A 43,924-nucleotide genomic window follows, 5' to 3' on the forward strand; every position below is an offset into this window, starting at 1 on the left:
CACCCGGTGCTCCGCGTACCAGCCGGGCCAGTCGGTGCCCGGCGTGTTGCGCATGGGCGCGAGGCCGATGAACGCGTCCACGGGGCCGCCGGGCGGCGGAGCTCCGAAATCCGAAGCACCCGCGGCGTGCAGGGCGGCCAGGGCCTGGCCGAAACGATGCGCCGCCTGAGGGTCCGGCCGCCCCGTGGGCACCCGCTCCGTCACCATCCAGCGTTCGTCGTGACCGAGTACCGCCGGCACCCGGACCGCGTCCGCCGCGGCCAGCCAGCGCAGGCCCGCCACCTCCGCGCGTACCGCCCCCGGAGCGTCACCCCGCTTGACCATCACGGGCGTGCCGCCGTCCAGGGTCACCTCGGCCGGCGATCCGGAGACCGCCCGTGCGCCGGTGACCGGGCGTCCGGTGAGCCGGGACGCCACCTGCCCCGGATCCTCGCGATCCTCGTGTCGGTCGACCACGGCCCCAGCGTACGTCCCGCAACAGAGGCCGGTGGTAGGCGACTTCGACCATTGATACGACTGTTTTCAGCCAAACCCAGGCGGTAACTACCCGTGCTGATTCCGTACCGCTAGCGTGAGGGCGCCGCGTCGCCACACCAGGGGCACAGGGCCCCGCCGGGACTAGCGCGCGGCGGAGGATATCCCCCTTGACCACAGCATCCGTGCTGATGGCCGACGTCTTCGAAGTCCAGCCGTACACCTCCCACTGCAAGGTCATCCTGGGCGAGGGTGCGCACGCCGTGATCGGTGTGTCCCCGGGCAACAGCTATTTCTCCGCCCGCCGCCTGCACGACCTCGCCCGCTGGGGACTGGACCACTTCGACAGGGTCGACTTCGTCTATACCGACCTGTACGTCGCCGAGATGTACGAGGCGTCCGGCTATCCACCGGACGAGGCCCGGCGCAAGGCGGTGAAGAACCTGCGCGGGGTGCGCGCCAAGGTCCGTGACGCGGTGTCGGCGGCCGACCCGGAGGGCCTGCGGATGGACTGGCACCCGATGTCCGAGTTCCGCACCAACCCCGCCTACCAGGACATCCACCGGCAGCTCCAGGCGCGCCTGGCCTCCGACGGGGCCTTCCGGGGCGTCTGCGACGCCCTGGTGAATCGTTTCCTCAGTGCGCGTGGCGAGACACTGACCGAGCGGCAGCGGGCCGTGTGCCTGGAGTACGTGTGCGCCGAGGCGCCGCTGTTCCTGGACACCCCCGCCATCCTCAAGGTGCCCTCCTCGCTCAACTGCTACCACCAACTGCTGCCGATGGCCGAGCTGTTGTACTCCCGCGGCGCCGGCCTGCGCGCCTCCCGCAACCAGGGCCACGCCATCGTCACCCCCGCCGCCGCCCTCGAAGGAACCGCCGCATGACCACCGCTCCCGGCGCCAGCGCCGACCACCCGCCCCTGCTCGACTTCCCGTTCTCCTGGGACGGCACCAGGGTTCCCGCCGAGGTCGAGGACCTGCGCGCCGCCACCCCCGTACGGCGCGTGCGGACCATCGCCGGCGACGAGGCCTGGCTGGTGTCGTCGTACGACCTGTGCGCCCAGGTCCTCAAGGACGACCGGTTCTCCCTCAAGGACACCTCCGCGCCCGGAGTCCCCCGGCAGTACGCGCTCACGATCCCGCCCGAGGTCGTGAACAACATGGGCAACATCACCGGGGCCGGGCTGCGCCGGGCGGTGCTGAAGGCGCTCAACCCGAAGTCGCCGGGCCTGATGGAGTGGCTGCGCGGGGAGGCGCACCGGCTGGTGGACCGGCTGCTGGCCGACGGACCGACGGCCGACCTGCGCGCTGCCTTCTGCGAGCCGTACTCGGCGGGCATGCACTGCCGCATCCTCGGCATCCCGCAGAGTGAGGCCCCGGGCTTCCTGCGCAGCCTCGACATCGCCTTCATGAACTCGCCGTGCCCGATCACCGGTGCGAAGATCAACTGGGACCGGGACCTCGCCCGGATGACGGCCCTGCTCGACGACCCGGCGACGCACGGCCTGATGGGCGAGCTCGCTGCCCTGCGCGAGGACCCGGACTACGCCCACCTCACCGACGAGATGCTGGCCACCGTCGGGGTCACCATGTTCGGCGCCGGCGTGATCTCCACCTCCGGCTTCCTCGCGATGGCCCTGGTCTACCTGCTCACCCACCCCATCGCCCGTGACCTCCTGCGCGACCGCCCGGACCTGATCGGCCCCGGCGTGGAGGAATTGCTCCGGGTCAACCTCTCCATCGGCGACGCCCTGCCGCGTCTCGCCCTGGAGGACGTCCGGCTGGGCGACGTCGGGGTGAAGCAGGGCGAACTCGTCCTCGTCCTGGTCGAGGGCGCGAACCTCGACCCGGACAAGTTCCCCGACCCGCACCGCTTCGACGTCCACCGCGACAACACAGCCGACCACCTCTCCTTCGGCGGCGGCGCCCACTACTGTCCCGCGACCGCACTCGGGCGCGCACACGCCCGCATCGCCCTGGAGGTCCTCCTCGACCGCCTGCCGGACCTCGCGCTGGCCGTACCCCCGGGCCAACTGGTCTGGCGCACGGGCTTCATGAAGCGAATCCCCGAGCGGCTACCGGTGACCTGGTAACCCGCACCACCCGGCTGTCCGTACGGCGCCCCCGACCCGGCAATCCCGGGCGGGGCTCCGGCGGCTCTGCCGGAGAGCAGAGGGTAGCGGTGCGGGGCGCGCCCCCCACCCCCGGCGACGCGCCCCGCGGTGCGGGCGCGCGTCGCCGGGGGTGGGGCATCGGGTGTGTTCCCGATGGGTCGGCCGGGGGTGGTGGTCGGCCGGGTGGGGTGTGGGCTGGGCTGTCGCCGGCGGGCTGGGCCGGGCGGTGGTCAGCGGTCGTCGGGGGATTCCGTGGTGCAGCTCCCGATGGGTCGGCCGGGGTGCGGTTGTGGGCAGGTTGGGTTCTGGGGCCGGGCTGTTGCTGACGGCCTGGCTGGAGCGTGGTCAGCGGTCGTCGGGATGGGACGTCGGGCGTGGTTCCCGATGGGTCGGCCGGGGGTGGTGGTCGGCCGGGTGGGGTGTGGGCTGGGCTGTCGCCGGCGGGCTGGGCCGGGCGGTGGTCAGCGGTCGTCGGGGGATTCCGTGGTGCAGCTCCCGACGGGTCGGCCGGGGTGCGGTCGCCGGTCGGACGGGTTGCGGGACGGGGCGGTGCCGGCCGGTTCGGTGGGAGGTGGTCGGCGGGCGAGCGGGTGCGGTCCTCGGGGCGATCGCCGACGGGCCGCCCGGGGGCCGGTCAGTGGACGGGTGGATACGTTCCCCGGGTCAGACCCACCGGATTGCCCGGCGGCAGCAGGCCCGAGGACTCGACCATGTGGGCCAGGGGATCCAGCAGGCCGGCCAGCCGCGTGGTGCGGTCGGTGCCGAGGGTGGTCCACGGTCGTTCGGCCGCCGCGTCCGTCAGCGCCTCCACCTCCGCGCGCACGGCCGCTCCCGCCGGCGTGAGCGCCCCGCCGGCATCGAGCAGACCCCGCTCGCGCAGGCCTACCCCGGCCGCATCCCAGTCCGCCAGCTCCCACCTGCGCGTCTCCCGCAGGAACGCCCCGTCGGATTCGCCGGCGGCCGCCTTGAGCACCATCGCCTCGACCGGCCCGAGTCCCTGACCCACCAGCACCGCGACATGCGCGTCGCCCCGGTGCTCGCGCAGGGTCGTCAGGCCCTGCCACAGCCGCGCGGTGGGGCGGTCCGGGCGCTCCAGCGCCTGGTTGGCAGCGGCGAGTACGCGGCCCGCGGTGTCCGCCGCCGCAGCCGCTTCCCAGGCGAGGTCGGCGGCCTCGGCGAACTCGGCCGAGCCGACGGTGTCCGGTCCGAACAGGCCGGTCATGGCCGCGTCGAGAGCGTCGTGGCGGGCCGCCAGCACATCGGCGGGAGCCGCGTACGTCCAGGCGTCCGGCAGGGCCCGGGCCACCCGGGCGGGGTGGAAGACGTAGAAGCAGCTCGTCACGACGGACGGCGGGACCGCGCCGAGCGGTGCGGCGCGCAGCGCGAAGTACCCCATCCAGAAGCCGCGCATCCCGAGCGCGTCCGCCGTGCGGCGTACCTCGGGCGCGAAGTACACGAGGTCGTGCACCGGTTCGTACCGCTCCCACAGGGCCCGCGCCATCGCGTCCGCCACCGCTTCCTCCCACCGCTGCGACCTGTCGCGTGCTGTCGGCACCAGACTGCGTTATGACGGCAGTCATAACAAGGGGTGGCGGCCGGATTTCCCGCCCGCCGCCGACGGGCAGCCGTGTGGCCTCGGTGAAGCACCGGACTCGGGTGGTCGGCTAGTTTGCGAGGACTCCCGCCGGAAGGACGCCATGGACATCGACGACTCCCTCGTCCGCTCGCTGCTGCGTGCACAGCACCCGGATCTCGCCGGCCTGGAGGTGCGTGGGGTGCCGGGCGGCTGGGACAACCAACTGTGGCGGGTGGGAGGCGAGTTGGCGGTACGGCTGCCGCGCACGCCCCGCGCCCCGGACCTTCTGCGCAAGGAGCAGCGGTGGCTGCCCGTGCTCGCCCCACGGCTGCCCCTGCTGGTACCGGTACCGGTGCGCACCGGTGCGCCCTCGGCCGCCTTCCCGCGCCCGTGGGCCGTCGTGACCTGGGTCCCGGGAGAACCCGGCGACAGGGCGGTCCTCACGCGCGGCGACGATGCCGCCGTCCGGCTCGCCGCCTTCCTCGCGGCGCTGCACCGGGCCGCGCCCGCCGGGGCACCGGTCAACGATGTGCGCGGAGGACTGCTCTCCGGCCGTGCGGCCGAGTTCGAGGAGCGGCTCGGGGCCGTCGCGGACCTGCTGACCGACGCGGAGCTGTCCGACGTGTGCTCCATCTGGCAGCAGGCACTCGCGGCGCCCGAGTGGACCGGAGCACCGGTCTGGCTGCACGGCGATCTCCACCCGGCCAATGTCGTCGTCGCGGACGGCAGCCTCGCCGGTGTGCTCGATTTCGGGGACGTCTGTGCGGGTGATCCGGCGACCGATCTCTCGGCCGTGTGGCTGCTGTTGCCGTCGGGGGCGGTTCCGTGGTTCTTCCGGTCGTACGGGACGGCTGACGAGGCGACGCTTCGCCGCGCCCGGGGCTGGGCCGTGCTGCGGGCCCTGTCACTGCTGGGGATCGGCAGGGCCTACGAGCGGGGTCTGCCCGGCGGGCAGCCGGGGTGGGCGAGGGCGGGGCGTGCGGCGCTCGAGCGTCTGGGGGCGGCGCGACGCGCCGGGTGATTCGCCCGGACGGGGCGCCGCGTGGCGTAATCGCTGGGGCAGACGGGTGGCGCGGTGACCCGGCTGGGTGGCTCGGATGGTGGGAGATTGCGCACTCCCTGACGGTGGTTCATGTCGAGGCCGGGTCTGTCCAGCTGATGAGGGATCCGCTGCCCGGCCACGGCGGAAGGACATCGCTATGCGTTCTGCCCGCATGCTTTTGGCCACGGCGGCCGCCACAGCCGCACTGACATTCGGCGCGCCCAGTGCCGCCTTCGCCGCTTCCGCGGGTGACGACGGAGGCCGCGACGACTCCGCCTACAGCCAGGATCACGACCAGGGGTCCGACGAGGACCACGGCGGAAACAACGACCAGGGCCGCGACAACGACCAGGGCCGCGACGACGACTCGGGTCGCGGTCACGACAATGATCACGGCGACAACCACGGCAAGGGCCGCGGACACGAGGGGCCGCGCGGCGGAGTCCACACGGGTGGCGGAGCGCTGTCCGCGGTGCGGGGTGAGGGCGGCGGCGACCGGGGCGACGACGAGGGTCACGGCCGGGACCAGGACCAGGGCCGCGATGAGGGCCATGGCCGGGGCGACGATCACGGCGGCTGGGGCGACCGCGACCAGGGCCGGGGCGGCCACGAAAAGGGCCGCGGACACGAGGGGCCGCACGGCGGTGTGCACACCGGTGGCGGTGCGCTCGCCACGCTGCGCCATGACGACTGGGGCTCGGGTGGCGACGACAACGGCCAGGACGAGGGCCGGGACGGCGGCCGGGACGAGGGCCGGGACGGCGGCCGGGACGAGGGCCGGGACGGCGGCCGGGACGAGGGCCGGGACGGCGGCCACGAGAGGCCGCGCGGTGGCATGCACACCGGCGGCGGCGCGCTCGCCACTCCGGGTGTCACTGCGGGCGGCCTGGCCGTGCTGGCCGTAGGCGCTGGCGGCATGTACATGCTGCGGCGCAAGAAGGCCGGCCAGCCGGCGTCCTGACCGAACGACCCCATCGAGAGGCTGCGGCCGCCGCCGACGCGCCCACCGTGTCGGCGGCCCGCACCCGCTGGCTTTCCCCTAGTGAGGTGGTGTCCGATGGCAGCAGATCCCTCCTCCCCGACCTCCGCGGAGCCGCAGGCGGACGGGCGGAGTTCCAGCCGTGGCGGGCGGCTGACGCTGTGGGGCGTGGCGATCGTCCTCGTCGCCGTCAGCGTGTTCGGCGGCCACCGCACCTCGGACGGCTCCCCGCCGGCGTCGCGTGCCGCGGGCGCGAGCGCCGCCACCCAGACCGACCCGCAGCAGACCGACCCGCGGCAGACCGACCCGCAGCAGGTGGATCCACGGCAGACCGATCCGCAGAAGGCCGACCCGCAGCAGGCCGATCCGCAGAAGACCGACCCGGAACAGGCCGACACGGAGCTGCCCAGGTCCGCACCGACCCGTCTGCTCATCCCGAAGATCTCCGTGGACGCCCCCTTCACCACCCTGTCCATCGGCTCCTCGGGACAGCTCCAGCCCCCGCCGGCGGGCGACACCAATCTCGTCGGCTGGTACGCCAAGGGCGTCTCGCCGGGTGAGAAGGGCACCGCGATCATCGCCGGACACGTCGACACGACCACCTCCCCGGCCGTCTTCGCCAACCTCGGCGAACTGCGCCGCGGCGACCGTTTCACCGTGGAGCGCGCCGACGGACGCGACGCCGCATTCGTCGTGGACGACGCCGAGACCTTCGCCAAGGACGACTTCCCCAGCAAGCGCGTCTACGCCGATGCCCAGCGCCCCGAGGTCCGGCTGATCACCTGCGCGGGGGACTACGACCACGATGCGAAGGACTACAAGGACAACCTCGTGGTCTTCGCCCACCTGGTGTGAGCCGGCCCGTACGGGTCAGGCGGCGCCGTCCCCGAAGGGGCCACCGGGCGCGAACGCCAGCGCCGCGAACCGTTCGCCGATCCGGCGGTGCGCGGCGGCGTCCGGGTGCAGGTCGTCGGGCAGCGGCAGCTCGCCGAAGTCGGCCTCGCCGTACAGCTCTCGGCCGTCGAGGTAGTGCAGCCGGGGGTCCTGCGCCGACCGCTCGCGCACGATCCGGGCCAGTTCCTCCCGGATGACTCCCAGGGTGAGTTTCCCGCTCGCCTTCTCCGCAGGGTCCCCGGCGGCCCGGAACCGCAGTCGGCCCTCGCTCAGCGCGGAGAAGTCCGGGAGGCTGGGGCCCGGCGTGTCCTCATGGATGGGGCACAGGATCGGCGAGACGACGAGCAACGGCGTGTCGGGGTGCCCGTCACGGATGGTGTCGAGGAAGCCATGGACGGCGGGACCGAACGCGCGCAGCCGCATCAGATCGGTGTTGACCACGTTGATGCCGAGCTTGACGCTGATCAGGTCGGCCGGCGTGTCGCGCAGTGCGCGAGCGGTGAAGGGGTCGAGCAGGGCGCTGCCGCCCAGCCCCAGATTGATCAGCTCCGTCCCGCCGCGGGACGCGGCGAGCGCCGGCCAGGTGGTGCTCGGGCTCGCGGCGTCCGAGCCGTGGCTGATGGAACTGCCGTGGTGCAGCCACACCTTGCGGCCCTGGTGCGGTACGGCTTCCACGGGCGCGTCGGTGCGCAGGGCGACGAGTTCGGTCGTCTCGTTGTGCGGCAGCCAGATCTCCACGACCTTGACGGTGCCGGGCAGTCCGGAGAAGCGCACGGTGCCGACCGGGCCCGGCCGGTGCTCGGCCGTACCGGTGGTCACGTCGATGGTGAGCGTGTTGCCGCCGGCGCCCCGGCCACTGCCGGCCGCACGCCCGTCGACGAGCAGGTCGTACACGCCGTCCGGGCGCGGCGGTGCGCCGGCGTAGACCCGTTTGGTGGGCAGGGTGTCCAGCTCGACGGTGGTCGCGCGGGTGCGGAAGACCAGCCGTACACCGGAGGGCTGGGACTCCGCCATGGCCAGCTGAGGATCGGCGCACTGCGTGCGGGCGCGGGCCGGCAGCCGGTGCGGCAGCAGTCCGTGGGCGGTGCGTTCCAGATCGAGGGCGCCGCGCACGAGGTCGGGGGTGAGCGGGGTGGTGTGCATGGTGTCGGCCTGCGTTTCGATGGGTCAGGGGGTGGGCCAGTTGCGCAGCAGGGAATCGAGAGCGTCGAGGATCCGGGTCCAGGACTCCTGCGAGCCGGGGGCACTGTGGCTGAATCCGCCGGCCGTCTCCAGGCTGACGTAGCCGTGGAAGACGCTGCCGAGGAGGCGGACGGCATGGGTCTGGTCGGGCTCGGCGAGGTCGTAGCCGCGCAGGATCGCCCGGGTCATCTGCGCGTGCCGGCCGCCCGCGCTCGCGGCCGCCGCCTCGGGGTCCAGCGGGTGGCGGGTCGCCGCATAGCGGCCGGGGTGTGCGCGGGCGTAGTCGCGGTACACGTCGGCGAACGCGACGAGGGCGTCCTTGCCGGCCCGGCCGGCGAGCGCGTCGGCGGCGCGGTCGGCCAGCTCCTCCAGGGCGAGGAGCGCGATCCGCGTCTTCAGATCCTGGGAGTTCTTCAGGTGCGAGTACAGACTCGCGACCTTCACGTCGAACCGCCGGGCCAGCGCCGACACGGTCACCTGGTCGAAGCCGACCTCGTCGGCGAGTTCCGCGCCCGCACGGACGAGTCGATCGGTGGTCAGCCCTGCGCGTGCCATGACGTTTCTCCCCTCTGCCATAAGCGATTATGAAACTTCCTAAAGTGTTTAGGCAAATGGAAAGGGGTCGCGCCCCGCTCGTGCTCGGCAGCGGCGTGCCCGTGAGGTCGGCTGACCTGCGACTTGTGCCTTGGCGCGGCTGAGTGCGACGCTTCGGTCCGCCGGTCGCGACCACGGCCGGCGGTGGCGGTGAGCACGGGTCTCACCGGGAGGGGCGGACGTGTCTTCCGGGGCCGGCCGTGGACGGAAACGGGGAGTGGAGCGATGGAGCTGGAGCTGCGGCACCTGCGGGTGCTGTGCGCGATCGCCGACGCGGGAAGTGTGGGGCGCGCCGCGGCACAGCTCGGCTACTCGCAGCCCGCCGTGAGCACCCAGCTGCGGCGCATCGAGCGCCACCTCGGCGAGCCGCTCTTCGAGCGCGGCACGAGCGGAGTGCGGCCCACCCGCTACGGCGCCGAGGTCGTCGCCCAGGCCCGTGACGTGCTGACCCGCGCCGACGCCATCGGCCACCGCCCGGCCGCCGGGCGAGCAAGCCGTACCCTGCGCGTGGCGGCGACCAACTCGCCCATGCTGTCCGGCACGGTCTCCCGCGTCCGCACCCGGCTGCCGGAGCTGTCCCTCGCCGTCACCAGCGTCTACGCCTCCTCGCGGATCGTGGAGCTGCTGGAGGAGGGCGCGGTGGACGCGGCCATCGCCGCCGACTATCCGGGCATGGAGCTGCGCCACTCGGGCGCGGTGAGGCACCGCGGGATCGTCACCGAGCCGACGTTCGTGGCCCTGCCCGCCCGGCACCGCCTGCGGCAGTGCGCCCAGGTGCAGCTCGCCGACCTGGCCGAGGACGCGTGGTTCGTGACGCCGGACGACGGCGCCGGGTGGCCCGGGGTGTTCTACGACGCCTGTGCGGCGGCCGGGTTCACGCCGGTCACCGTGCACGAGTTCCTCGGCGACCAGACCCAGTTGCAGAGCATGATCGCCGACGGCCTCGGGGTGTCCCTCGTACAGCCGACGCTGCGGCCGATCCCGCACGTCGTGGTCAAGCCGTTGGCCGGTTCCCCGCTGTGGTGCCGTTATGTGCTGGCATGGCGGCCCGACACCGTCACCGGCGAGGCCGTGGAGGCACTGTCCCAGTCCGCCACCGCCGCCTACCGCGACCTCGTCGCCCAGGCACCCCACCTGCGCGCCTGGGCCTCGCGCACCTGGAGCGTCACGGGGGCGTAGCGGCAAGTCAAAGGCACACCGCGATGTTATGCGCGGGCAGTGGCATGTGCTATGTCACACGGCATTGTTGGGGTGGGTGGCCCGCTGAGACAGTGCCTCACACGCCTCAACTCCCCACAGAGGCGCATCCCTTCGTGGAGGAATCCAGATGCGCTATCGCTTCGCGCTGCCCAGACGCATGCCCGGCCACAGCCGCCCCCGTACGGCCGCACGCATGGCCGGTGCCGCGGTCGTCTGTGTCACCGTGGCAGGCCTGCTGTCCACCCCGGCGCTGGCGGCACCACAGCAGCCCCACACCCGCGCTGCCACCGCGCCCCGGCAGCACGTGTCCCAGCCGTCGCCGATCGGTGCGACCACCCCCGTCACCGAGCGTCCCGCGAGCCAGGCCCGGCGGCTCAGCCCGGACCGGCTCCCGCCCCTGCAGCCCCTCTCGGCCCAGCCGGCCCGAAGGGCGGCCAAGGCGGACTCCTGCACGCCGGGCGACTTCGGCAGCCGTAGCGGCTCCGCTCTCGTGTCCTTCGTGAAGGCCTCGTCCACGGACTGCGTCAACACCCTCTTCTCGGTGACCGGTACGGACGCGCACGACGTCTTCCGCCAGGCCCAGATGCTCAGCGTCGCGGCCGCCTGGACCCGCACCGCCAAGCTGTACCGCGGCGACAACTCCGGCGGCCTGGAACAGCTGGTCCTCTTCCTGCGGGCCGGCTACTACGTGCAGTTCAACCACTCCGCGGACGTCGGCCCGTACACCGCCCGCCTGACCACGGCCGTCACGGCCGGCCTGGACGCCTTCTTCGCCCGGCCGCACGCGCGTGATGTGACCGCGGTCAACGGCGACATCCTCGGCGAGACCGTCATCCTCACCGACAGCGCCGACCAGCAGGGCCGCTATCTGTCCGTCTACCAGCGGCTGCTGAACGACTACGACAGCACCTACGACTCCGTGGACAGCATGATCAGGGCCGTCAACGACGTCTACACACCGCTGTGGCGCGGCAACTGGAACCCCGACTACGTCAAGTCCGTCGAGGCCGACCCCGGCATCATCGACACCCTGCACGACTTCGCACTCGCCAACACCGACCTGCTCGGCACCGACCGGGCGTTCCTGGACTCCAACGCCGGGATGAACCTGGCCCGTTACGTCGAGCACCCCGAACTTCAGGAAACCGTCCGTCCGTTGGCCAAGGACCTGCTCGACGAGACCGCGATGACCGGCCCCACGGCCGGGCTCTGGGTCGCCGTGGCCACCCAGGCGAACGCCTACGACAGCACCGACTGCGCCTACTACGACGTCTGTGACCTGCCCGCCAAGCTGACCAAGGCCGTCCTGCCGGTCAGCCGCCAGTGCGACACGAACGTCACCGTCCTCGCCCAGTCGCTGACCGCCGCCGACCTCGACGCGGCCTGCGCCAGCGTCCTGGGCCAGAGCGCCTACTTCCGCGGCGTGGTGAAGGCCGACGGAGCGATACCCGGCCAGTACGTGTCGACCATCCAGCTCGTGGTCTTCGCCAGCCGATCCGACTACCAGACCTACGCCGGCCCGATCTACGGCATCAGCACCGACAACGGCGGCATGACCCTCGACGGCGACCCGTCCGCCCCGGCCAACCACGTCACGTCGATCATGTACCAGAAGCCCACGGACGACGGATTCACGGCCCGGATCTGGAACCTCAACCACGAGTACACGCACTTCCTCGACGGCCGCGACGACATGAAGGGCGCCTTCGACCAGCAGATCTCGGTGCCGGACATCTGGTGGATCGAGGGCCTGGCCGAGTACGTGTCCTACAGCTACCGCGGCCTCGCCGACGACCAGGCGATCCAGGAGGCCGCCAAGCACACGTACAAGCTGAGCACCCTGTTCGAGAGCACCTACGACAACAGCGACGTGATCCGCACCTACCCGTGGGGCTACCTCGCCGTGCGCTACATGGCCGAGAACCACCCCGACGACCTCCAGCGCATGCTCGCCCGCTTCCGCGTCGGTGACTACGCCGGCGGATACGCCGTCTATCACGACGGCATCGGCACCCGCTACGACGCCGACTTCGACCAGTGGCTGAGTGCGTGTGCCGCGGGCGCCTGCGCCAAGCCCGTCAAGGCCTGACCGCACGCGCCCCAGCAGGACGGCCGCCGACCGGGAACCCCGGTCGGCGGCCGTACGCGTATCGGCGAAGGGACGAAGGGATCAGACCGCCGTCGCCGGGTACGTCGGGTACTCGACGCCCGACACGTGCTGGACGACCCGGACCACCTGGCAGGAGTAGCCGAACTCGTTGTCGTACCAGAGGTAGAGGATCGCGTTGTCGCCGTCGACCTTCAGGGCGCCTGCGTCCACGATCGAGGCGTGGCGCGAGCCGATGAAGTCGCTGGAGACCGCGTCGGGCGCCGTGATGAAGTCGATCTGGCGCTTGAGCGGCGAGGTCAGCGACACCTCCCGCAGGTAGTCGTGGACCTCCTCGCGGGTGGTCTCGCGGGCCAGCTGCAAGTTGAGGATTGCGATAGAAACGTCCGGCACCGGGACGCGGATCGAGCTGCCGCTGATCTTCGCCTTGAGGTCCGGCAGCGCCTTGGCCACGGCGGAGGCGGCACCGGTCTCGGTGATCACCATGTTGAGCGGCGCGGAGCGGCCACGGCGCTCGGACTTGTGGTAGTTGTCCAGCAGGTTCTGGTCGTTGGTGAACGAGTGGACGGTCTCCACGTGGCCGCGCAGCACACCGTACTCGTCGTCCATCGCCTTCAGCGGCGGGACGATCGCGTTGGTGGTGCAGGAGGCGCAGGACAGGATCTGCTCGTCCGGCTTGACGGTGTCGTGGTTGACGCCGTGCACGATGTTCGGGACGTCGCCCTTGCCCGGCGCGGTCAGCACGACCTTCTCGATGCCGGGGCGCAGGTGCTTGGACAGGCCCTCGCGGTCGCGCCACTTGCCGGTGTTGTCGATGAGGATGGCGTCCCGGATGCCGTACTCGGTGTAGTCCACGTGCGACGGATCGTCGGCGTAGATCACCTTGATCTCGTTGCCGTTGGCGACGATCGTGCTGCTGTCCTCGTCGACCGTGATCGTGCCCTGGAACTGGCCGTGGATGGAGTCGCGGCGCAGCAGCGAGGCGCGCTTGACGATGTCCTGGGCGCCGCCGCCGCGCACCACGATGGCGCGCAGACGCAGGCCGTTGCCGGAGCCGGCCTTCTCGATCAGCAGGCGGGCCACGAGCCGGCCGATGCGGCCGAAGCCGTACAGGACGACGTCACGCGGCTCACGGCGCTCGATCTTGTTGCCACCGGTGGCACCGGCGACGGCCTCGGCGGTGAACTCCGCCACGCTCAGCCCACGCTCGTCGGCCTTGTACCTCGTGGCGAGCATGCCGAGGTCGATCTGGGAGGGTCCGAGGTCGAGGGTGGTCAGGGCCTCGAGGAACGGCATGGTCTCGGTGACCGACAGCTCTGCGCCGGCGATCTGGCGGGCGAAGCGGTGCGTCTTGAGGATGCTGACCACCGACTTGTTCACCAAGGAGCGGCTGTGCAGCAGGACGGTCACGTCCCGCTCGCGGTGCAGCTTCCCGATGAGCGGGATCATCGACTCCGCGATCTCCTCGCGGATCTTCCAGTTGGTGAACGAGTCGTCGTTGACAGTCACGGATCCATCTTTCGAGCTAGGGAGCGCTCATATGCTAACCGCACCTCTCAGCCGCTCCTTCCGGGGGTGGCGGGGTAAGGGATTTGCACTGTTTCCTTGACCGATTCCTGAATCAGGGTGGAAGTCCGTAAGAAACCCGAGTCGCGGATTGCCCGTCTTACCTGGCGTGCCCAAGGTCAAGAGAGTGAGCACCTCCTCAGTACCGCGGCCCGAGTCGGCCGCCCCGTCCCGACCCCTTCGCCCCCCGACGCTCCCCTGGATCGCCCGGCGCGGGATCCCCGAGGGGGCGCTCCCGGCCCTCGCCCTGTTCGCGGCCGTACGGCTCGCCGGGATCCTCTTGGTGATCCTCACGAACGCCGTGAGAGGACATCCCCTCGTCAAGAGCCTCGCCCACTCCTGGGACTCCCGCTGGTATCTGCACATCGCCGCCCAGGGCTACGGCCACAAGATCTGGATCACCCCGGAGGGCGCCGTCCAGAGCGACTGGGCGTTCTTCCCGCTGTACCCGGGGCTGATCAGGGCGCTGACCACGGTCCTGCCGGTCACCCCCGGCCAGGCCGCGCTGCTCATCTCCTGGATCGCCGCCGGCGTGGCGGCGTACGGCGTGTACGCCATCGGCCACCACCTCTACGGCCGCGGGGTCGCCACCGCGCTGGTCGCCCTGTGGGCCGCGATGCCGCACTCCGTCGAACTGACCATCGCCTACACCGAGTCGCTGTTCGCGGCCCTCGCCGTCTGGTCCCTGTACTGCGTGCTCAAGGGCCGCTGGCTGTGGGCCGGTGCACTGGCCGCGCTGGCGGGCCTGTCCCGGCCGAGCGGTTTCGCGGTGGCGGGGGCCGTCTGCATCGCGGCCGCGTACGAGGTCGTGCGGCAGCGCGGCCGGGCCCCGGCGAGCGTGTGGGCCGGTGCCGTGCTGGCCCCGCTGGGCTGGCTCGGCTACGTGCTCTGGGTGGGCAGCCAGACGGGAGACCTGCTCGGCGGCTACTTCAAGGTGCAGAGCGCCTGGGACTCCCGCTTCGACTTCGGTCTCGGCTCGGCACGCTTCACGAAGGCCCTGCTGCTGCACGGGGGCGGTGCCGTCTATCCGGCGGCCCTGGTGATCGTCGCGGCGGGCGTGCTGCTGTTCGCGCTGCTGTGCCTGGAACGCGCCCCTCTCGCCCTCGTGGTCTTCGCCGGGATCCTGGTCCTGCTCGTGGTCGGCGGCTCCGGTTCCTTCTCCTCCAAGCCGCGCTTCCTGCTGCCCGCCTTCCCGCTCCTGATCCCCATGGCCCGGGCACTGACCCGCACCTGGCGGGTCCGCCCGGCTCACGCCGTGGTCGTCTACGGCGGCCTCACCGCCATGTCCCTGCTGTTCGGCGCCTTCGTGACGGTGGTGGCCCACTCCCCACTGTGATCCACCACCAGCTCGGCCCCGCCCCGACCGGTGCGTGACGCCGAGCCCACCGCCCCTCACGGCGCCGCCCGGGAACGGACCCGGGCGGCGCCGCACTGTGCGAAGGTCCTGAATCGGGGTAGGCGGGGGGACGCCCGAGGAAAGGACCATCATGACGACCTACGTGATCACCGTCCCCGGCACCTTCACCGCGGACATCGGGACGGACACCCGGACGCGCCTGGCCAGGGCGCTCAGGCCCGCCGATCCGCACGGCACCCGGATGGGCAGCGCCGAGGGCCTGGACGTGCTCAGCGTCAACGAGGACAACACCTTCACCCTCCGGCTGACCGTCGAGGCGGACACCGGCCCGCACGCCGAGCAGGAGGCGCGCCGGCTCGCGGGCTCCGCCCTCGAGGACGCGGGACTGGACGAGCGGAGCGCACCGCTTGGGCCCGCTGTGGTCACCGGGATCGACTCCGAGGTGCGCTGACCCGCGGCCGGTCCACGGACGCCCACGGGGCGAGATCATCCGGTATAGGTAAAATCTAGACGTTTGCCGAAAATTCAGGCGACTGGTCGTCACGACCGCCGCCCCGCCGGAAGTGATCCATGCCCCGCAAGCGCTCCACGGACGAAGGCGACGAGCTGCTGGCCAGACTCGGCTCGCTCACCGCCCAGGCACGGGAGCGCGCGGAGCTGCAGCGCACCCAGGTAGAACTGGCCATCGCCCTGCAGCGCGGCATGCTGCCCCGTGACCTGCCCACCGCACCGGGCCTGCACCTCGCCGTCCGCTACACGCCGGCCAACCTCGGCCTGAACGTGGGCGGCGACTGGTACGACGCGTTCGCCCTGCCCGACGGGCGGATCGGGCTGGCCATCGGCGACGTCCAGGGACACAACATCGAGGCCGCCGCGTTCATGGGCCAGGTCCGCGCCGGGCTCCGCGCCCTCGCCTCCGTGACCGGCGAGCCGGGCGAACTCCTGGCCCGCACCAACGAGCTGCTGCTGGCCCTGGGCACCGAACTGTTCGCCACCTGCATCTTCATGCGCCTCGACCCGGCCACCGGCGCGCTGGAGAGCGCCCGGGCCGGCCACATCCCGTTCGTGTGGGCCACGGCGGACGGCAAGTCCGGCGTCGTCGACGACGAGGGCGGGCCGCCGCTCGGCATCGACAGGGGCATGGAGTTCCCGGTGAGCCGGCACCGGCTCACCACGGGCGGCCTGTTCGTGCTGCTCACCGACGGCGTGGTGGAGGGACCCTCGCTGAACATCGAGGACGGCCTCGAGCAGGTGGTCCGCCTCGCCGGCGTCGCGGCCCTGGCCGGCCTGGAGGCTCACGCCCTGGCCGCCGCCGTGATCAAGGGCGCCGAGAGCGTCGGTCACGAGGACGACGCGGCCGTGCTCGTCGTGGGCCTGGACGGCCCCGGAAACCACCTGTGACCGGCGCGGCCGGCCACGGGCCGGACGCGGATCCGGCGCCCACCGGCCCGGACGGTCACGCGAAGCCCCGCGTCATTCAGCCAGAGGGCCGGACCGCACCGACTCTCGCCTCGCCGAGCCGGAGCCATCGGTGTGAGATTGCTGCTGTGGTGGGTATCGACGATCTGCGCCGACCGGGCGGCTACGCCGTTCAGGTGGTGGCCGTCGCGGCCGGCTACTACGGCGCGGCCCGGCTCGGACTCCTGCGCGAACTCACCGTCGAGGGCGCCGTCGTCACCCCCATCTGGCCGCCGACCGGCGTCGCCGTCGCCGCGCTGCTCATTTTCGGCCTGGGCTGCTGGCCCGGCATCACGATCGGTGCGTTCTTCGCCGTGATGTCCGTGACCACCTTCCGCATCGACGTGCTCGGCACCCTCGCCGGGCAGACCCTCGCGCCGGTGTGCGCGGCACTCCTGCTGCGCCGGGCCCGCTTCCACACCGATCTCGGCCGGTTGCGGGACGGCGTGGCCCTGGTGTTCCTGGGCGCGCTGACCGCCATGCTGATCAGCGCGAGCGTCGGCATCGGCCTCCTCGTCCTCATGGGCAAGCTGGACGTGCACAACTTCTGGCCCGTGTGGCTGGCCTGGTGGGTGGGCGACGCCATGGGAGTGCTGCTCGTCACCCCGCTGCTGCTGTTGCTGCACCGGGCGCGCCGACCGCCGCCCGTGGCCCGCTGGAAGGAGGCGACCGCGCTGGCCGTCGTCGCCTGCGGTCTCGTACCGGTGGCCGTCTACAGCTCGATCAGTGCGCTCTTCCTCGTCTACCCGCTCCTCATCTGGGCCGCCCTGCGTTTCCAGCTCGTGGGCAGTGTGCTGTGCGCGCTGCTGACGTCCGTACTGGCCGCGGTCGCCGCGACGGACGGTGCCGGGGCCTTCACCGGGCTGGGCCGGATCGAGATCATGGCGAAGCTGCAGGCGTTCAACGGCACGATGGCCCTGACGGCGCTTCTGCTGTCCGCCCTGATCACCGAGCAGCGCAACACCCGGCGCTCGGTGGAGAAGGCCTGCCAGGAACTGGTCGAGGTCCTGGGACACCTCACCGCGGGCGAAGCACCGCCGCCGCGGGCACAGCCGGACGGCGAGGGCGCCGACGGTGAGTCCGGCACGCCCCGGCCCGCCGGACCGCCATGACGGTCCTCACCGGCCGGACCGGTTCACCGGCCCCTCGTCGTCACCGCCCGGCTCCGCGGAGCCCTTGCGCGACCTGACGTCCCGGGGGGTGGGCGTCGGCGGGTGCGCGGCACCGGTGGCACCGGGCCGGGTACGGGTAGTCGAACGGCTCGGCGGAGGCACGCGCTTCGCCTCGCGCTGCCGGCGTGCGGCCCGTTCGGCGGCCGTCGCGCCCTCACCCGGCCGGCCGCGGTCCTCGCCGTGCGAACGGCTGTTGTCGTGCATGCGGTCCTTGTCCTTCATGCGGGGCCGAGTACCTGGGCGGTGGCGGGCGCCAACACCCTCCCGGCGTGTCGAACGGCCGGTCGGGGGCACTGGGGGACGGACGATGGGCGATGCCCGGACGGGCCCGGGCCGGACCGGAGGGACAGGCGCGGCATGGAGCAGCGGACGGCGAGCGCGGCGGACCAGCGGACCGGGGCGGCCCGGCCGCGCTCCGCTGACGTGAAACGGCGCGACGGGACATCCGAACCGTGCGACGGCACATCCGAACAGCCGGCGGACCACGCCGTAGGGCCGCCCGACGGCACCGATGCCCGCCGCCGCATCCCGCGCACCGACCTCCTGCTGCGCGATCCCCGGCTGTCGGCGGCGCTGGAGCGGCTCGGTGCCGGTGTGGTGAAGGCCGCCGTACGCGAGGCGCAGGAACGGGCGCGGGAGGGCGGCATCCCGCCCGAGCAGGTGCCCGCGACGGCCCTCGCCCTGCTGCCCGCCACTGCGAGCGGCCTGCGCCCCGTGATCAACGCCACCGGGGTGCTGCTGCACACCAACCTCGGCCGGGCTCCGCTGTCGGCCGCCGCCCGGCAGTCCGTCCAGGAGGCCGCCGGACCCACGGACGTCGAACTGGATCTGCCGACCGGGGTACGCGCCCGCCGCGGCCGCTCCGCCCTGGCCGCCCTGCACACGCGCGTGCCGTCCGCCGGGGCCGCGCACGTCGTCAACAACGGCGCCGCCGCGCTCGTGCTCGCCGCCACCGCCCTCGCGGCCGGCAAGGAGATCGTCGTCAGCCGGGGCGAGATGGTGGAGATCGGCGACGGCTTCCGCCTGCCCGACCTGCTCGTCTCGACCGGCGCCCGGCTCCGTGAGGTCGGCACGACCAACCGCACGACCGCGGCCGACTACGCCGCCGCGCTCGGCCCGGAAACCGGCTTCGTGCTCAAGGTGCATCCGTCCAACTTCCGCGTCACCGGCTTCACACGGTCCGCCGGGACCGCGGAACTCACCGGTCTCGGCGTCCCGGTCGTCGTCGACATCGGCTCCGGACTGCTCGCCCCGCATCCGGCGCTGCCCGAGGAACCCGACGCCGGCACCGAACTCCGCGCGGGCGCCGCCCTCGTCACCGCGAGCGGCGACAAGCTCCTCGGCGGCCCCCAGTGCGGGCTGCTGCTGGGCGCGGAGGACCTGGTCCGCACCCTCGCCCGGCACCCACTGGCCCGCGCCCTGCGCGTCGACAAGCTGACCCTGGCGGCCCTGGAGGCCACCCTCACCGGCCCGCCCACCCCGACCGCCCTCGCCATCACCGCCGACCCGGCCGCCCTGCGCGCCCGCGCCGACCGGCTCGCGGGCGAACTCGCCGCCGACGGCATCGCCGTACGGGCCGTCGACTCCTGCGCCACCGTCGGCGGCGGCGGTGCCCCCGGCGTCACCCTGCCCAGCGCCGCGCTGTCGCTGCCCGAGCCGTACGCCGCCGCGCTGCGCACCGGCCCGGTCCCCGTCGTCGGACGGCTGGAGGCGGGCCGCTGCCTGCTCGATCTGCGCGCGGTGCCCGAGCAGGACGACGCACGGCTGGCCGATGCCGTGCGCCGCGCCCGGCCGGCCGAGGAGAGGCGGACGTGATGCGGGTGCTCGCCACCGCCGGCCATGTCGACCACGGCAAGTCCGCGCTGGTACGGGCCCTCACCGGCATGGAGCCCGACCGCTACGAGGAGGAGCGGCGCCGGGGCCTCACCCTGGACCTGGGCTTCGTGTGGACGCGGCTCGGCGCGGACGGCGACCATCTCGCCTTCGTGGACGTGCCCGGGCACGAACGCTTCGTGCCGACCATGCTGGCCGGAGCCGGACCGGTGCCCGCCGTGCTGTTCGTGGTCGCAGCCGACCAGGGCTGGCAGCCCCAGTCCGAGGAGCACCTGGCCGTCCTCGACGCGCTCGGCGTCCGGCACGCCGTCCTCGCCGTGACCCGCAGCGACCTCGCCGACCCCGAAGCCGTACGCACCGATGCCGTCGAGCGGCTGGCCCGGACCAGCCTCGGCAAGGTCCCGGCGGTCGCGGTGAGCGCCGTCACCGGTGCCGGACTGGACGAGCTGCGTGGTGAACTGGCACGGCTGGCGGGCGAGTTGACAGACCCCGACCCCGGCGCCGACGTACGGCTGTGGCTCGACCGCGCCTTCACCGTGCGCGGACACGGCACCGTGGTGACCGGCACCCTCGGCGCGGGCACCCTGCGCGTCGGCGACCGGCTCGTCACCGGCGACGGCTCGGCCGTGCTCCGGGTGCGCGGGCTGCAGACCCTGCGCGAGGAGCGGACGGCGGTCAGCGGGGTGGCCCGGGTGGCGGTCAACGTGCACGGCCGGGGGGCCGACGGACTGCGCCGGGGGCAGGTGCTGCTGACCCCGGAGCGCTGGCCGAGCAGTGCGGTGCTCGACGTACGGGTCACCGGCGAGCCGGTCCGTGACCTGCCCCGCTCCGTCACCCTGCACATCGGCACGGCCGCCGTGCCCGTCACCGTCCGTCCGCTCGGCGAGGACACCGCCCGGCTCACCCTCGCCCGGAGTCTGCCGCTGCGGGTCGGCGACCGCGCGGTGCTGCGCGAACCGGGCGGCAGCCGCATGCCCTGCGGGTCCACCGTCCTCGACGTACGGCCGCCCCGGCTGACCCGGCGCGGCGCCGGGCGGGCGCGCGCCGCCGAACTCGCCACCCTGACCGGCAGCCCCGACGGCGCCGCCGAACTGCGCCGCCGCAAACTGATCCGGCGCGCCGACCTGCTGGCGATGGGCATCCCGGCCCCCGCCCAACCCGTCGCGGGGGACTGGCTGGCGGACGACACCTACTGGACCGCCCTGAAGGACCGGCTGGCCGGGGAGGTCGACCGGTACGCGAGGGAACACCCGCTGGAGCCGGGCCTGCCCGCCGAGGCGGCCCGCCGGCTGCTCGGTCTGCCGGATCGCGCCCTCGTGGACGCCCTGACCGAAACCACGCCCCGACTCCGCAGCGAGCAAGGCCGGTTGTACCGCCCGGACGGCCTTCGCCCCGCCCTGCCCCCGCCCGTCCGCGCCGCCGTGGACGCCGTGCGCGAGGACCTCGCCCGTACGCCCTTCCGCGCCCCCGAGGCCGGCCAGCTCGCCGAACTCGGCCTGGACCGCAGGGCGTTGGCCGCCGCCGTCACGGCCGGTGCGCTGCTGCGGATCGCCGACGGGATCGTGCTGCTGCCCGGCGCCGACGCCGAGGCCGCCGCCGTGCTGCGCACCCTGCCCCAGCCGTTCACGCTTCAGGAGGCCCGCCGCGCGCTGGACACCACCCGGCGGGTCGCCGTACCGCTGCTGGAGTTCCTGGACGCACAGGGTCACACCGAGCGCGTCGACGACCAGCGCCGGCGCTGCCGCACCGACGCCGTGAACGGAGGCGGACGGGAATCGAACCCGCCGGCCCGAGATCCTCGGGCCCCTCGGTTTTGAAGACCGGGAGGGCCACCAGGCACCCACACGCCTCCACCGCTCGTCAGGCTACTGCCCCAGGAGACCGCCGCCATGACATCGACATCCCCACCGGTCCACCCGGCGCCCGTCCGGCTCACCCAGTACGCCCACGGCGGCGGCTGCGCCTGCAAGATCCCGCCCGGAGAGCTGGAGGAGGTGGTGTCGGGGCTGGCCGTGCCCCAGCTCGCCGGGGGCGACACACCACTGCTCGTCGGACTCGCCACCGGTGACGACGCCGCCGTGGTCACGCACCGGGGAACCGCCGTCGTCTGCACGGCGGACTTCTTCACCCCGGTCGTGGACGACCCCTACGACTGGGGCCGCATCGCCGCCGCCAACGCGCTCTCCGACGTGTACGCGATGGGCGGCCGGCCGGTGCTCGCCGTGAACCTGCTGGCCTGGCCGCGCGACCGGCTCCCCTTCGACCTGGCCCGCGAGGTGCTGCGCGGCGGCCTGGACATCGCCACCGAGGCCGGCTGCCACGTCGGCGGCGGACACAGCGTCGACGACCCGAAACCCAAGTACGGCATGGCCGTCACCGGCCTCGCGGACCCCGAGCGGCTCCTGCGCAACGACGCCGGCCGGCCGGGCCTGCCGCTGTCACTGACCAAGCCGCTCGGCGTGGGCGTGCTGAACAACCGGCACAAGGTCACCGGCGAGCGGTTCGAGCAGGCCGTCGCCATCATGACGGCGCTCAACCGGGACGCCGCCGAGGCCGCCCTCGCCGCCGGGGCCGGCTGCGCCACCGACGTGACGGGTTTCGGCTTCCTCGGTCATCTGCACAAGCTGGCGCGGGCCTCGGACGTGACCGCCGTGGTCGACACCGCCGCCGTCCCGTACCTGGACGGGGCCCGGGAGGCCGTCCGGGACGGGTACGTCAGCGGCGGCACCCGGCGCAACCTCGAATGGGTCGCCCCGCACACCGACTTCGGGGACACCGACGCCGGCACCCGGCTGCTGCTGGCCGACGCCCAGACCTCCGGCGGCCTGCTGGTCGCCGGTGAGGTGCCCGGGGCGCCGGTGGTGGGGGAGCTGGTGCCGCGCGGGTCCCACTCGATCGTCCTTCGATAGGGCCGCTACGGCTCCGTTCCGGTGTGCTCGTCGATGCCCGCCCGGGCCCGGTACGCCCGCACCAGCTCCACCGAGGCCGGACCGCGCGGCCGCCGCCCGGGGCGGATGTCCACCGCGAACGCCTTCGACTCCTGGATGTGGACGTTCGGATCCAGCGACAGATGCAGCAGCTCGTTGGCCGCGTCCCCGGTGCTGTAGCCGTTGGGCCCCCAGTGGTACGGCAGCCCCACCTGGTGCAGCCTGCGTCCTTGCACCGTCAGCGGCGCGATCCGGTCCGTCACCAGCACCCGCGCCTCGATCACCGCGCGGGCGCTGACGATCGTCGCCCACCCGGTGTGTTCCAGGCCCCGCTCGGCGGCGAGCTCCGGGGAGACCTCGCAGAAGAACTCCGGCTGCAGCTCGGCCAGATACGGCTGCCAGCGGGACATGCCGCCCGCCGTGTGGTGCTCGGTGAGCCGGTAGGTGGTGGCCACGTACGGGAACACCTGGGAACCGCGCTCGTCACCGCTCGGCTGGTAGCGGTTGTCGGGGATCGTCGGCATCAACTGCCGTACAGGATTGCGCTGTTGGTCGTAGAGCAGGTTCGTAAACGGTGAGTCCTGCGGCTCGTAGTGGGCCGGCAGCGGGCCGTCGGTGAGTCCGGACGGCACATACAGCCAGGCCTTGCCGTCGGCCTGCATGATGAACGGGTCCGTGCCGGACAGCGCCGCCGGGCCGGTCGCGTCCCGGGGCGGCTGGTGATCGGGCGCCTTGTCCTTCTTGAAGTCGGGTACGTCGTGCCCGGACCACTCGCCCTTCTCCGGGTCCCACCACACCAGCGCCTTCCGCTCGCTCCAGGGCCTGCCCTGCGGGTCGGCGGAGGCGCGGTTGTAGAGGATCCGCCGGTTGGCGGGCCAGGCCCACGCCCATTCGGCGGCCACCCAGTCCTGTTCCCGGCCGGGCCTGCGGCGGGCGGCCTGGTTGACGCCGCCGGCGCGGACACCGCAGTAGATCCAGCAGCCGCAGGACGTCGAGCCGTCCGGCTTCAGCTGCTCGTAGGAGGACAGCGGATTCCCCTCGGCGTCGTGGCCGTTGATCTCGGCGAGGACGGCCTCCGCGTCCGGTTCGGCGAGCCGGCCCCTCGTCGGACAGTCCCAGGCCAGGTCGAGCACCGGCCGGTCCATCTCGTCGGTGGACCCGGCGAGCTTCTCCCGGATGATCCGCCCCAGGTGGTAGGTGAACCACAGGTCGCTGCGCGCCTCGCCGGGCGGCTCGACCGCCTGGTGGTGCCACTGCAGCAGCCGCTGGGTGTTGGTGAAGCTGCCGTCCTTCTCCGTGTGCGCGGCGGCCGGCAGGAAGAACACCTCGGTGCGGATGTCCTCGGTGCGCAGCTCACCGGTCTCGATCTCGGGCCCGTCCTGCCACCAGGTCGCCGACTCGATCAGCGAGAAGTCCCGGACGACCAGCCAGTCCAGGTTCGCCATGCCGAGCCGCATCACCTTGGAGTTGGCGTTGCCGACCGCCGGGTTCTCGCCGAAGAGGAAGTAGCCCTTGCAGGTGCCCTCCAGCTGGGCCATGGCCGTCTCGTACACCGAGTGGCTGCCGGTCAGCCGGGGCAGGTAGTCGAAGCAGAAGTCGTTGTCGGCCCTGGCCGCGTCACCCCAGTACGCCTTGAGCAGGCTCACCAGGTACGAGCGCATGTTGCCCCAGTAGCCCTTGTGGGCCGCGTCGGCCCGCACGAAGGCGTCCAAATCCTGGTTCTGGTGGGCGTGCGGCATCGGGATGTAGCCCGGCAGCAGGTTGAACAGGGTCGGGATGTCCGTGGAGCCCTGGATGGAGGCGTGCCCGCGCAGCGCGAGGATGCCGCCGCCGGGCCGGCCGATGTTGCCGAGCAGGGTCTGCAGGACACAGGCCGCCCGGATGTACTGCACGCCGACCGTGTGCTGGGTCCAGCCGACCGCGTAGGCGAAGGCGGTGGTCCGGTCGCGGCCGGAGTTCTCCGTGACCAGCTCGCACACCCGCCGGAACAGGTCCCGCGGCACCCCGCAGACCTCCTCGACCATCTCCGGTGTGTAGCGGGCGTAGTGCCGCTTGAGCACCTGGAAGACACAGCGCGGATGGGTCAGCGTCTCGTCGCGCTCGGGTTCGCCCTCGCCGATCACCGCGCCGCCGGCCCCGTGCGCCTCGCCGCGTCCCGCCTCGGCCACCGAACTGCCGCCGCGGGTGCGCTTCTCGTACTCCTGGTCGCGCTCCCCGGAGGCCGCCTGGATCTCGGTGCCCTCGTACTGCCAACTGGCGTTGTCGTAGGAGCGGTTCTGGGCATCCAGGCCGGAGAACACACCCGCAAGGTCCTCGGTGTCGCGGAAGTCCTCCCTGAGGATCACCGGGGCGTTGCTGTAGGCCACGATGTAGTCGCGGAAGTACTTCTCGTGCTCCAGCACATGGTTGATGATTCCGCCGAGGAAGGCGATGTCCGTGCCCGCGCGCAGCGGCACGTGCACATCGGCCAGCGCGCTGGTGCGGGTGAACCGCGGGTCGACGTGGACCAGCTTCGCGCCCCGCGCCTTGGCCTCCATCACCCACTGGAACCCGACCGGATGGCACTCGGCCATGTTCGAGCCCTCGATGACGATGCAGTCCGCGTTCTGCAGGTCCTGCTGGAAGGTGGTCGCGCCGCCGCGTCCGAACGAGGTTCCCAGACCGGGAACGGTGGAGGAGTGTCAAACACGCGCCTGGTTCTCGATCTGGATCGCTCCGAGCGCCGTGAACAACTTCTTGATCAGGTAGTTCTCTTCGTTGTCGAGGGTGGCCCCGCCGAGGCTCGCGATGCCGAGGGTGCGCCGGGTGCGGGTCTCGTCGACCTCCCACTGCCAGCCCGCCCGGCGTGCCTCGATCACCCGGTCTGCGATCATGTCCATCGCCGTGTCGAGGTCCAGACGCTCCCACTCGGTGCCGTGCGGACGCCGGTAGAGGACCTGGTGCTCACGGGCGTCCCCGGTGGTCAGCTGCAGGCTCGCCGCGCCCTTGGGGCACAGCCGGCCGCGCGAGATCGGGGAGTCCGGGTCGCCCTCGATCTGGGTGACCTTCCCGTCCTGGACGTACACGTTCTGGCCGCAGCCCACCGCGCAGTACGGGCAGACGGACTTCACCACCCGGTCGGCCGTGGCCACCCGGGGCTGCAGCCGCTCGCTGTGGCCGCTCTTCACCGCGGCACCCCGGCCCAGCGGATCGGTGCCCGTCAACTGCCGGTAGGCCGGCCAGGACTCGATCCAGGTGCGCACGCCCACAGCCACTCCTCCCGCTCGGACTCCCGATTTTCCCGCATGTGCGCGGTGACGGCATCTCTCGCCCCGGTGCGCGGCGGAGTACCCCGGCCGCGCACGGCCAAACGGACCCGGCAGGTGTGAGGGGGCCAGCGGGCCGCCGCCCTGGCTCCGACGCCCCCGGCACTCACGCGAGGCAGCGTCACATCTCCGGGAAAGTCTTCACGCCGGCGTCGATCGCCGCCGCCTGTTGTCCGCCCGGCCCGCCGGAGTGCTGCGCGACGGCGCGGCGCTGACGCTCGCCGGAGGCCACGCGTCCTTCGCGGCGGTCGCCGGGGATCGGACTGCGGGTTGCGGGTGCCGGCAGCGGGGGGGGCGGAGGGCGCGCCACGACCCGGAACAGGCCGCGGCACATGTCCTGGCCGTGCTGCCCGAGCCGGCCGTGCACACCCGGACGTGTCCGGCGGCGTACGGGCCCTGCGCGCGGCCGGATACCGGCGGCGCCCTGACGACACGGCTGCGCCGACACCACCCACGCGGTGCCAGACCGGGCCGGACCGACCGACTGCTTCGAGGCCCGGTCTTTTCGGGGGCGCGTGCGGTGGTTCTCGTTGTCGGCGGCGGGCCTGGCCGGTCTGGGTGTCACCGTGTCGGTCGCCGTCACCCGGGTGGGCCACCCGGGTCAGGTCTGCCGGGCGTGCATGGGGCTGTTGGCGACCTCGTCCGGGCACTTCCGGTGCGAGGGGCGCATGCGCCGGTCGCGCCGCCAGTCGGACGTCGCGAGCGCGAGCGACGCCACCATGCCGACGAGGGCGGCGCCCAGCGCGGTGACGACGGCACCGCGGTAGTCGTGACTCCTGCCGAGCACCAGGTAGAAGAAGCCGGGCAGGGCCGCGGTGCCCACCGCCGCACCCAGCCGCTGACCGGTCTGCAGGGCGCCGCCCGCCGCACCCGCCATGCGCACGGGCACGTCCCGCAGCGTCATGGTGATGTTGGGGGAGACCACGCAGCCGCTGCCGACACCGCCGAGGAACAGCACCGGGGCGGCGACCCAGGGCGCGCTGCCGAGGGGCGCGAAGCGGAGCAGCAGCGCCGTGCCGCCCAGGCCGAGGATCACGCCCGTCAGGCCGCACACGGTGAGCAGGCGGCCGAAGCGGTCCACCAGCCGCCCGGCGACCACGGCCGCGCCGGCCGAGCCCAGGGCGAAGGGGGTCACGGCGAGCCCGGACCGGAGCGGGGAGAAGCCCAGACCGTGCTGGTAGAAGAGCGCGAAGACCAGCCACACACCGCTGAACCCGACGAAGTACAGCGTGCCGACCCCGGCGCCGACGGCGTATCCGCGCACGGTGGTGAACAGACGCGGATCGAGCAGCGGCTGGGCGCCCCGCGCGACGAGGCGGCGCTGCCACTGAGCGAAGACGGCGAGGACCGCCACGCCGACGAGGAACAGCCACCACACGTGTCCGATGCCGCCGGAGTCCGCCTGCACCAGCGGGAACATCACCGCGAGGACGCCGAGGCCGAGCAGCACGACGCCGGGCAGGTCCACGCGTCCCCGTCCGGACCGGCGGGTGCGGGGCAGCAGGCGGCGGCCCAGCAGGACGGCCAGGATGCCGATGGGAACGTTGACGTAGAAGATCCACCGCCAGCCCTGGGCGCCGGAGGCCAGGGCCAGGATGGCGCCGCCGGTGATGGGTCCGGTGGCGGACGATATGCCGACGGTGGCGCCGAAGAAGCCGAAGGCGCGGCCGCGTTCGGCGCCGCGGAACATCTGCTGGATCAGCGCGGAGTTCTGCGGGGCCATGAAGCCCGCCGCCAGCCCCTGGGCGAGCCGGGCCACCACCAGCAGAGTGATGCCGGGGGCCGCCCCGCAGGCCGCGCTGAAGACCACGAAACCGCTGAGGGCCAGCAGGAAGATGCGGCGCCGGTCCAGCGCGTCGCCGAGGCGGCCGGCGGTCACGAGGGCGAGGGCGAAGGCGAGCGCGTATCCGGACACCACCCACTGCACCTGCGCGGGGGAGGCGTGCAGATCGCGCTGGATCGTGGGCAGGGCGACCGCCACGATCGTCACGTCCAGCAGGCTCATGAAGCCGGCCACCAGGGTGACCCACAGGGCCCGCCACCGACGGGGATCCGGCTCGTATCCGACCTCCTGACCGCCCGCGTGCCGACCGCCCGCCGCTGACGCCGACGCTGTCACAGGGGCTCCTCTCGCCAGGCCCGGACCCGGATCACCAGCGTCTCCCGGGGCGGACCAAGTTCCCCACGCGGTACGGAACACACACCGCGGCGCGCCCTCGGCAGGCCGCGACCACCGTGCTCGCACGCGCCACCGGCACCTCTGGCGCGGTCCATGCCGCCCCTGCGGTGCTCACGCCGTCAGCGGCCGCGCCGCTCCAGCCGCTCCCGCTGCGGTACGACGGTGTACTTCGGATCCTCCGCGGAGGCAACCCCGGCGTGGAACACGCCGAAGCGCAGGGCGGCCGAGCCGGTGAGCAGCGCCGCTCCGGCCGCCGGCGCCAGGCGCCGGTCCCGCCCGCAGCACAGGGCGAGGGCCGCGCCACCCGCCGTCAGCGCCTCCGCCGCCCGCAGCAGCAGGTGCGGCCTGCCCTGCTCGAAGGGCTCCGCGGTCAGGCCCATGCGCCGCTTCATCGCCTGGAACGCGCCCAGTTCCAGAGCCGCCCCGAGTACGGCCAGCCGGCGGGCCGGCCCCGTCTGGTCGGCCGGGGCCGCGGCCAGCGCCAGGCCGGAGGCCGCGGTGGCGGCCGAGCCCGCGAAGACGAACGGCAGCTCGCGGTGGCCCTCGTGCCAGGACGGCACCGCCGTGTCCGAGAGCAGCACCGCCGTGTACGTGGCCACGGCCGGGCCGAGGACGGCGGCCGCCGCGGTGGCGGCCGAGCCCAGCAGCCGGTACCGGCCCGCCACCTGGGTCACCGCGGCGGTCAGCGTCAGCGGCGCGTACCCCGCCAGCAGCCACGAGCCCACGCTCATGGGGGACGTGGGCTTGAGGACGCGCAGCATGTTCAGGAACCGGGCCGGCCTGCCCAGGTCGTGGACGAGCGCGGCCAGCGACAGGGAGATGGCGCCGGCCGCCCCGAGCTTCGCGGTAGCCGCGAGCCCCGGACGGCCGGTGACCTGGGCCCCGGCCGCGAGCAGCGAGGACGCCCCGGCCAGACCGCCGAGATACAGGTAACCGGCGATGTCCAGCGGCTTCCACGTCGGCTTTTTCAGCACGGGTTTGCCGTAGTACGAGGAGAACGCGGCGTCCGGAACCATCGGCTGCTCGCCCCGCCCCCGCCGACGCCGCCGGCGTCCCTCACCCGCGCCCGTCGGCGCCTGCCTGCCGGGCCGTACGCCCCGCACGCCGTCCCGGGTGACGTCCGACTCGCTCATCGGGGCCTCCTCGCGAAGCTGCCCAGGGCCAGGGCCACCAGCGAGCCGGCGGCCAGCGCCGCGTGCCGCCACATGGCGGGGAGGTCCCGGGTGGTGACCACCGGGTCGGGCGGGAGGCCGTAGACCTCCGGCTCGTCCAGCAGCAGGAAGAACGCGCCGTCGCCGCCGACGCCGTCGTCCGGGCTCTCGCCGTACAGCCGTGCGTCGGGCACGCCGGCCGCGTGCAGCTGCGCCACCCGGGCCTGCGCCCGCTCCCGCAGCTCCTCCAGCGGGCCGAACTGGATGGAGTCCGTGGGGCAGGACTTGGCGCAGGCGGGCTCCATGCCGGTACCGAGCCGGTCGTAGCACAGCGTGCACTTCCACACCCGGCCGTCGCCCTCGCGCTGGTCGATGACGCCGTAGGGGCAGGCGGGCACGCAGTAGCCGCAGCCGTTGCAGATGTCCTGCTGGACGACGACCGTGCCGAACTCGGTGCGGAACAGCGCCCCGGTGGGACACACGTCCAGGCAGGCGGCGTGCGTGCAGTGCTTGCACACGTCGGAGGACATCAGCCAGCGCAACTCGGTACGGCCGTCCGGCGTGAGGGGGGAGATCTGCCCGGCGGGCGCGCCCTCGGAGGCCTGCCCGGGCGGGGGAGTGGTGGCACCGGGGCCGGGGGAGGAGGCGTCGGTCCCGAGGCGGGCCGCGGCGGCGAACACGTCGACGTCCTCGTGCGCGACCCCGGGTTCCTGCCCGCCGAGCGGCTTGCGCTGCTCGACGAAGGCAACATGCCGCCAGGTGTCGGCGCCCAGGCCCTGGGTGTTGTCGTACGACATGCCGGTCCAGACGAGACCGTCCTCCGGGATGGCGTTCCATTCCTTGCACGCCACCTCGCACGCCTTGCAGCCGATGCACACCGAGGTGTCGGTGAAGAAGCCCATCCTCGGCGGGGCGCCCGGGTAGCCGGAGTCCCCGGCCACGTCCGGCTGCGGGCCGTACCACAGATGTCCGCGGACCTCCTCGCGGTCCCTCATCGCCGTACCTCCTCGCTCATGACGGCTCGCCCCTCGGACCGGTGGGCCGGCATCTCCACGTCCTTGCCGGAGTACCAGCGGCTCAGGGCTGTGCGCAGCCGGTACGGGTGGAAGCAGCGCCAGGCGACCGTGCGGGACAGCAGGGGCTTCCGACCGTGCTGGGCCCCTCACTCTCGGTGCCCTGTCTCGAGCCTGGCACGGGTGCCCCGGCTCCGCGCGCCCGAAACGGCGGCCGGGCTCGTTCGCCGCACCGGCGCGGGGGCTACCCGGTGCCGCGGACGGTGTGCGGGGCGAGGAGGCGTGCGTGGTGAACGTGTCGTGTCCCTGGGCCGTCGCGGCCCGGCAGCGGGCCTGGGACCTGGAACGGCCTGTGACTCGGGTCCCGGCAGGCAACGATGCCGCCCCGGACGCTCACTGCTCCTCGGTGGTGAGCGGCACGGTGGCGCTGACCCGCTTGCCGTGGGGCAGCCAGGTCACCTCGAGGGCGCGGGAGAGCATCGCGACGAGGTGCAGCCCGTGCCCGCCGACCCGGCGGGGATCGGGAGGGCGCCGCAGGGGCGGGTCGGGGGAGGTGTCCGACACCGTGATGTGCAGGGCGCCGGCGCCGGGCAGCACTTCCAGGCTGAGTGTGCACGGGCCGGGGGCGTGCTTGGCCACGTTGGTGACGAGTTCGCTGGTGACGAGCCGGGCGTCCTGCACCGCGCGTCTCGGGGGTGCGGGTCGCACCTCGGCAAGCAGCGCGGCGACGGCGTCCCGGGCATCGCCGATGGCGGCCACCGCGTCGTCCCAGGTGCGGCTGCAGCGCAGGAGCGCGGGACGGGCCCGCGTCCTCGTGTGCGTCCCGGGCGGGATGTCCATACGTCGTTGCCCTTTTCGTCCGGCGCCAGAGGCCCTTCCTGTGCATACGGGAACGTCCCGTCCTCTGCGCGGATACCCGCTGGACCGTCGATCAAGGGCACGTATGCCGCGATTCCTTCGGTTGCCCACGATTCCCAGGTCGCAGGCCACGGACGGGTCGGTGCCTGAACGCGGCTCGCCGGGAGCCTGATTACTTACCTTTGGTTGAACAGCCCAGACTGATAAACCTATCGTTAGTAATTGTGGACACGGTTGCACTCGCCGCCGCACTGCGGCTGGCCATGGGCCGGATCGTCCGCCGACTGCGCCAGGCGCACGCGGTCGGCGACGTGACGTTGTCCGGCGTCTCGGTGCTGGCCCGGCTGGCCCGCACCGGTCCGGATTCGCCCGGCTCCCTCGCCGAACTGGAACGCGTCCGGCCGCAGGCGATGGCCAGCACCCTCGCCGGGCTCGAACAACGCGGACTGGTGAGCCGTACCCCCGACACGGCCGACGGCCGCCGGGCCATCGTCTCGATCACGGACGACGGGCGGACCATGCTGGAGCAGCGCCGCTCCGAGTCCGTGGCCCGGCTCGCCCGCGCTCTCGAGGAGTTGACCCCGCAGGAGCGGCAGGCCCTGGACGACGTCCTGCCCCTGCTCGACCGGCTGGCGGAACGACTGTGACCGGCCGTACGCCCGCCGCGGGCATACGCGGCCGGCTCCTCGCCCGCTCGGCCCGCCTCAGGGAGACGGCGCCGGGCCCCGGCTACAAGTGGGTCGCGCTCTCCAACACCACCCTCGGTGTCCTGATCGCCACGATGGACGCCTCCATCGTGATCATCTCGCTGCCGGCCATCTTCCGCGGCATCGGCCTGGACCCGCTCGCGGCCGGCAACATCGGCTACCTGCTGTGGATGATCCTCGGCTATCTGCTGGTGTCGGCCGTCCTGGTGGTCGTGCTCGGCCGGCTCGGCGACATGTTCGGCCGGGTCCGCATCTACAACCTGGGCTTCCTGGTCTTCGCCTGCGCCTCCGTCGCCCTGTCCCTCGACCCGTTCCGGGCCGGCGCGGGCGCTCTGTGGCTGATCCTGTGGCGGATCGTGCAGGCCTTCGGCGGGTCCATGCTCACCGCCAACTCGGCCGCCATCCTCACCGACGCCTTCCCGGCCCGGCAGCGCGGCATGGCCCTCGGCATCAACCAGATCACCGCGCTCGCCGGGCAGTTCCTCGGCCTGCTCGCCGGCGGCCTGCTGGCCGCGGTCGACTGGCGGGCGGTGTTCTGGGTGAGCGTCCCGGTCAGCGTCACCGGCACCGTCTGGTCGTACCTGAGCCTGCGCGAGACCTCGGCCGGCGCACGCGGCCGGATCGACTGGCTCGGCAACCTCACCTTCGCCTCCGGCGCGGGCATCCTGCTCGCGGGCATCACCTACGGCATCCAGCCCTACGGCGGCCACTCCACGGGCTGGACCAACCCCTGGGTGCTGGCCGGCCTGATCGGCGGTGTGCTCCTGCTGCTGGTGTTCGCCCGCGTCGAGACGCGGGCCGCCGAGCCCATGTTCCGGCTGTCGCTGTTCCGTGTACGTGCGTTCGCCGCGGGCAACCTGGCCGCCCTGCTCACCGCGATCGCCCGCGGCGGACTGCAGTTCATGCTGATCATCTGGCTGCAGGGCATCTGGCTGCCGCTGCGCGGCTACGACTTCGAGGACACCCCGCTGTGGGCCGGCATCTTCATGCTGCCGCTCACCCTCGGCTTCCTGGTCGCCGGCCCCGTCTCCGGCTACCTGTCCGACCGCTTCGGCGCCCGCTTCTTCTCCACCGCGGGACTGGTCGTCGTCGCCGGTTCCTTCCTCGGTCTGCTGGCCCTCCCCGTGGACTTCGACTACGGCGTCTTCGCGATGCTGCTCCTGCTCAACGGCCTCGGCCAGGGCATGTTCTCCTCGCCCAACACCTCCTCCATCATGGGCAGCGTGCCCGCCCGTCACCGGGGCGTGGCCTCCGGGATGCGCTCCACCTTCCAGAACTCCGGTACGGCCCTGTCCATCGGCGTCTTCTTCTCGCTGATGGTCTCCGGCCTCGCGAGCACCCTGCCGAGGACGCTCGGCAGCGGACTCCAGGCGCACGGCGTGCCCGCCTCGACCGCACACCAGGTGGCCTCGCTGCCCCCCGTCAGCACCCTGTTCGCCACCTTCCTCGGCGACAACCCGGTCGGCCATCTGCTCGGCGGCGGCACCCTGGACCGTCTGACCGCCGCCCAACGGGCCACCCTGACCGGCCACACCTTCTTTCCGGAACTGGTCTCCGGGCCCTTCCACCACGGCCTGACCATCGTCTTCGGCGTCGCCGCGGGCATGGCCCTGGTCTCCGCGCTCGCCTCCGCCCTGCGCGGCGGCCACGTGCGCGCCGACGACGACACCCCGCAGGCGGGGGCGGACCACTCGGCGCGGGCCCGGCCCACGCGTACCTCGCCCTAGAAGTCGCGGCGGGAGCACACCCGGAGCCGTGGAGACCGGGGTACGTCGAAGCTCCCCCAGCACTGTTCCGAACCAGAGGAGCCCCGGACCATCGACCACAGGCCGTGGTCTCCATTCCAGTGTGCGTCGACGGCACAGGTGCACACAACCGTGCACGCGCCACCCGGCCGGGGCGAGGCGTCGGCCTGCCGGATGGGCTGCTTGCCTTTTCGTCGCGGGAGGGAACAGGGTGGAGGAAGCAGCGTTCAGGAAGCGGTGAGGGGCTGCCAGCCGATGTCGGTGGGTGAGGCTCTGTGACGGTAGAGGCCACGGTCACCGTGCAGCCGGTGACCGAGCAGGCGGTGGTGCTCCGACTGACGGGAACTCTCGACGCCCGCGGCGCCGGAGTGCTCGGACGCGAACTGGACCTGCGGCTGCGGCGGGCCGACGAGCGGGGCCTGCGGCTCGTCCTGGACATGTCCGGTGTGCGGGAGGTGAGCAGCACGGCGGTGCACGCCCTCGACCTCCACACCCGGCACCGCGCCGCCGGACCCGTCCTGGTCACCGGGGCCACCCCTCAGGTACACCGGCTGCTCACGACGACACCGCTGCCGGGCATCCGCCTGTACCCGAGTCTCGAGGGCGCCCTCGCCACCCTGAGCAGTGTGCGTGCGAGCCGGGCGTACCCGTCCGCGGACGTCCCCGGTGAGGTCTTCGGCCTGCGGGCCAAGGCCCGCACCAGCGGGATCATCGGCATTGCCCAGGGCATCCTGATCGCCCGGTACTCGCTGCCCGGACCCGCTGACGCCTTCGCCCTGCTGCGCGCGGCCTCCCAGCACCACAACGTGCCGCTGCGGGTGGTGGCCTCGGCCGTGGTGACCGCACCGCCGCCGCTGACGGAACGGGAGTGGTTCCCCGGGCGCCGGCACACCCCGCCACCCGCCCTCGGGTTCCCGCAGGCCGACGCCGTGGACCCGCGGGACGGGCGGCAGGTGCTGAGGGCGGCCCTGTACGCGGCGGTGACGCTGGCGGACGCCGACGCGGCCGAGATCCATCTGACCGACAAGGTGCAGGACGAGGCGCTCGTACTCGAGGCTCATCACGGGCTGGACGCGGCCTACCGTGACTGTCTCGCGCTGGTGGCCGGACCGCCCGCGGTGTGTGCGCGGGCGCAGATCGCCGGCCGGCCGGTGACCGTGGCGGACGTGGCCGCGGAGCCGGAACTGGCCGGTCATCCGGTGGGCCGGGCGGCGCTCGCGGTGGGCAGCCGAGCGCTGCACAGCGTGCCGATGACGACGGACGCCGGCGACTGCCACGGAGTGATCACGCTGCACCGCGTCGACCCCGGCGCGTGGCTGCACCCCGGTCAGGAGGCCGGTCTCGACGGCTTGGCCCGTGACCTCGCCATGTGGCGGTCCTGGTACCGGCGCACCGTGGTTCAGGACGCCCTGGAGCACCTGCACCGGCAGGCTGCCGGGGCCGGCTGAGCGGCCGGTCGGGGGGCGGGCCGGCCCTCGCCGACCCGCCGTACGACCTGCCGCTGGGCAGGGAGCGGGGACGCTAGCGGACGGTGCCCTCGTCGGGGACGCCCTGGCACATGTGGCACAGTTCGTGGTCCCCCTCGCGCGTGACGACGGTGCCCCAGCCGAGGCACACCTCGCAGTCGCGGGCGAGGTTCAGGTCGGGACGGGGAGGCAGGAGGGTGCTGCGGTGGGCTCCGGGTGCCATAGGCGAGCGGCTCCTTGGAAGTCGCGAGTGAACCTGAGGGCGCTGCAGTCCACGTTGACAACGCTGTCCTTACGACATCCATTATGTCCGCTTTATTCCCGATGTCTGTGGCGAATGTCACAGAATGCCTATCTCTGGCCCGGGACCGCCGGGCCCGCTCACCCCAACTGGCCCAGCCGCGCCTCACGCCACAGGTCCACGCCGCCGTCGGTCGCGTACTTGTCGATCTCGGCCAGTTCCCCGGCGTCGAACCGGAGGTTCTCCAGCGCGGCGACGTTCTGCTCCAGCTGCTCGGTGCGCGAGGCCCCGATGACGAGCGACGTCACCCGGTCGTCGCGCAGCGCCCAGGCCAGCGCGAGCTGCGCCAGCGACTGTCCGCGGCGGGCCGCGATGTCGTTCAGGGCGCGCAGCCGCCGCAGCATGTCGTCCGTCAGCCAGGAGGCGTCGAAGGAGGTGCCGCGCGCCGCCCGCGAGTCGTTCGGCACACCGTCCAGGTAGCGGCCGGTGAGCAGGCCCTGGGCGAGGGCGGTGAAGCCGATGACCCCGAAGCCCTCCTCCTCGGCCACGTCCAGCAGGCCGTCCGTCTCGATCCAGCGGTTGAGCATGCTGTACGACGGCTGGTGGATCAGCAGCGGGGTGCCCAGCTCCCGCAGGATCGCCGCCGCCTGCCGGGTGCGCTCGGCGTCGTAGGAGGAGATGCCGACGTACAGCGCCTTGCCCTGGCGTACGGCGGTGTCGAGCGCCCCCATCGTCTCCTCCAGCGGCGTGGTCGCGTCCAGCCGGTGGGAGTAGAAGATGTCCACGTAGTCCACGCCCATCCGGCGCAGCGACTGGTCCAGCGAGGCCAGCACGTACTTCCGGGAGCCGCCGCCCTGCCCGTAGGGACCGGGCCACATGTCCCAGCCGGCCTTGGTGGAGATCACCAGCTCGTCGCGGTACGGCGCGAGGTCCCGCTTCAGCAGCCGGCCGAAGTTCAGCTCGGCGGCGCCGTACGGCGGGCCGTAGTTGTTGGCCAGGTCGTGGTGCGTGATCCCCAGGTCGAAGGCGCGCAGGGCGATCTCGCGCTGGGTCTCGAAGGGGCGGTCGTCGCCGAAGTTGTGCCAGTAGCCCAGGGACAGGACGGGCAGGTCCAGCCCCGATCGGCCGGTGCGCCGGTAGCGCATGGTGCCGTCGTAGCGTGCGGGGTCCGCGACGTGGGTCATCGGGTCCTCTCCGGGTGGTGCTGTTCGGGTCGCCCCTCCGTGTGCGGACGGGCTCGTCCACCCTGCGTCCGCGCGCCGCGCAAGTCCAACCGCCGTACCGGATGGGATTGAGCGGTTCCGTTTCTGAATCGGCCATGGGGGCAGGCGGTGATCGGTGGGCGGCGGAAGGAGGCGCTCGTGAGCGGTGCCGGTGCGCGGGGTCGGCGGGAGAGCCGAGGTGGCCCGCGGGCGCCGCAGGCCGTGGCACGGCTGCCCCTCCAGGTCCGCGAGGAGCTGACCCGCAGGCTTCGCCGCAACCGGCGGGCGTTCGGCAGGGGCGACGTCGAGGTCGTCGAGCCACCGCTGCTCCGGCGCGCCGTGGGTGCCTCCGCGCTCGGGAACTGCATGGAGTGGTTCGACTTCGGTGTCTACAGCTACCTCGCCGCCACCCTCGGCAAGGTGTTCTTCCCCGGCGCCTCCCCGGCCGCGCAGGTCATCTCCTCCTTCGCCACCTTCGCCGCCGCCTTCGTCGTCCGGCCGCTCGGCGGCCTGGTCTTCGGACCGCTCGGCGACCGGATCGGCCGGCAGAAGGTGCTCGCCACCACCATGATCATGATGGCGGTCGGCACCTTCGCCATCGGTGTCATCCCCGGCTACGGCACGATCGGCATCGCCGCACCCGTGCTGCTCCTGCTGGCCCGTATGGTGCAGGGCTTCTCCACCGGCGGGGAGTACGGCGGCGCGACCACCTTCGTCTCCGAGTACTCGCCGGACCGCAGGCGCGGATTCCTCTCCAGCTGGCTCGACTTCGGCACCTTCGTCGGCTACGCCCTCGGCTCGGCCCTCGTCACCGTGCTCAATCTGGCCCTGACGGACGCTCAGATGCTGTCCTGGGGCTGGCGCGTCCCGTTCCTGATCGCCGGACCGCTCGGTGTGATCGGTCTCTACATGCGGCTCAAGCTGGAGGAGTCCCCGGCCTTCCAGCAGCAGCTGGACGAACACGAGAAGGCCCTGGTGCAGGAATCGGCGCGCAGCGAGTTCAAGGACATCGTCCGCAACCACTGGGGGGAACTGCTCGTCTGCATGGGCCTGGTGCTGCTGTACAACGTCACCAACTACATGGTCACCGGCTATCTGCCGACCTATCAGACCGAGGTCCTGCACCGTACCAGCGGCTCCGCCGACGTCCTGGTGCTCGTCGGCATGCTGTGGATCGTGGTGCTGATCACCTTCCTCGGCCGGCTCAGCGACCGCGTCGGCCGGCGGCCGGTCTACGCCGTCGCGGCCGCCGCGATGATCGTGCTGGCGGTGCCCGCGTTCCGGCTGATCAAGGAGCACGGCACCTGGCCGCCGATCCTCGGTGTCCTGCTGCTGGCCACTCTGCTGGCCTGTTTCGCCGCACCGAGCGCGGCGACGCTGCCCGCCCTGTTCCCGACCGCCGTCCGCTACGCCGCGATGGGCATCGGCTTCAACGTCGCCGTCTCCGCCTTCGGCGGCACCACCCCGCTGGTGACCGCCGCGCTGGTCACGGCCACCGGTGACGACCTGATGCCGGCCTACTACCTGATGCTGGCCGGGGTCATCGGACTGCTGACGGTGAAGTTCCTGCCCGAGAGCGCCCAGGTGCCGCTCAAGGGTTCGCGGCCGATGGTCGGTTCGCGGGAGGAGCAGCGTGAACTGATCACCATGTCACGGCAGTTGTACGACTACGTGCAGCAACAGGACGGCGTGCGGCACACCTGAGGCACGCCCCTCCCGTCAGAGTCCTCGTTCGATCCTACGAACTTCTCGCGAGCCTGGTTACCGAGCTCCGCTGCATTTGATAGGAAACTTTCCTACCAGAATCTGCTACGGCCCAGCACGGACCAACCACCCACCCCCCACTCCCGCTTGGAGCCCTGTGGTGAACACAGACCGCGAGACCGCAGCCCCCGCGCCCCTATCCCGCCGGACCGTCGTCGCCCTGCTCGGCGCCACCGTCGCCTCCGGCGCCCTGCTCGCGTCCCAGCGCGCGACCGCCGCACCCGCGGCGTCGTCGTCGGGCCTCGACGACCCGGCGAAGAAGGAGATCGCCATGGAACTGGTGTCGAGCGCGGAGAACTCCTCGCTCGACTGGAAGGCCCAGTACAAGTACATAGAGGACATCGGCGACGGCCGCGGCTACACCGCCGGCATCATCGGCTTCTGTTCCGGCACCGGCGACATGCTCGACCTGGTCCAGCTCTACGCCGACCGTGAGCCCGGCAACGTCCTCGCCAAGTACCTGCCCGCGCTGCGCAAGGTCAACGGCTCCGACTCCCACCAGGGCCTGGACCCGAACTTCCCCAAGGACTGGCGCAAGGCCGCCCAGGACGCCGTGTTCCAGCAGTGCCAGAACGACGAGCGCGACCGCGTCTACTTCAACCCCGCGGTCGCCCAGGGCAAGGCCGACGGCCTGCGCACCCTGGGCCAGTTCTGCTACTACGACGCCATCGTCATGCACGGCGACGGCGACGACCCGACCAGCTTCCGCAACATCCGCAAGCGCGCCCTGCGCAGCGCCAAGCCGCCGGCGCAGGGCGGCGACGAGAAGACGTACCTCAACGCCTTCCTCGACGCCCGGGTGTGGGCCATGAAGCAGGAGGAGGCGCACAGCGACACCAGTCGTGTCGACACCGAGCAGCGGGTCTTCCTGCGCAAGGGCAACCTCGACCTCGACACCCCGCTCGACTGGAAGGTGTACGGGGACAGTTACCACATCGGCTGACGCGCGGGTGTCACAAGGCGTGCGGCAGGTCGACGGGTATGGGCACCTGAGGCCCCGCGCCGAGCCCGGCGGCCTGCCGCACCGTGATGCGCTGGATCACGACGGTCGCCAGGGCGGCGGCCAGCAGGTCGAGGCCTTCCGCCGCCACCAGGAGGGGCAGCGAGGTGCCGCCGTCCAGGTTCGCGGCGGTCAGGGACAGCGCCGCGTGCCCGACCCAGGCCGCCCACCACACGTTCACGAGGAGGTCTCCCCGGCCCGCGTCCGCGCCGTCGGGCGCGCTCGCGCGGTGGACGTCCTGCACGAGTCCGCGGGGCACCCAGAGATTGAACACCGGTATCAGCCAGGCCAGAACGGCCCAGGTGACGGAACCGGGGACCCTGCCGGGCGAGAGCAGCTCGGCGTTGCGCCGGCAGCGGGCGAACCAGAGGAGGAACAGCACGATCGCCGCCGTCATCACGTTCACGAAGATCATTGACACCCGGCCGGTATCGGAGGCGGTGGTCGTCGACGGATGCAGCAGATGAGCGCGGACCGTCAGCGCCCGGACGAGTTCGCCACCGGCCGCCGCCGGCACGGCGAACTGGGCGCAACGCGCGAGGAACCAAGGAGCCTTGGCGGCGGAACCGGTCACGGTGGAAGACCCGTCTGTGAGGGCGCCCAGCACATGCGGCAGGGCAGCGCGAAGATCGAAGGACCGGATCATAAGGCGGGGCGCACTCGCATGTCAGGGCCCTGACGAGCAAAGATGGGCGGTGAGCGACCGATCCGACGACGCGGAGGACAGGACTCATGCCGCACGAGCGAGCCGGCCGGCCGGCCGGTCCCGAGGACCTTGTCGACGTGGCCCGGCTGGTCACGGCGTACTACGCACTGCACCCGGACCCCGCCGACCCGGCGCAGCGGGTGGCGTTCGGCACCTCCGGGCACCGGGGCTCGTCCCTGGCGACCGCCTTCAACGAGGACCACATCGCCGCCACCAGCCAGGCCATCTGCGAGTACCGCACGGCCCAGGGCACCGACGGTCCCCTGTTCCTCGGCGCCGACACCCACGCCCTGTCCGAGCCCGCGAGGGTGACCGCACTGGAGGTGTTCGCGGCGAACGGCGTCACCGTGCTCATCGACAGCGCCGACGGCTACACGCCCACTCCCGCCGTCTCGCACGCGATCCTCACCCACAACCGGGGCCGCGCCTCCGGCCTCGCCGACGGCGTGGTCGTCACCCCCTCCCACAACCCGCCGGGCGACGGCGGCTTCAAGTACAACCCCCCGAGCGGCGGCCCAGCGGCCTCCGACGCCACCTCCTGGATCCAGGACCGGGCCAACGAGATCATCACCGGCGGCCTGAAGGACGTACGCCGGATGCCGTACGCGCGGGCGCTCGCCGCCGAGACGACCGGGCGGTACGACTTCCTCGGCGCCTACGTCGGCGATCTGCCGGGCGTGCTGGACCTGGCCGCCGTCCGCGCGGCCGGCGTGCGCATCGGCGCCGACCCGCTCGGCGGAGCCTCCGTCGCCTACTGGGGACGCATCGCCGAACAGCACGGCATCGACCTCACCGTGGTCAACCCGCACACCGATCCCACCTGGCGGTTCATGACGCTGGACTGGGACGGCCAGATCCGCATGGACTGCTCCTCGCCGTACGCCATGGCCTCTCTCATCGAGCAGCGCGACCGGTTCCGCATCGCCACCGGCAACGACGCCGACGCCGACCGGCACGGCATCGTCACCCCGGACGCCGGCCTGATGAACCCCAACCACTACCTCGCGGTCGCCATCTCCTACCTGTACCGCCACCGTGACCAGTGGCCCGCCGGCGCCGGCATCGGCAAGACGCTGGTCTCCTCCACGATGATCGACCGGGTCGCCGCAGACCTCGGCCGCCAACTGGTCGAGGTTCCGGTCGGGTTCAAGTGGTTCGTGGACGGACTGGTCGACGGTGCCATCGGGTTCGGCGGCGAGGAGTCCGCCGGCGCCTCCTTCCTGCGTCGCGACGGCTCAGTGTGGACCACCGACAAGGACGGCATCATCCTGGCCCTGCTCGCATCCGAGATCACGGCCGTCACGGACCGGACCCCTTCGGAGCACTACGCCGACCTGACGGCCCGCTTCGGCGAACCCGCGTACGCCCGCATCGACGCGCCCGCGACCCGCGAACAGAAGGCGCTGCTCGGCACGTTGTCACCGGCCCAGGTGTCCGCCGACACGCTCGCCGGCGAAGCCGTCACGGCCGTCCTCACCGAGGCGCCCGGAAACGGCGCCGCGATCGGAGGCATCAAGGTGACCACGGACAATGCCTGGTTCGCGGCCCGCCCTTCGGGCACGGAGGACGTCTACAAGGTCTACGCCGAGTCCTTCCTGGGCCCGGACCACCTCGCCCGGGTGCAGCAGGAGGCCCAGGCGGTGGTGCTGGGCGCGCTCGGCGGCTGAGGAAGGGGCGGCACGGCGCGGCACGGGCTCGGTCCTGCTGCGAGTTCCGCCGCGGTCAGGAGTCCGGCGGCCCGACGCGGTCAGGTCTCCTGACATGGGTTCCACTGCTGTCAGGAGACCGGGCCGGGCCGCGGAGTCGGGCCCGGCCACGGAGTTCCCCCGGTCACGGAGGCCGCCCGGCCGAATCAGCCGCGGCCGCGTCCCTGTTCCAGTCTGTCCAGCACCGCCTGCGCCATGGCTTCCTCACCTGTGGCGTTGGGGTGCGCCGGGGCGGCCGGCGCGGCCGGCTGGAGCGGTTCGATCCAGCGGTCCGCGGGCGCCCTGCACATGTCGTGGCCGACTGTGGGGCCGTAGGTGTCCACGTACTCGGCCCGGTTCACCGCGGCCACCACGCGCAGCATCAGGTTCAGCCGCTTCTCGGTGTCCCGGAGGTAGGGGAAGTCCTTCTGCGCGAACGGCACCTGCGGGAAGCAGCCACTGCCGTCGTCGGGCAGCAGGTCCGGATAACCGACGACGACCACGCGCGCGTGCGGCGCCCTCGCGTGCACGGCCCGCAGCACCCGGTCGACCTTCGGCGCGGCCTGTACGATCGCGAGGGCCAGCTGGTCGTAGCCGGACGCCTTGTACGAGCGCTCGCAGGGGTTGCCCGTCGGGTCCTGGGCGGCCAGGTGGGCGCAGGTGTTGATGATCGGGCCGAAGCCGACGTCGTTGCCGCCGATCTGCACCGTCACCAGGTCCGTGCCACGTCGGACGGCGTCGAGCTGGGGCGCGTTGGTGCCCTGCGCCTGCCACATCTCGGCGGTCGTCGCGCCGGCGCAGCTGACGTCCTTGAAGGTGCTCACCTGACGCCCGTCCGCCACCAGCGAGGGGTAATTGCGGTCGGACCGGGCGCAGTTGGCGTCCACCTGCTGCGGGATTCCGGGGCCCGAGGTGTAGGAGTCGCCGAGAGCGACGTAGTCGATGCCGTGTCCGTGTTCCGTGGTGTGCGCGGAGGCCGGTGCCGTGGCGGCCGCGACGAGGACGCAACCGCCCACCGCCGCCCCCAGTACGGCGGCTCCCCGCCGGCCTCTCGCCCCGCCCGCCGCACGTGTGCCGTTCGCCATGGATCCTCCCCCTGAGACCGGTTCATCGCACGGTGCCGGCACCGGAGAGCGGCCCTCGCGCGTTCGACTGAGTCTGTATACCGTCCGGTAGGTCGCGCGGACCAGAAGCGGGAAGCAACGAGTTCAGGCGCGTGGAGGCACCTGCGCCGGCTTCCGGGCGGGACGGGATCCGCAACCAGGCGAGGGTGCCGCCGAGTGGCGTAGTGGCGATGAGTTCGCCGAGCACTGCTCGCCTGATGGCATGTCAGCTCTCGCTTTCGGTGCGGCGGCCACGTGTCCGAGTTGATGATCCGTCAGTCGAGCGCGCCCTCGGGCTGACTGGTGTCGTGCGCGCGACCTGCAAGTTCGTCGTGATTGCTGCGGCAGTACTCGGCGCGGCGTGCCTGCTTGGGGCGCAGGCAGCCGAGTGCTGCGCGCTACACCATCCGGTGGCTTCTGATCGTATCAGCGTTATTTCCGGCCTCGATTTCCAGATCATTCCACTAACGACCCATCAGGACTGACCCGACGTCATCAAGCTCTGACCCAAGTCGAGGAGAGTGGAGAGAATGACGACATCGCCGCGACGGCGATCCGTTCTGGCGTCAGCTGCCACCATCGCCGCGCTCACTGCAGGCGCGCTCGCGAACCCGTGTGCCGCCTATGCGCATGATCACACCACCCCGCAACCTCCCTACCCGAAGGGGCTCGACTACCCGCTTCATCCCGAGAGGCCGGAGTCTCCGGTCAAGTCGGTCTATCCGAGTCATCCCGAGAAGCCCGTACACCCGGTGAAGCCGGTCTTTCCGGAGCGGCCTGTCCACCCGGTGAAGCCGGTCTATCCGGAGCAGCCTGTTCACCCGGTGAAGCCCGAGTTGCCGCAGCGGCCGGTGAAGCCCGTGTATCCGGAGAAGCCCGTGCAGCCCGTCAAGCCGGTCTATCCGGAGAAGCCTGTTCACCCGGTGAAGCCTGAGTTGCCGCAGCGGCCGGTCAAGCCGGTGTATCCGGTGAAGCCTGAGCTGCCGGTGAAGCCTGAGCTGCCGGTGAAGCCTGAGCTGCCGGTGAAGCCGGTGTATCCGGTGAAGCCTGAGTTGCCGCAGCGGCCGGTGAAGCCGGTGTATCCGGTGAAGCCTGAGTTGCCGGTGAAACCGGTCTATCCGGTGAAGCCTGAGTTGCCGGTGAAGCCGGTGTATCCGGAGAAGCCCGTGCAGCCCGTCAAGCCGGTCTATCCGGTGAAGCCTGAGCTGCCGGTGAAGCCGGTGTATCCGGTGAAGCCTGAGCTGCCGGTGAAGCCGGTGTATCCGGTGAAGCCTGAGTTGCCGGTGAAGCCGGTGTATCCGGTGAAGCCTGAGTTGCCGCAGCGG

General features: G+C 72.5%; 35 protein-coding genes, 1 tRNA gene and 2 pseudogenes (1 of these 38 running past the window's edge). 22 read left to right on the top strand and 16 right to left on the bottom strand.

Features of this window, described 5'->3' with window-relative positions; translation table 11 throughout:
* A protein-coding gene (locus ACWDEN_RS26955; RefSeq protein ID WP_351617999.1) for a fructosamine kinase family protein crosses the window boundary here: on the bottom strand, window positions 1-417 show its beginning. It extends 426 nt beyond the left edge of the window; only the first 417 of its 843 coding nucleotides appear in the window; its start codon is at window positions 415-417; its stop codon lies off the left edge, out of view.
* Between the two features lie 227 nt (window positions 418-644).
* On the opposite strand from ACWDEN_RS26955, the gene ACWDEN_RS26960 reads away from it, so the two are divergent.
* Together ACWDEN_RS26960 and ACWDEN_RS26965 are read left to right on the top strand one after the other, a co-directional pair.
* The gene (locus ACWDEN_RS26960; RefSeq protein WP_450860312.1) at window positions 645-1,358 is read left to right on the top strand and encodes a tRNA-dependent cyclodipeptide synthase; all 714 of its coding nucleotides are present in this window, start codon (window positions 645-647) and stop codon (window positions 1,356-1,358) included.
* On the top strand, window positions 1,355-2,566 hold the full coding sequence (locus ACWDEN_RS26965) for a cytochrome P450 (RefSeq protein WP_351617997.1): 1,212 nt from the start codon (window positions 1,355-1,357) through the stop codon (window positions 2,564-2,566). The genes ACWDEN_RS26960 and ACWDEN_RS26965 overlap by 4 nt, the downstream gene beginning before the upstream one ends.
* Window positions 2,567-3,221: 655 nt before the next feature.
* On the opposite strand, the gene ACWDEN_RS26970 is transcribed toward ACWDEN_RS26965, so the two are convergent.
* Window positions 3,222-4,142: an SCO6745 family protein gene (locus tag ACWDEN_RS26970; RefSeq protein ID WP_450860313.1), complete on the bottom strand. Its 921-nt coding sequence runs from the start codon at window positions 4,140-4,142 to the stop codon at window positions 3,222-3,224.
* A 142-nt stretch (window positions 4,143-4,284) separates the two neighbouring features.
* Between ACWDEN_RS26970 and ACWDEN_RS26975 the strand changes: the two genes are divergently transcribed.
* The 3 genes from ACWDEN_RS26975 to ACWDEN_RS26985 all read left to right on the top strand — a co-directional run bounded on the left by ACWDEN_RS26975 (window position 4,285) and on the right by ACWDEN_RS26985 (window position 7,039).
* The gene (locus ACWDEN_RS26975; RefSeq protein ID WP_450860314.1) at window positions 4,285-5,184 is read left to right on the top strand and encodes an aminoglycoside phosphotransferase family protein; all 900 of its coding nucleotides are present in this window, start codon (window positions 4,285-4,287) and stop codon (window positions 5,182-5,184) included.
* 178 nt (window positions 5,185-5,362) lie between these two features.
* Window positions 5,363-6,166, top strand: a complete 804-nt coding sequence (locus tag ACWDEN_RS26980; RefSeq protein ID WP_450860315.1) for a hypothetical protein — start codon at window positions 5,363-5,365, stop codon at window positions 6,164-6,166.
* A gap of 96 nt (window positions 6,167-6,262) precedes the next feature.
* Window positions 6,263-7,039, top strand: coding sequence for a class F sortase (locus ACWDEN_RS26985; protein WP_450860316.1), 777 nt, complete (start codon window positions 6,263-6,265; stop codon window positions 7,037-7,039).
* A 15-nt stretch (window positions 7,040-7,054) separates the two neighbouring features.
* On the opposite strand, the gene ACWDEN_RS26990 is transcribed toward ACWDEN_RS26985, so the two are convergent.
* Window positions 7,055-8,221 carry a GDSL-type esterase/lipase family protein gene (locus ACWDEN_RS26990; protein WP_450860317.1) on the bottom strand — a complete coding sequence of 389 codons (1,167 nt, stop codon included), beginning with the start codon at window positions 8,219-8,221 and terminating at the stop codon, window positions 7,055-7,057.
* A 24-nt stretch (window positions 8,222-8,245) separates the two neighbouring features.
* Window positions 8,246-8,815: a TetR/AcrR family transcriptional regulator gene (locus ACWDEN_RS26995; protein ID WP_351621625.1), complete on the bottom strand. Its 570-nt coding sequence runs from the start codon at window positions 8,813-8,815 to the stop codon at window positions 8,246-8,248.
* Window positions 8,816-9,079: 264 nt separating this feature from the next.
* Between ACWDEN_RS26995 and ACWDEN_RS27000 the strand changes: the two genes are divergently transcribed.
* Entirely contained in the window at window positions 9,080-10,033 is a 954-nt protein-coding gene (locus tag ACWDEN_RS27000; protein ID WP_351621628.1) for a LysR family transcriptional regulator, read from the top strand.
* 148 nt (window positions 10,034-10,181) lie between these two features.
* The gene (locus tag ACWDEN_RS27005) at window positions 10,182-12,143 is read left to right on the top strand and encodes a collagenase (protein WP_450860318.1); all 1,962 of its coding nucleotides are present in this window, start codon (window positions 10,182-10,184) and stop codon (window positions 12,141-12,143) included.
* A gap of 81 nt (window positions 12,144-12,224) precedes the next feature.
* Here the strand turns inward: ACWDEN_RS27005 and ACWDEN_RS27010 are convergent, their stop codons facing one another.
* Window positions 12,225-13,670 carry a glyceraldehyde-3-phosphate dehydrogenase gene (locus tag ACWDEN_RS27010; protein ID WP_351621633.1) on the bottom strand — a complete coding sequence of 482 codons (1,446 nt, stop codon included), beginning with the start codon at window positions 13,668-13,670 and terminating at the stop codon, window positions 12,225-12,227.
* A gap of 184 nt (window positions 13,671-13,854) precedes the next feature.
* On the opposite strand from ACWDEN_RS27010, the gene ACWDEN_RS27015 reads away from it, so the two are divergent.
* The 4 genes from ACWDEN_RS27015 to ACWDEN_RS27030 all read left to right on the top strand — a co-directional run bounded on the left by ACWDEN_RS27015 (window position 13,855) and on the right by ACWDEN_RS27030 (window position 17,654).
* The gene (locus ACWDEN_RS27015) at window positions 13,855-15,063 is read left to right on the top strand and encodes a glycosyltransferase family 39 protein (RefSeq protein ID WP_351621635.1); all 1,209 of its coding nucleotides are present in this window, start codon (window positions 13,855-13,857) and stop codon (window positions 15,061-15,063) included.
* 151 nt (window positions 15,064-15,214) lie between these two features.
* Complete coding sequence (locus ACWDEN_RS27020; RefSeq protein ID WP_351621637.1) at window positions 15,215-15,535, top strand: hypothetical protein; 321 nt, start codon at window positions 15,215-15,217, stop codon at window positions 15,533-15,535.
* Window positions 15,536-15,654: 119 nt separating this feature from the next.
* Window positions 15,655-16,485, top strand: a complete 831-nt coding sequence (locus ACWDEN_RS27025; protein WP_450860319.1) for a PP2C family protein-serine/threonine phosphatase — start codon at window positions 15,655-15,657, stop codon at window positions 16,483-16,485.
* Window positions 16,486-16,631: 146 nt separating this feature from the next.
* Window positions 16,632-17,654: an MASE1 domain-containing protein gene (locus tag ACWDEN_RS27030; protein ID WP_351621643.1), complete on the top strand. Its 1,023-nt coding sequence runs from the start codon at window positions 16,632-16,634 to the stop codon at window positions 17,652-17,654.
* 6 nt (window positions 17,655-17,660) lie between these two features.
* Here ACWDEN_RS27030 and ACWDEN_RS27035 read toward each other — a convergent pair whose 3' ends face one another.
* On the bottom strand, window positions 17,661-17,936 hold the full coding sequence (locus ACWDEN_RS27035) for a hypothetical protein (RefSeq protein WP_450860320.1): 276 nt from the start codon (window positions 17,934-17,936) through the stop codon (window positions 17,661-17,663).
* A gap of 135 nt (window positions 17,937-18,071) precedes the next feature.
* Between ACWDEN_RS27035 and selA the strand changes: the two genes are divergently transcribed.
* Together selA and ACWDEN_RS27045 are read left to right on the top strand one after the other, a co-directional pair.
* Window positions 18,072-19,529 (top strand): L-seryl-tRNA(Sec) selenium transferase, encoded by a 1,458-nt coding sequence (gene selA / locus ACWDEN_RS27040; protein ID WP_450860321.1) that lies wholly within the window; start codon window positions 18,072-18,074, stop codon window positions 19,527-19,529.
* Window positions 19,529-21,271, top strand: a pseudogene (locus ACWDEN_RS27045) (SelB domain-containing protein); the annotation flags it as partial. The gene selA and the pseudogene ACWDEN_RS27045, both read left to right, overlap by 1 nt.
* Window positions 21,272-21,306: 35 nt before the next feature.
* On the opposite strand, the gene ACWDEN_RS27050 reads toward ACWDEN_RS27045, so the two are convergent.
* Window positions 21,307-21,399 (bottom strand) — tRNA-Sec (locus ACWDEN_RS27050).
* A 37-nt stretch (window positions 21,400-21,436) separates the two neighbouring features.
* On the opposite strand from ACWDEN_RS27050, the gene selD reads away from it, so the two are divergent.
* Complete coding sequence (gene selD / locus ACWDEN_RS27055; protein WP_351616839.1) at window positions 21,437-22,456, top strand: selenide, water dikinase SelD; 1,020 nt, start codon at window positions 21,437-21,439, stop codon at window positions 22,454-22,456.
* A gap of 5 nt (window positions 22,457-22,461) precedes the next feature.
* Here selD and fdh read toward each other — a convergent pair whose 3' ends face one another.
* The 5 genes from fdh to ACWDEN_RS27080 all read right to left on the bottom strand — a co-directional run bounded on the left by fdh (window position 22,462) and on the right by ACWDEN_RS27080 (window position 30,962).
* Window positions 22,462-25,722 (bottom strand): formate dehydrogenase, encoded by a 3,261-nt coding sequence (fdh, locus tag ACWDEN_RS27060; protein ID WP_351616836.1) that lies wholly within the window; start codon window positions 25,720-25,722, stop codon window positions 22,462-22,464.
* 658 nt (window positions 25,723-26,380) lie between these two features.
* On the bottom strand, window positions 26,381-27,898 hold the full coding sequence (locus ACWDEN_RS27065) for an MFS transporter (protein ID WP_351616834.1): 1,518 nt from the start codon (window positions 27,896-27,898) through the stop codon (window positions 26,381-26,383).
* 179 nt (window positions 27,899-28,077) lie between these two features.
* Complete coding sequence (nrfD, locus tag ACWDEN_RS27070) at window positions 28,078-29,091, bottom strand: NrfD/PsrC family molybdoenzyme membrane anchor subunit (protein WP_450860322.1); 1,014 nt, start codon at window positions 29,089-29,091, stop codon at window positions 28,078-28,080.
* Complete coding sequence (locus tag ACWDEN_RS27075) at window positions 29,088-30,104, bottom strand: 4Fe-4S dicluster domain-containing protein (protein WP_450860323.1); 1,017 nt, start codon at window positions 30,102-30,104, stop codon at window positions 29,088-29,090. Before ACWDEN_RS27075 ends, nrfD begins: the two co-directional genes overlap by 4 nt.
* 411 nt (window positions 30,105-30,515) lie before the next feature.
* Complete coding sequence (locus tag ACWDEN_RS27080; RefSeq protein WP_351616825.1) at window positions 30,516-30,962, bottom strand: ATP-binding protein; 447 nt, start codon at window positions 30,960-30,962, stop codon at window positions 30,516-30,518.
* Window positions 30,963-31,204: 242 nt separating this feature from the next.
* On the opposite strand from ACWDEN_RS27080, the gene ACWDEN_RS27085 reads away from it, so the two are divergent.
* From ACWDEN_RS27085 to ACWDEN_RS27095, 3 genes are all read left to right on the top strand, one after another.
* Window positions 31,205-31,627, top strand: coding sequence for a MarR family winged helix-turn-helix transcriptional regulator (locus ACWDEN_RS27085; protein ID WP_351616823.1), 423 nt, complete (start codon window positions 31,205-31,207; stop codon window positions 31,625-31,627).
* Between the two features lie 23 nt (window positions 31,628-31,650).
* Window positions 31,651-33,414 carry an MFS transporter gene (locus ACWDEN_RS27090; protein ID WP_351616845.1) on the top strand — a complete coding sequence of 588 codons (1,764 nt, stop codon included), beginning with the start codon at window positions 31,651-31,653 and terminating at the stop codon, window positions 33,412-33,414.
* Between the two features lie 293 nt (window positions 33,415-33,707).
* Window positions 33,708-34,880 (top strand): ANTAR domain-containing protein, encoded by a 1,173-nt coding sequence (locus tag ACWDEN_RS27095; protein WP_351616820.1) that lies wholly within the window; start codon window positions 33,708-33,710, stop codon window positions 34,878-34,880.
* A gap of 73 nt (window positions 34,881-34,953) precedes the next feature.
* Here the strand turns inward: ACWDEN_RS27095 and ACWDEN_RS27100 are convergent, their stop codons facing one another.
* Both ACWDEN_RS27100 and mgrA read right to left on the bottom strand, forming a co-directional pair.
* The gene (locus ACWDEN_RS27100; protein WP_351616817.1) at window positions 34,954-35,121 is read right to left on the bottom strand and encodes a hypothetical protein; all 168 of its coding nucleotides are present in this window, start codon (window positions 35,119-35,121) and stop codon (window positions 34,954-34,956) included.
* A 158-nt stretch (window positions 35,122-35,279) separates the two neighbouring features.
* Window positions 35,280-36,323, bottom strand: coding sequence for an L-glyceraldehyde 3-phosphate reductase (gene mgrA, locus ACWDEN_RS27105; protein WP_351616816.1), 1,044 nt, complete (start codon window positions 36,321-36,323; stop codon window positions 35,280-35,282).
* Window positions 36,324-36,500: 177 nt separating this feature from the next.
* Between mgrA and ACWDEN_RS27110 the strand changes: the two genes are divergently transcribed.
* Both ACWDEN_RS27110 and ACWDEN_RS27115 read left to right on the top strand, forming a co-directional pair.
* Window positions 36,501-38,045 carry an MFS transporter gene (locus tag ACWDEN_RS27110; RefSeq protein WP_450860324.1) on the top strand — a complete coding sequence of 515 codons (1,545 nt, stop codon included), beginning with the start codon at window positions 36,501-36,503 and terminating at the stop codon, window positions 38,043-38,045.
* A 157-nt stretch (window positions 38,046-38,202) separates the two neighbouring features.
* Complete coding sequence (locus ACWDEN_RS27115) at window positions 38,203-39,048, top strand: chitosanase (protein ID WP_351616813.1); 846 nt, start codon at window positions 38,203-38,205, stop codon at window positions 39,046-39,048.
* 10 nt (window positions 39,049-39,058) lie between these two features.
* On the opposite strand, the gene ACWDEN_RS27120 is transcribed toward ACWDEN_RS27115, so the two are convergent.
* On the bottom strand, window positions 39,059-39,679 hold the full coding sequence (locus ACWDEN_RS27120) for a DUF4328 domain-containing protein (protein ID WP_351616810.1): 621 nt from the start codon (window positions 39,677-39,679) through the stop codon (window positions 39,059-39,061).
* A gap of 158 nt (window positions 39,680-39,837) precedes the next feature.
* Between ACWDEN_RS27120 and pgm the strand changes: the two genes are divergently transcribed.
* Window positions 39,838-41,478 (top strand): phosphoglucomutase (alpha-D-glucose-1,6-bisphosphate-dependent), encoded by a 1,641-nt coding sequence (pgm, locus tag ACWDEN_RS27125; RefSeq protein ID WP_351616807.1) that lies wholly within the window; start codon window positions 39,838-39,840, stop codon window positions 41,476-41,478.
* Window positions 41,479-41,663: 185 nt separating this feature from the next.
* Here pgm and ACWDEN_RS27130 read toward each other — a convergent pair whose 3' ends face one another.
* A complete protein-coding gene (locus tag ACWDEN_RS27130) occupies window positions 41,664-42,581 on the bottom strand; it encodes an SGNH/GDSL hydrolase family protein (RefSeq protein ID WP_351616804.1) in 918 nt (305 codons plus the stop codon).
* A gap of 209 nt (window positions 42,582-42,790) precedes the next feature.
* Here ACWDEN_RS27130 and ACWDEN_RS27135 point away from each other — a divergent pair, with 209 nt between their 5' ends.
* Both ACWDEN_RS27135 and ACWDEN_RS27140 read left to right on the top strand, forming a co-directional pair.
* Window positions 42,791-43,084, top strand: a complete 294-nt coding sequence (locus ACWDEN_RS27135; protein ID WP_351616801.1) for a hypothetical protein — start codon at window positions 42,791-42,793, stop codon at window positions 43,082-43,084.
* Window positions 43,085-43,129: 45 nt separating this feature from the next.
* Window positions 43,130-43,924 (top strand): annotated as a pseudogene (locus ACWDEN_RS27140) (hypothetical protein); the annotation flags it as partial.

Source organism: Streptomyces sp. NPDC001153 (assembly GCF_053598315.1).

Bases quoted from the DNA above. Each gene is read 5' to 3' on its own strand.
- ACWDEN_RS26965 (WP_351617997.1), top strand. From the start codon at position 1,355: ATGACCACCGCTCCCGGCGCCAGCGCCGACCACCCGCCCCTGCTCGAC.
- ACWDEN_RS26975 (WP_450860314.1), top strand. From the start codon at position 4,285: ATGGACATCGACGACTCCCTCGTCCGCTCGCTGCTGCGTGCACAGCAC.
- ACWDEN_RS26980 (WP_450860315.1), top strand. From the start codon at position 5,363: ATGCGTTCTGCCCGCATGCTTTTGGCCACGGCGGCCGCCACAGCCGCA.
- ACWDEN_RS26985 (WP_450860316.1), top strand. From the start codon at position 6,263: ATGGCAGCAGATCCCTCCTCCCCGACCTCCGCGGAGCCGCAGGCGGAC.
- ACWDEN_RS26990 (WP_450860317.1), bottom strand. From the start codon at position 8,221: ATGCACACCACCCCGCTCACCCCCGACCTCGTGCGCGGCGCCCTCGAT.
- ACWDEN_RS26995 (WP_351621625.1), bottom strand. From the start codon at position 8,815: ATGGCACGCGCAGGGCTGACCACCGATCGACTCGTCCGTGCGGGCGCG.
- ACWDEN_RS27000 (WP_351621628.1), top strand. From the start codon at position 9,080: ATGGAGCTGGAGCTGCGGCACCTGCGGGTGCTGTGCGCGATCGCCGAC.
- ACWDEN_RS27005 (WP_450860318.1), top strand. From the start codon at position 10,182: ATGCGCTATCGCTTCGCGCTGCCCAGACGCATGCCCGGCCACAGCCGC.
- ACWDEN_RS27020 (WP_351621637.1), top strand. From the start codon at position 15,215: ATGACGACCTACGTGATCACCGTCCCCGGCACCTTCACCGCGGACATC.
- ACWDEN_RS27025 (WP_450860319.1), top strand. From the start codon at position 15,655: ATGCCCCGCAAGCGCTCCACGGACGAAGGCGACGAGCTGCTGGCCAGA.
- ACWDEN_RS27035 (WP_450860320.1), bottom strand. From the start codon at position 17,936: ATGAAGGACAAGGACCGCATGCACGACAACAGCCGTTCGCACGGCGAG.
- selA (WP_450860321.1), top strand. From the start codon at position 18,072: ATGGAGCAGCGGACGGCGAGCGCGGCGGACCAGCGGACCGGGGCGGCC.
- selD (WP_351616839.1), top strand. From the start codon at position 21,437: ATGACATCGACATCCCCACCGGTCCACCCGGCGCCCGTCCGGCTCACC.
- nrfD (WP_450860322.1), bottom strand. From the start codon at position 29,091: ATGAGCGAGTCGGACGTCACCCGGGACGGCGTGCGGGGCGTACGGCCC.
- ACWDEN_RS27075 (WP_450860323.1), bottom strand. From the start codon at position 30,104: ATGAGGGACCGCGAGGAGGTCCGCGGACATCTGTGGTACGGCCCGCAG.
- ACWDEN_RS27080 (WP_351616825.1), bottom strand. From the start codon at position 30,962: ATGGACATCCCGCCCGGGACGCACACGAGGACGCGGGCCCGTCCCGCG.
- ACWDEN_RS27100 (WP_351616817.1), bottom strand. From the start codon at position 35,121: ATGGCACCCGGAGCCCACCGCAGCACCCTCCTGCCTCCCCGTCCCGAC.
- mgrA (WP_351616816.1), bottom strand. From the start codon at position 36,323: ATGACCCACGTCGCGGACCCCGCACGCTACGACGGCACCATGCGCTAC.
- pgm (WP_351616807.1), top strand. From the start codon at position 39,838: ATGCCGCACGAGCGAGCCGGCCGGCCGGCCGGTCCCGAGGACCTTGTC.
- ACWDEN_RS27130 (WP_351616804.1), bottom strand. From the start codon at position 42,581: ATGGCGAACGGCACACGTGCGGCGGGCGGGGCGAGAGGCCGGCGGGGA.
- ACWDEN_RS27135 (WP_351616801.1), top strand. From the start codon at position 42,791: ATGAGTTCGCCGAGCACTGCTCGCCTGATGGCATGTCAGCTCTCGCTT.